Below are 40,546 nucleotides of genomic sequence, written 5' to 3' on the forward strand. Positions count from 1 at the left end.
ATGACATAAACTTCTTTTATGATGGACTTTTGGTGGAATGTGGAAAAAGATACAACATAAACATCTTTTATGTTTGCACTTTTGGTGGAATGTGGAAAAAGGCAAATATAATGTAATAAACGCCTTAGCACATTTGCACAACGATAAATTTTAGAAAATACCCCAAACAAAACAAAAAGGAGGACTTCCTTTAGGCATTTTGATATTTTATAAATACTTAATATTTTACAAATAGGGTATATTCAAACCTCTTTTATTAAAAAGTAAGTAACGTACATTACTACATAAAAGAGGTGTTTGGATTGTCTAATAATCAAGGCAAGAATATTCTTCCGCCACAGCATCAAAATCACCAGCCCGGAACTGAGGCTGAAATGGTGCCAAGACCTGTTTCAGAAGATCATTCCTACCAAGGCAGTAGCAAATTAAAAAATAAGGTTGCGATAATTACTGGTGGAGATAGTGGAATTGGTAAGGCAGTTGCGATTCATTATGCAAAAGAAGGCGCAAATGTTGTCATCGTTTATTTGGAAGAGCATGAGGATGCTAAGGAAACAAAGCGTCAGATTGAAGAAGAAGGACAAAAATGCTTGCTTCTATCAGGCGATATTGGAAATGAAGAGTTCTGTACAGAGATTGTGAAGAAAACGATCGATACGTTTGGCCAACTAGATATATTAGTCAATAATGCAGCCGAACAGCATCCACAAAAAAGTATCTCGAACATCACAACTGAGCAGCTAGAAAAAACATTCCGAACCAATATTTTTGCTTACTTTTTTCTAACGAAGGCCGCTCTACCCCACTTAAAACAGGGAAGTTCCATCATCAATACAGCATCTGTTACAGCCTATAAAGGTAATGAGCAGCTCGTTGATTATTCAGCGACAAAAGGAGCCGTTGTTTCGTTCACAAGGTCACTTTCCTTGCAATTGATTGGGAAAGGAATTCGGGTAAATGGAGTGGCTCCAGGGCCGATTTGGACACCACTTATTCCATCAACCTTTACTAGTGACCAAGTAGCGAAATTTGGCTCTACAACACCTATGAAACGACCGGGACAACCTGAGGAAGTTGCACCAAGCTATGTTTTCCTAGCAAGCGATGACGCCTCGTATATGTCTGGCCAGATTCTTCACGTCAACGGTGGAGAAATCGTTAATGGATAAAAATAAAGCATCATCCTTTACACTGGATGATGCTTCACCTTTATTCAGGTTTCTTATTCCCGTATCTTTTTTTATTTAGATAAATAAATCCTATCATGAGCACTGGTACAATAAATACGGCAAAGAATAAAGTATAATTAATTTTTGTCGTGTCTCGAACTACAAATACTTCCGAAATATCACGATTTACAACCATATGAAATTCATCATCGGTTGAACGTACAAGGTCCTCCGTAATGAGGCCGGTTAATTCCTTATCTTCCCCAACTTGGTCAGTGGTTAAGGTAAAACTCTGTGTTTTCGTTGTATTGTTAATCGCAACAAAAGCTGTTTCCCCTTCATACTCTCGTTTAAAAACAAGCATTCCTGCATCATTTTTAACCAGTTCAATCGTTCCTTTTGTTAATGCTGGTACACCTGATCTTATCTTAGCGAGCAATGTAATATAATCAACTAGCTCTTTGTCTGTTCGAAAATCCATTAAACCGAGGTTGTCCGGTGACTCACTGCCATTTAAAGCAATTTCTGTTCCATAGAAAACGACAGGAATACCAGGTGTTGTATACAAATACGTCAACGCTGACTTAAGGCGTGGTGCTGGATGTTCGTTAGCCTCTGTAGCCAAATGGGTGAATCGGACCGTATTCGTGTTATCGAAGAAATTGATTAAAGAATTCGGATTTTCAAGTCCTCGCGCTTGTTCCCATGTTTTTTCGACATCTTTAAAGGTTTGGTCTGGGACACTAAAGCTAGTAATTCCTTCATAAGGGATCGGGTTAAAAACAGAATCGAGTCCTGCTGCTTCAAGTTCATCAAGATTATCCACTACTGTAGGTTGTCCAATCAAGAGAAAATCTGCTTTTTCAGACTTCAATTCGCTTTTTAATGTGGAGATAAAATTAGTTGAAACCCCATCAATAAGCTCAAGTTTATATCCATCTATATCTGTCTCTTGAACCCACGATTTTGCGGTTTCAATAAATCCATCATTTAAAGTACCATCATTAGAATTGACTCCGAGGTCAAGGATAATTTTTATACCCCTTTCATGTGCCTCTTTTACCAGTTGTTTTAAATCTTCAGTAGTGCCATAGTGTTTATTGATTGTATTTCTGTCTTTTACTACATACGGATAAAAAGTATCCGTTTCATTTTCAAATATTGGAGATAATAAAATCGATGTAAATCCCATATCCTTCACGTAATCAAGCCGACTAATAATTCCTTGTAAGTCGCCCCCATGATAGGAAGTAGGATTCGAAAGGTCCACTGCAAAATCATTTGAACTGTCAGCATTATTAAAACGATCAACCACTATGTAATAAATGCTTTCTTCCTCTATTGTTACATTGTCAGCAGCAAATGCAGGAATAGCTGACAACAGTAGCAACGGAATCAGCAAAGCCACCATATATAACTTTTTCTTCATCTCGTAACTCCTATCCTCTTAGTACTATTAATACTTTAAAGTAACCTTATCCCTTCTCAAAAGTCAAATATAACAAGTGTTTGTTCATATTTTATACATATTTATCTCGCTTACAAATTTTTCAATTTTTCTTTACGTTGTCTATTTTTTCTTTCCACATTCTGTGATAAACTAATATAGTTTTTCATTAAGGATTTAGAGGAGTTGACAGCTTGGATTCTTCTGTACATACAAAAAAATTAACATTGTTTGCGTTAACATGGCCAATCTTTATTGAATTGCTGTTACATATGTTAATGGGAAATGCAGATACCTTAATGCTGAGTATGTATTCCGATAATTCAGTTGCAGCAGTCGGGGTCTCTAACCAAATCTTATCATTAATTATTGTCATGTTTGGATTCATTGCGACTGGTACGGCCGTTTTAGTAGCCCAGCATTTTGGTGCTAATAACGAAAAAAGTGCGGCTGAGGTAGCAGTCGTATCTATTTTTGCAAACCTTGTGTTTAGTCTTATTCTAAGTCTTGTTGTTTTTATTTGGAGTAAAAAGCTTCTACTTTTAATGGATTTGCCGGCTGAACTATTAGACGAAGCGGATAGCTACCTTAGAATCGTAGGTTTATTCTCCTTTCTTCAGGCACTAATCATGACAATTGGGGCGGTTATCCGAAGCTATGGCTTTACTCGTAACACGATGTACGTCACAATCGGTATGAATATCCTAAATATCATCGGGAATTATATTTTTATATTCGGTCCATTTGGTTTGCCAGTTCTTGGTGTTGAAGGAGTTGCGATATCAACTTCTTTTAGTAGATTAGTAGGCCTAGTAATTATCACCTATCTTCTAATAAAACGAGTAGATCATGGTCTTCCATTTAAAAAGTTTTTCCGTTTACCAAAGGAGCATCTTCAAAATCTACTTAAAATTGGGATACCATCTGCAGGTGAACAGCTTTCTTACAGCTCCTCCCAAATGATGATCACATATTTTGTTACAATCATGGGAACACAGGCACTTACGACAAAGGTTTATACGCAAAATTTAATGATGTTCATATTCCTATTTAGTATGGCAATCAGTCAGGGAACACAGATTTTAGTTGGGCAAAAGATTGGAGCTCGAGAAATTAATGATGCATATAAAAGGGCTATAAAAAGCTTACAACTTGCCATTTTCATTTCAGCAGCAATGGCAATTGTTTTTTCATTCTTTAAGGTACCACTCTTATCTATTTTTACAGATAATCAAGACATCATAACAACAGGTGGTGTCCTTATCCTTTTAACCATCATTCTTGAACCAGGGCGTGCCTTTAACCTTGTTCTGATAAATGCATTAAGAGCGGCCGGTGATGTTAAATTGCCGGTTTACATGGGAATCCTATCGATGTGGGGGATTTGTGTGCCAATTGCGTATGTACTGGGCATTCACTTTGAACTTGGTTTAGTTGGAGTTTGGATTTCTTTTATTGTGGATGAATGGGTTCGAGGCATCGTCATGTTGTGGAGATGGCGTTCTCGTGCATGGGAGAAAAAATCATTTGTTTCACCCGTTGAAAATACAAACGTGACAGCCTGAAAAAGTTCAGGCTGTTTTTATATTTCATCTAAAACCTTACGAAAAAGTCCCAGTTATAATTTTCCCATCTTTTGTCTAAAAAGAAACTAACATTACTTTTTAAAATGACATCAATGGATGGAGGATTTACTTTGGATCTACAACAACGTCTTGGCAGCATAACTGAACAAAAACGCTCTTTTATTAAAGGAACGACAGAATGTATAAATGATCAATGGATCTTCTTTGAAGCTGAAACAGATGAAGCATCCATGCTAGAAGAAATGATAGGTAAAGAAGTTGAAGTTTTCACTCTTAATAAATGGGAAAAAGGCATTTTTGTGGAAGATGGCTTAATCCAATTGAATGGATATTTTTATAAGCTCGATAATGGAGATTGCCTCCGTTTTCGAAAAAAATTAACCTTGGCATATAGAGAATGGCTGGAGAGTTTTTCTGAGGATCAATTTCTACGCTTTACATCTACTTTAAATAAGCTTTCATTTTCATTATACGATTGTTTACATTGTCATAATCAATTAATGTACCAAGAAGAAAATGGAGAAAATGAAGGTGTCAATTTTATCATGTTTGATAATACGGAAATACTTTTATCGGTTCACCATCATTTTTCACGTGGAAAACTAAAGAAGGACCGATTTGAATTTACATTAGCAAATGGAAAGAGAACCATTCTTACAACCTTATGTAAGTAAGAAAGGTGCAAGGCGCCCTGATATAGGAACATCGACTAACTACCTCCACGTCCTGTGGCAAACGTGATGTCAGCACTTCCTCGAAAATGCTATGCATATTTTCGTGCGAGGATCATACTGTCGAAGCTTTCCTTGTCCTGTGCAAGTCAAGCATATGAAAAACGCTGACAGAAGGTGCATTTTACCTTTCGAAGTAATTGGCTTAGACCAGAGAGCCGATGGAGCCTGGAACTAGATATTATAAGTAGGGGCGGTTCACCGTGAACCGCCTCCTTTTACGTTTATAATGCTTTAAGTTTCGCCAATCCTTTTTCAAACTCTTCACTTTTCATAGGTCGATCAATATAGAATCCTTGGGCATAATGGCATTGAAGTTCCTTTAGTAATGCAATCTGCTCATCAGTTTCAACACCCTCAGCAACAACCTTCACGGAAAGCCCATGCCCCATCGTAATGATTGCTTTTACAATCGCGATATCAGTGGTATTAACCTTAAGATTATTGATAAAGGTTCTGTCGATTTTTAAAGTATTGATAGGCAAATCCTTTAAATAACTTAATGATGAATATCCTGTTCCAAAATCATCAATGGATACCTTAACACCCAGTTTTTGCAACTCCTTCATGACAATGACACTATGAGTAATATTTCTCAGCATCACGCCTTCGGTAAGCTCAAGTGTTAAATATTGCGGTGGAAGTCCTGTTTCTACTAAAACCTCCTTCACCACATCAATAAAGCTAATTTGTTGGAATTGGTTCGCAGATACATTAACGGAAATTGTTAAATAATCATAGCCCATATCATGCCATTTTTTATTTTCCTGACAAGCCTTTTTCAAGACCCACCTACCAATCTCATGAATGAGACCTGTTTCCTCTGCCAACGGTATAAATTCCCCAGGTGATACGAGCCCAAGCTTTGGGTGCTCCCAACGTATTAAGGCTTCACTGCCGTACACATCACCAGATGCTAAATCAATCAGCGGTTGAAAGCATAAATGAAATTCTTTCTTTTCAAGTGCTCTTCGTAAATAGCCTTCAAACTCCAATTTATATAATACTTGCTGGTTCATTTCCGTTGAGTAAAACTTCATTTTGTTGCCGCCTTGCTGTTTTGCAAGATTCATAGCTGTATCGGCATGTTTAAATAATAATTCAGTCGTAATCCCATCGTTTGGATAAAAACTAACTCCTACACTAGCAGTTAAAAAGAATTCACGAGCTTCATACATAATAGGTTTAGCCAGTTCATGCAAGAGTGTCTGTCCAAGGTCGGCGATTTTCTCAACTTCAACATCCTCGGTAATTAGAATTGTAAATTTATCGCCACTAAATCTTGCTAGGAAACTCTTTAATGGAGGCAATCCTTGAATTCGTTTTGCAAGTTCCTTAAGAATAATATCCCCTGCATAATGTCCAACCGTATCATTAATCATTTTAAATCGGTCAAGATCGATAAATAACACAGCTAATTTACTGCGCTTCTTTATCTTTGAAAACCTCTTAACATAACTCTCAACATGATTTGTAAAATGCAATCGATTCGGCAAACCCGTTTCTGCATCAAAATAGGCTAAGCAAGCAACTTTTTCCTCGGCTTTTTTTTCATAAAAAGCTTCTATCTTTTTATATTTTTCGGTCGTAAGTTGGTGTTGCTCTATTAATTCAATGATATCTTTCAACTGTTTATATATAAAGCTATAGGTTCTCAATACGAGATTCACCACTCTTTTTTCACTCATGAAGTATGTATCTATTCTTAAAGATAGCATAATTTTATGTCGAAAAACACAGAAAAAAGAGAAAAAGCTACCTTGATTGGTAGCTTTTTCACAAAACTGTTAGAATCTCCATATACCTAATGGAAGTTTCGCACCTAGGGCAATAGTTAAAACTAAAACAACAACAAATAACACCCAAAAAACACCATTTGGCTTTCCCTTACTAGAACGTGCTAAAATCATTTCCATGAATCCGATTGTTAAAATGCCCAAAATTGCTTTTCCTATGTATTCACCGTCAATTACTACTCCACCAAATAAAAGTAGTAAACCTGTAGCTAAAATGAATAAATAAAATAAACGTAAGGTCATTTTAACAATTTTTTGAGACTTTTCTTTTCCTGCCTTATTTAGGATTGTTGCTGCTATAACAAATAGAATAATAGCAACTACCCAAGAAGTAATATGTGCATGAGTATTCACTGACATGTACTACTCCTCCTTTTCCTTTTTCTTCATGGATTATCATAGCATGTTTATTTGTAATTATAAAACGTTCTATCTACCCTTTTTCACTGTCTACATAGTAATTATGTCATTTTTGTGACGTGAAGGGTCTTTTACTAATCCTCAATTTTATTTTGCAGTGTTCCTAGCCCATCGATTGTAATTTCAATTATGTCCCCTGCTTTCAAGAAGCGTGGCGGATTAAAGCCTTTTCCTACTCCCGCTGGTGTACCTGTTGCGATAATATCACCTGGTTCCAATGTCATACCTTGTGAAATGACCGAAATAATTTTTTCAATTGGAAATATAAACTGGCTGGTGTTACCTGCCTGTCGCACTTCCCCGTTAACTTTTGTTGTTACGGATAATTGACTTGGATTTGGAATCAATGATTTATGAACAAGCATTGGTCCCATGGGACAAGTAGTATCTAGGCTTTTTCCAAGGAAATATTGCTTATGCCTCGATTGAATATCGCGAGCTGTAATATCGTTAACAATCGTATACCCAAAAACATGATCCAATGCTTCACTTTCCTGAATCCCACGACCTTCTTTCCCGATTACAACTGCCAATTCACCTTCGTAATCCAGCTGCTCAGTTATATTTTTATGATTCAAGACCAGTTCATCAGGACCCACAACTGTTGTTGGTGCCTTTGTGAACATCATGACATGCTCGGGTATATCCTTTGCGCTTCCCATTTCAATTGCATGTTCCGCATAATTTTTACCAACACAAAAAATATTTTTACTTGGTTTTGGAATCGGTGCCTTTAAAGTAATATCCTGAATAGGAAATATTCCATCTGCATCTGGATGCTTAAAAGCCCACTCATTAATATGACGTACCCTCCCTAAAAACTTCTCACCTTGCGAAATTGCTTCAATCATTGTTTCTGGAACGATGGAGGACCCATCCATTTGCATTTCTAAAGCTTTTAGATCGAATACTTGATCAAGCTTATCGTTAACCATCCCGATAAATTTTTTCCCCTTCTTTTCAGCAGTTACAAACCTCATGATCATCACCTCTTATTTAATTAATTCTATCTTCATTACCGTTTTTCCTCCCTCGACAATTTGTAGAACTTTGTATTATTTTGTAATATTTTAAGAGGTTTTAGCGAACTTGTTTTATTCTCTGTAAAGGCAGGTATAATAATAGTACAAGCCCTGTATATACTACTTTAGCACAATGATTCATAGAGAATATGTACTTAAAAAAATGGAGAAATGAAAATGTTCATGTTGAAAATTGCAATTGAATTAAAGCGCCGTAAAATGACAGCTTTAGCAGATCGGTACGGCTTTACTGCTTGGGAGACAGTAAAGTGTAGTCAAGAATTAGATCAATTACTGAATATTTATCAAAAAACCAAACAGAAAAAATTAAAAATGGTGAACTAAAAAAGACTATTCGCATTATTCGCGAATAGCCTTTTTTCTTATATCCACTTTTTGTGCATAGGTTAATGTTCTCCATATCCATTCGAATGGACCGAATCTAAATTTTTTCAGCCATAAATAGCTTAATCCGATTTGGACAATGAAAATAACAATCGTCAGTATGAATCCTGTATATAGCTCCACTTTTCCATATAAACCAAGACCATAGCCGTAAAACAGGAGTGTGCAAACGATTGATTGGAATAAATAATTGCTTAATGAAAGGCGGCCCACAAACGCAAGCGGTGAGAGCAGTTTCTTCCAAATTGGCAGTCTCATTAACAGAACAACTGATGTTGCATATAATACAGCAGTTCCCGGGCCCCCTATCGTATCCTGTAAATAATCGGTCGCTGCATTCTTAGCCGTATAATAAGGGAGCAATTTCATCGGAACCCCAATCACTAGCGAAATCAGCCAAAGGATTTTTACTTTCTTTATATCCTCATCACGGCCTTCAAACCACTTTTTCTTAGCAATAAAAGCTCCTAGAAGAAACATCGGAAGCAGTGTAATGACTAATGCAAAGATGCTTACCACATTATTTACATAGTACCAATCTTGGATTCTTTGAATGGTAATTTCCCAGAATCCACCTGCAGCGTAAATTTCTGCGGATTTGTGAGCAAGCTGTTCATTATACATGACGGCACTTAACTCTGGATCAAACATGACAGCTAGAAACATCATACCGCCAAGAAATAAGTTGGGAACAAAGACAAGCACCAATGCCCAAATTAGCAACGTGATTGGCTTTGCCTTATGAAATAAAAGTAAAATGGCCCCGACAACAGCATACGTAATTAATATATCTCCATGCCACACAAAAAACGCATGTAAACATCCAATTAGTAAAAGTACAAATAATCTTCTTGTGATCAATGGATAAAATGAATACCCCTTTGCTATTGCCCTTTCCTTAAACAAGATCATACCAAATCCGAAAAGAAACGAAAATAGGGTATAAAAGCTTGCTTGTGCAAAAATATCGACGGTACTTTGTATCCACTGGTTGAGTTCCCCACTCCACCAGTCTTGAGGATTTAAATACAAAACTGGTGCAAAAAACGAAGGCATATTAACGAAAAAAATACCGAATATCGCTAGTCCTCTTATAACATCGATGGAATGAATCCTCTCCGCACCCATCACAGGACTTAAGTGTTTATTACTCATTCGTACAACTCCTTAACCATTTTCCTATTTTTGATTATAAAAGAAATATATTGCAAACACTAGGATATCTATAATTTCGCAAGTACAGCTGTGGATAAATCACACCTTCTGGGCATTCTTCATAGAATAAAAAAACGTTCTAATTCGTACTGATTGATATCTCCGTGAAATTCGTTAAATTGTTTGTAAAAGGGTGTTTTTGTATGCCAGCAATTGTAGGAGCTGTAAAAGTAAATAGTGTTGGAAATAGCAGTGTTATGAACATCGGTGATGTCTTTCAAATTTCCCCTACCAGTACAGCAAAAACGTTTGCCGGTGCAGGCTCATTTAATACAGGGGATGGCCTTTCAGTTTATAATAATCAAAGTGTCACAAACACTTACGATACAGATAAAATTGACAGTGTCATTATTGGGAATGCTTAAGGAGGGATACGAACATGAACTTTTATATCAATCAAAGTATATGTATTCAGACCTTACGAGTGGGCAGCGTTAGTAACTCATCTGTTTTGCAAATTGGTAGTGCAGGTCTAATCAAGCCATCTGCACATCTTCATAATACAGGCGGATTTACTGAACCAGCCCCCCAAATTGGAAAACAAACATCAACAGTTGATACACATGCTGTTCCATTAGTCTCACCTTCTCGATCATAGGCATTCACCCATACGAAAGCTGTTGCATAATGTAAACCATCAATGTTTATGGAAAGGGTGAATGCTTTTGTACTCATATCCTTATGACTTCAGCGCTTATGTTCGGAGCCTCCATTACTGTATTGAACAGCAAAGCTTGCGAATCTCACAATTAGAAAAAACCCTCGAAAATATTGAAAAAGAACTTAAGGAAATCAAGGACAAACCAACAACCCATATTGGTAAGATTGAATATAAATTTGATCAACTTAAGGTTGAGACATTGGAAGGTACATTAAACATTGGATTAAACCCTACGAACGGTGAACAGATTGAAGATTTTGCAGTTTCACAAAGTAAGATGAATATACCTGATGTCAGACATACCCATAAAGACTTCATAAAGGGAATTCAGGATGAAATAGATGCATACTTAAGCAATGAGTGTTCCGTTTATGTTAAAAATAGGTTAACTGAAGAGAGGTCTTCACTTCCAGTAGAGCATGTCGATTTTATTGTGGAGGATATTCGAAAGCAAATCCACGAACGAATCATTTTTTATCTAGAACAAAAGCAAGCTGAACTTCAAGATCCTGCGCGGATACATGAAGTATATGAGGCAACTGTTGACAGAATAAAAATGGATATTCAAGACTCAATAAAAGCCTATCTAAATAATCTTCCAGAAAACATGAAAGAAGGGTAAGATACGTGAACTTTACCGTTGTAAATAAGGAAATCCATGTAGGTCATGTTGATATAGTTGGTGTATCCACATCATCTGTGTTTATTATTGGTGATGCAAAGACAATTTCAATGGCGTCCGCCTTTGATACACCAGCTGAATCACTAATTATCGGGCCATTTGTCCCATTGGCGCCGCAAGGGTGATGAAGGATGCAAAGGATTTCGGTTGTTGATTTTATTAAGGTCAATTCATTATCTTTTAGTAGCATTTTAGAAATCGGTGATTCAAAAAAAATTACCCCCGTTTCCCAGGCACTTGCGGTACAAAGAGAGGTTCCTGTTTTTTTTACAAATGAAGGAGATTTTTCGAAATACCCCATTTTTTCTAGGGAACTGCCAAAAGTGAAAATCACGGAAACGGTAAATATGAATATATTTAATCAAAACCCCATTATTAAAGTGGATTCCGTAAGAGTGAATGGGGTCTCTTCAGCGGCAGTTATGCAAATTGGTTCAACAGAAACAATCCACGCCGAATCAAAAGTAAAACATATCCGAATGCTGCTAGATGAGAAATAGAAACGCAATCGGTAACGTAATACCTAGTTTTCTCATAAAGTATAAATATAAAAAGAACTTTTAAAGGATGAACTAGTATGCCATCTATAGTTGGACCCATTAAAATAAACAGTGTTGGTGGTGGAGTCGTGAATTTCGGTGACTCCTTCTATGTGTCACCAAAGGATTCGGCTAAAACCTATTCTGGGTCGGGCTCATTTAATACAGGTGATTTTATCTGTACAAATAATGGCCTGAACGCAACTAATACGAATGACGAAGATTTTGCGGATCAATTAATCAAAAAGAATGCATAAAAAAAGGCCATTGTTTGGCCTTTTTCTATGTTCCTATAAGGTTTCTAATCTAACAAGAGTTCCTCTACCTGAAGGTTCAGCTGCTTCAACGATTAAGCGTTTAGGCAATCTAGCCCTTAATTCCTGAACATGGCTAATCACGCCTACCGCTAATTGTTTTGAATGTAATTTTTCCAGAGCTGACACAACCGTATCTAATAGGTCAGCATCCAATGTCCCGAATCCTTCGTCTAAGAAGAAGAATTGCAACGGATATTCTCCCCTTAGCTGGATTTGTGCTGACAGTGATAGAGCCAACGCTAATGATGTTAAGAAAGTCTCTCCACCGGAAAGTGTGGTAACAGGACGTCTAACCCCACCATTTGCATCATCCCTCATAATAAATCCGCCCTGTGAATCCACTTCAACCGCATAACGCTGTCTTGTTAGAATTCCAAGTCGCTCTGTTGCATCACGACTAACTTGAACAAGCTGTTCCTCTGCAATAAACTCTACAAAGCTATTTCCTTTAAAAACGGATTGAAGCTTGTTATATTGCTCTACTAATTTTTCAAGCTCATTTCGTCGTTTTTCAAGTTCGTTAAATCGCTCATGTTTTTCTAATAGTACTTGAAGTGCTTTAATAGCCGCTCCCTTCGCTTCAACCGCTTGATTAAGCATCTCCTTCATTTCCGTGCGAACCCTTTGGATTTCATCCCATTTTTCTTGTGATAGTTTTTCATCATTCAATAAATCATTTACTTTTTGCAACTCAGTTTGGATTTGCTTGAAGCGATCCCAATAACGCTCTATTTGTGAACCGAGTTCCTCTTGCTCATGTTTTGATAGAATTGATTCCCTCACATCGGAAATTTGTAAAAAGCTTGTTGTTTTAAGAACTTCAGTCCATTTTGTCGTTGCTTTTTCATTTCGCTCTTTCCCATCCTGTAATCCGCTAAATGCAGCATGTGTTTCGTTTTCTAATTTTTGACACTCAGCTTGAATCTTTTGCCAAGCCTCATAGGATGTTAATTCTGTTTGCTCAAGCTGTTTCACCATTTGTTCAGTTTCAATCATTAACTGATCAATATTATGGTTCCCTATTTCTTTTGCAAGTTTTTCACGAGCCTCAGATAAGGCTTCGAGTTTACCTTTTAATGTGGAGCTAATTTCAGCAATTTGGCGGTCAAGCCCATTGCTTTCATTTTGATACTTTTGCTTCTCTTGTTCCTTTTGTTCAAGCATGAGTGTGCTATTTTCAATTTCAACAGATAAACTTTGTGCCGATTTGTCATTCTTTGAAATGTCCTCAAGCTTTGCTTCGATTGTTTCAAATTCAAGCTGTGGAAAGGATTGCTTCCAGTTCAAGTACTGTTCCTTTGTTTTTTTCTGTAAGTTTAAGACACGAGCCTGAAGCTCATTAAAGGATTTTATATTAAATTCCTTTGTCTGTTCAAGCTGGTTAACTTCTTTTAATGATGCACGAATATCTTGAATGGCTTTTCTTCCTGTTTCTTGAAGCTTTAATAAATCCTGTTGCAATGATTTTTGTTCAACAATAAGGGCTTGAAGCATACCGAATACATCTTCAAACTCCTCATCACTAACAAGTCTTTTTGCTTGAACAGGTGCATTCATTTCTCCTGGATACTCCCCGATAAGTCCTCCAGAAATTTGCTCAAGCTTGAGTTTAAGCGTTGAAAATTCTTGTTTCATATTTCTTGCGATTGTTATATCGTTTGACAGTTTTTCGATTTGTGCATCCATTTCATCTCCATGGTCCTCATGGATGGATAGAGGGTTTGGATGATGTTGCGAACCACATACCGGACACGGCTCTCCAGACTGAAGCTGGTCAGCAAGCTGGATGGCAAGATTCTTTTTTCTATTATCCTCTAATTCTTTCTTAAGTCTAGAAAGTTTAATTTCAGCTAAACCAATAAGCTTCTCACTGTCTCTTTCACGTTCACAGACTGTTTCATATGTGGATGCATTTTTTAAGAAGATAGCCTCCACTCTTTGTTTAGCCTGGTCAAGTTCAACATTTTGTGAGTAAAGCATTTGATCTAATTGTTCGAGCTGCCCACGGCTTTTTTCTAACTCTGTTTTTTGCTCGTTTAGACTTGTATTTGAAAACATGATTGTCTGCTTTTCTTGACTGGCTTTTTGAAGTTCATTACGTACTTCTACTGAAACAGTTAAACTCGAAAGCTTGACTCTTCGTTCCTTTTGCTTCTCTGTATCTTCGGTAATTGATGCTGTAATTGCTTCAATTTGTTCCTGTTTTTCACGGACTTGTGATTGTAAATTGTTCAGCTTTTGCTTAAGCTCATTTGCTTCACCTTCAAGAACAATAGCTTTTTCCTGAACTAATTTAGCATCGGTCAGCTGTTGTTTTTTTGTTAAGTAAAATGGTAGCTTCTCCGTTTTTTCCTGACGTGCCTTGTGATACTCATTAGCCTTTGCTTCATTTTCTTGTTTTTTGTTTGTTAATTGATTTTGTAAGGTTTGATGAAGAATAGTTGCTTTTTCTAATGCCTCTTTTGCAGTCTCATATTCCTCTAAATACGGAAGGATGAGAGCAGCTGTTTCCGCATTCTTCACTTTTTTCTCAAGTTGAAGGATATGTGGTTTCTCATATTCGATTTTAACCAATTTTTGAGAAAGCTCACCCTTTTCCAGCTGCCATTGCCAAATACTTTTACTTTTTTCAAAATCAGCATCAATCTTATTGACTTCATTTTGGCGTTTTTCTAGAAGAATTTCTGCGTTTTTTAACTCTTGCTCCGCACTATTAATCGCCTCTGTTGATGCATCTCCAAGACCCGCTTGTTCAGCTGCTACTTCGTTTAACTCATTTTTTGCTATGGTTAGCTTATTCTTTAATTTTTTATTAAACTTGTCACCATATTGTTCAAGGTTAAAGAGGCGCTGAAGCATTTGTCTACGGTCAACACCCTTAAGTGATAAAAACTCAGCGAACTTTCCTTGTGGTAATACGACCGCTCTTGTAAAGTCGTCAATAGTTAAACCTAGTAAATCCTGCACACATTGATTAACCTCACCAATTTTATCAGCAAGAACAACTGATTCCTCATCGACTTCAATGATTCGGCTTACAGAGGATTTTACCTTTAAGTCATCCTGCCGTTTAAAGCTACGCTCAATCAGATAACGCTTTGTTCCTTTGGCGTTTTCTAGCTCAAACGTAAAAGAAACATGGAGAAGGTTTTCAGCATGATTCAGAATTCCATGCGTATTATTGGATGCACGCTCGACTTTCCCGTAAAGAGCAAGTGTCATTGCATCGAGAATCGAGGATTTCCCACTACCTGTCGGTCCAAAAATCCCAAAAACTCCACCTTCACAAAGAGAACCAAAATCAACTGTTTGTTTTTCACGGAAGCTATGAAGCCCCGCTACTGTTAATGTGATAGGTTTCACGCTTCGTCACCGTCCTCGTCTACATCATCAGTAATAAGCTCTAAAAATAATTTCGTAAGCTCTGGCTCTGGTTTCGCCCCACCTGTTTGCTTTTCATAAAAACGGACAAAAAGCTCATCTATTGGGGTATTTGTATTCACAGTTCGTTCTGCTTTTTCCTTTTCAAGTTCTTCAAAAATGGGGCGTATATGAATAAGTCCACTATGATGCTTTCGCAATCTATGAATCTCTTCGATTGAAAGAGCATTTGTCACATGGACTTCAAGGTCAATCCATGCATTCGCGTCCTTGCCTTCATCAAGCCAAGTATAGACTTGGGCAAGCCCTTCTTTTGCTTTCCATCTTACAAGTGGTTTTCCACTAGATAAAAACACCTCGGACATTTCAATCGGCTTGTTAGGTTTCGCGTCTAAAATGGTGACAGATTTCGCGTACCCCGCCTCTGAGAAGCTATAGGCTAATGGTGAACCTGAATACCTAGCCATTGTTTTTGCTCTAGATACCATTTGCGGACGGTGTAGATGACCTAATGCAACATATTGGGCGGATTCCGGTAGACTAGTAGCAGCCACTGTGTATGCACCGCCAACCTCAATTGGTCGCTCAGAGTCTGAGCTACTTCCACCCGTGACATAAATATGGCTCATTGCGATATTGATTGTTTCAGGTGTAAAAGCCTTACTCATTTCTTCAAATATTCCTTGAATGCGCTGGTCATATTTATCACGAAGCATTAACTCTTCATGCGAATCTGATAATACTTCAGCTAAACGGGACTCTGAAGGATACGGTAAAGCTGCCAGTTTAAGAGTTTCATTGGTTGTAGGTACATAAATTGTTTGGACATCCATGGTTGGCAAGCCCAGTAATTGAATGCCTTGCTGGTGTGCAAGTGGCGAGGCCGCTGACAGGCGATCTGGGTTATCATGGTTTCCTGCAATGATTGATACCGGCCTCTTGCCGCCATTTGATAAACGAGCGATACTTTCATAAAATAAGCTTTCAGCTGCAGCTGGTGGATTCACTGTATCAAATGCATCACCAGCCATTAACACCACATCTATTTTTTCTTCTTCGACGATTTTTACAAGCTCATCCAAGAATTGTGCTTGTTCTTCGAGTCTACTTCTCCCCTCAAGAGATCGACCTAAATGCCAATCCGCGGTGTGAAGAATTCTCATCTGAAAATCCCCTTTCTTAACCGAATCTAGTACTATTATTTTAACATAGCAGAAGTCTTTCGATTGATAGAGTTAGCTGGAAATTAACGAAAAAAGTACTGCCCCTAAATTTGAGCAGTACTTCCCATTTATATCTATACCTCTAACAAATGTCCACCATCGAAAAAGTATAAATATCTTTCATTTAGTGGTTTTCTCCAAATATGTTCGATTGCCTTACTGTATAATTCAAGCTGCACTCGATAACGGGCCTTTAGTTCAGGCTTTGCATCTTCAAAGCTTCTAAACTTACCAGTAATTGTGTCCGTTTTATAGTCAATCAGAACAATTCCTTTTTCATCCTCAAAGATACAGTCGATGACCCCTTGAATAAGGACATTTTCCTGTTGCTCATCAGACCAATCCGCATAGGCTTCAAACGCTGGAATGGCAACACTAAAAGGAACCTCACGTCTTACATTGTCAGAAGCTAGCATACGCTGGGCAATCCCTGATTCAAAAAATCCGAGAATACTCTCCACATCTATAACATCGGCCTGTTCCTGCGTTAAAAGCTCATTATGGACCATTCGTTGAATCTGCTCGCGAACAGACTCCACATCAATCGATTTACTTAACTCAACATGCTGCATTACCATATGCATGGCTGTTCCACGTTCGGCCGGAGTTAATGATTTTTGCTGCATGAATCTTGGTCGATCCGCACTTGCTGAACGGAATCGTGGTAGAAAAGCCACATCACTATGTTCGTCCATACTCTCTCGCTGTCTTTTTATTTCCGAAACAGACTGCTTTGAACGCTTATTTGCCGCAGATTTAAAAGGATATTCCCATGTTAATTGATGTTCGATTCGTTCAGATACATCACTACTAACCGGAATTGGTTTTCCTTCTTTAATGGCAGCCTCCATTTGTTCATGTTTGGTCTCTTCTCCAACCTCAATTTTTTGCAATTCTACAGCAGGGATTGTCCGAATCTCCCATTTTGCTGGATGATTTACAATGTCAGCTGGGAGCCCTTCAACTAACTCATCTCCCCGAAGCAACTCCGCATCTTTATGTCGAATTAATCCAGGTCCAATCCAATCTAAATACGATTTAGCACCAGCTCTTGTATGGTCAGTAATCAACCATTCTTTATTTTGAAGAGTGGCCTGCCATTTCCCCAGTTGCTTTCCTAAATCCTTTACTGTACCTACTAGGTAAAGCTTTTCCTTCGCTCTTGTTAAAGCAACGTAAAGGACACGCATTTCTTCTGAAATTAATTCAAGATGCATTTTTTTCTTAATCGCAAGCATCGGTAGGGTTGGGTAACTAATTCTGAGCGTCGGATTCACATATTTTGTTCCAAATCCAAGTTCTTTATCTAATAAATACTTTTTATTTAAGTCCATCATATTAAATTGCTTTGAAAGTCCACCTACAAATACAATTGGGAATTCAAGTCCCTTACTTTTATGAATCGTCATTAGACGGACAACATCCTCTTGTTCCCCAAGCGCTCTTGCCGTACCTAAATCATCGCCACGATCTTGCATTCGCTCGATGAACCGCAAGAAACGGAACAAACCTCTAAAGGAAGTTGCTTCATACTGCCTTGCACGGTCGTACAGTGCACGAAGGTTTGCTTGGCGCTGCTTTCCACCAGGCATCCCCCCAACAAAATCATAAAAATATGTCTCTCTGTACAGCTGCCAAATCAAATCAGATAATGATCCTGTTCTTGCTCTATTACGCCAGGTTTCTAATTTATGATAAAAGTGCGTGACCTTGGTCTGTGTTGGATCATCTGAAGATGCTTCCTTAAGAAATACCTTCAATGCCTCATAATAAGGACTGTTTTTTTCATAGTTTCGAATTTTTGCCAACTCGTCTGCTTCAAGTCCAACAATCGGCGAACGTAAAACAGATGCAAGGGGAATATCTTGGTAAGGATTATCAATCACCTTTAACAGGGACATCATAATTGCGACTTCTGTTGCATCAAAATAGCCTGTCGAAAGATCCGCATAAATAGGGATTCCTTGCTGCTTGAACTCCTCCATAATTTGGGGAGCCCATGGCATCGAACGCATCAAAATGACAATATCACGATACGTAATGCTTCTCATCCGATTTTCCTTGCGATCAAAGACTTGGAACCCTGAAGAAATCATATCCTTGATTTGCCTTGCCATCGCACGAGCTTCAAGCTGGGCTGTTTCTAGTTCCGCTTCATCAAAATAGACAATACCTTCCTCATCTTCGGAATCCTCATCATGTTCATAGCTCTCAGTTTCCTGGCCGTTTTTATCAATTAATACTAATTCTGCTGCCATTTGATTGCTTTGGGGATAATCGGCACCAAGCTTTAATTCGGCGTCATCGTCATATTCGATTTCACCAACAGCTTCCCCCATAATTTGTTTGAATAAATAATTCGTTCCATCCAAGACCTCAGCTCGGCTACGGAAGTTCTTCGATAAATCGATTCTTAACCCTGTATTATCACCTGATTGGGTAAACCGTTTATATTTACTCAAAAATAACATTGGTTCTGCTAGACGGAAGCGGTAAATGGATTGCTTCACATCCCCAACCATGAACATATTTCCAGTTGCTTCTCCGTCTTTTGTGACAAGCTTTAAAATAGATTCCTGTACCATATTTGTATCCTGGTACTCATCAACAAAAGCTTCTTCAAACTTAATCCGATATTCTAGAGCTGCTTCAGATGGTACAATCCCGTCTGTTGATGTTCCTTCCTTACGAAGAATTTCAAGACAATAATGCTCTAAATCTGAAAAGTCAACCAGCCCTTTTTCTTCTTTTACCTTCTGAAATTTCTCGCCAAATTCAATCACAAGTTGTACGAGCATTTCTATGGAAGGCTGCATTTCTTTAATATTATCTAAATAGCTTTCAGGAGGTCGACTGAACAAGTCTTCCTTTATTTTTTCAACCAGCTTTTTCGAGTCATCTCTTAGCTTAGTCACCTGGTCCTTTAAATTTTCATCATACTCATCGCCCTTAACAGGCTTCGCTCTACCAAACACAAGGCTTTGCATTTCATGGTAAAGCGCCGTCCAAGAATGGTTCTTTGCATGTAAAAGTCGGTGTATTTGTTCTAGGTCTGCTTCAATATTTTCTGCTCGAGGTGCTGGTCCTCCAGGCATTCGAATTAAATCCATCGCATGCTCTAAATTGGCTTTAGCACCTTCAAGCTGAAGCGAAATATCCGCTAATAAATATGGAATATATGGTGTTTGATCCAGTGTCTGATCATCTACTCGGTAATCCTCTACAATTTGCTTCAGCCATTCATTAGGTGTTGGATGTGCACGTGAAAATTCATAAAGTTTCCGAATCATATTTTGTAACTCAACATCAGTTCTGTCATTCGTAAATCGGTCAACTAAATCAAAGAATTTCGTGTTTTCTAGATTACTGTAATGCTCTTCAAAAAGCTCTTCCATAACCTCATCACGTAAAAGCTCCGCCTCTGTTGAATCAGCTATTCTAAATCCTGGATCAATATCAATTAAATAATAAAATTTCCGAATGACTTCCAAACAGAAAGAGTGAATGGTTGAGATGGATGCACGATTAAGCAAACTAAGCTGACGTCTAATGTGTAAGGAAGCTGGGTCTTCTTTTAATGCTTTTTCCAATGCTTCCCCGATTCGATTGCGCATTTCAGCTGCAGAAGCATTAGTAAAGGTCACAACAAGTAAACGGTCAACATCAATTGGATGTTGATCCGATAAAATTTTCCGGATAATTCGTTCAACGAGTACTGCTGTTTTACCGGACCCAGCTGCCGCTGCAACTAAAATGTCTTGACCACTTGAGACAATGGCTTTCCACTGATCATCTGTCCATTGACTTCCCTCTGGCTTTGGTATGAGATTAGTCATAATTTTTCACACCTCCATTCCGAATTTTCTCGAGGATTACGGCTTTGTTTTCATTTGGTAGAACACGATAGTTATTTTCTTCTAAGCTTTGATCAAACTGACAAACAGACTTAAATGAACAGAACGTACAAGGTGTTTTATCTTTGAGCTTATACGGCGCAATTTCAATTTCACCATTTGTAATCCGATTTCCAGTGTTTTTAAAGACACCACGCACATGATTACGAAGATATCCAAGCTCTTCTTCACTAGCAACCTGTGAATTTGAATAAAAGCTTCCATCCTTCTTAATCGCTGCAGAGACAATTTGCGAGTATCCTGTTCCAAGTGATTGATCCATTAGTCGAACGGATTCCTCATCCCCTAATAAAAGTCCCTTCATTTTAAATCTCTTAAAGATTTCCTCTTCAATTTTATCCTCAGGCAGTACCTTATTTGAATGAATTAATGGATCATGAATATGGAAATAAAGGACACCGGCTGGTTTTGCAGTCGTTCCAATCCAATCCTTAGAATGTGTAATGATTACATCTAAATAGGTTAACATTTGCAATGCAAGTCCATAATAAACCTCTGAAAGATTAAGCGCCTTTTGACTTGATTTATAATCGATCACTCGTAACAGTACACCCTTTGAGCTTTCCGCTTTATCAACGCGGTCAATTCGACCAACAAGCTCCATCGTACTACCATTATCCAAATTAAAAAGGATTGGTGGAAGTGGTCCCTTTTTTCCAAAGCCTAGTTCAATTCCTACTGGAGCAAAGCCACTTGCTTTTGCATGATCACTTAAAATCTTCGATGCACGGCTAATAATTTTTTGGAGCTTATGCATGATATAGTGGTAGCGATTTGAACTTAATAAAATTTCCTTCTGTAATCTTGGTGCTAATTCTTCAACCGCTTTTGCTGCAAGCTTATCACATTGTTCTTTTGTTAAGTCACGCCAATCAATTCCATTGACTCTTAAAGAATCAGCAATTTTCTTAAGGGCCGCATGAAATAAATCACCAATGTCTGGTGATTCCAAGCGAAATACTTTTCGCTCTTTTAGCTGCAGTCCATAGCTTGCAAAGTGAGAGAACGGACAGCCCTGGAACACTTCCATTCGCGAAACACTACCTTGAATATGGTCACCATATAGGGCTTGCGTTATTTCTTTTGAAAGCTTTTTCGGCTTGTTTTTATAAAATAAACTGCTTAATACAAGCTTACTTTTGTATTTCATTTCATCGTGGTTTGCGAAATAGTTATACACATCCCACCATAAATCCTGTATTGGATACTGCTTTTTCCACGCCTGCAATTGAGTGGCCAAAGAAGATAAGGCTACATCAGGATTGACGATATATTCTAGCTGTTCGTTTGCCGTAAGCTCTGACGGCTCATTCATATAAAATTTTTCATCTAAATTTGGAAAAATATCCTTTAGACGCTTAATAATAGGTGATGGAAGTAAGGACTTTCCTTCTTCATTTGCCAACGGATAGCTAATATACAAAGCTTCTCCTGGACTTGTTAACGCACAATAAATAAGGAAATTTTCATCTAATAATGTTTCCCTGCTTCCAGGCGCTAATTGTAGTCCAGCATCACCCAAGGCTTCACGGTCTGTTTCTGAAAACACACCTTCTTCGTTCGGGCGTGAAGGTAAGACACCATCATTCGCACCAATAATAAACGTACATTTAATGTTTGAAAATCGAGAACGTTCCAAGCTTGCCACAAGCACCTGGTCAATCGCTGGTGGCACAAGTGCAAATCGCATGCTTTCTAGTCCTGTTTCAATCATATTGCTAAACATCGTTAGTGAGACTTTTTCATCACCAATGATTTCAACATATTGATCAAGCAATTCTAAAACGGCATTCCATACCTGATCATTTTCCCTTGCTTCAGAAAGTTTTCCCGAAGCTTCCGCATTAAGCTTCAACTCTTCCATTTTTGCAGGGATTTCGAGTTCCTCTAAATAAAGGAAAATCGCCTCACACATACTTCTACCATCCTTCGCCTTTTGAAGACGTTTTTGTAAGGCGAGTAGTGGTTCAACAATCATTGCACGAAGATTGTTTAGCATATCCTCATATTCACGTTCTTTATCCGTCTGTGGTAGGTCTGAATCCTCTAATCCCCTAATTCGTTTAAACTTCCAACGCTCACCTTTTGTCCATTTATAGCCTTGAATCCCGTATTCAAGCACATAGTTTTCAAGCTTGTCCATATCCTCACGAAGCACGGAAATCTCTTCGCCAAATGGATATAAAAGATCTGTCTTTACACAGCGAAATACGGACTCGTAGCGCCAGTTATTGCTTACGACCTCTAGACTTGAACGGATTAGTTCAATTAACGGATGATTTAACATCGAACGTTTTTGGTCAATGAAAAATGGAATATGATAATCCGCAAAAATGGTCTCGATAATTTCATGATAATCACTTGCATTGCGAATCATAATTGCGATATCGCGATATCGGTAATTATGATCCCTTGCTAGTTTTTGAATTTCACGCGCAATCCCCTCAATTTCAGCACGTCGATTCACAGCCTGACTTATTGTGATTGTGGCCTGACCTTGATAAGGAATCGTAGGTCTTTCATCAAAATATTTTTCTAAATGGGCTAATGAAGGTTCTGAAGAGTACCGATACTGGTTTGTTAAAAGATTAGGCTCCTCCACCTTAATTCCATTTTCATTCGCATATTGAATAATAGATTGATAGGTTTTTCCCGACATTCGGAAAAGACTTAAATCATGCGGTGGAACATCATAGGCTTTATCAACAGTTAAAGCAATCGTAACTTTATTAGAGACTTTCATAAGCTGTCCTAATACCTCAAGCTCCTGTGGAGTAAAGCTATGGAAGCCATCAATTAAAATTTCCGCATCTTTTATATAAGTTGATTGAGGAATTTTTTCCGCTAAAAGGCGTAAATAATCCTCAGAATCGACGTACTTCTCAAAAAGATGTTTTTCTAATTCATCATATAAGAGCTGCAAGTCATGTAATTTATCAGATAAAACTTTGTTTTCAGGTCCAATGGTTTGTTTTTGTTCTTCTAGGATTTCAGGAGTAACACAATATCGCTTAAACTCCGCGACCATTTCTTCCATTTGGGTAATAAACCCATTTTTATCGGCAGCACGAGAGAAAACCTTTAGATCCTGCTTCTTGGAATCAATGATTTTGCGAAGTAGCATGTTCACTCCGACATTATTGACATGATAGCGGCTCATTCCTCCTGTTTCTTGTAAAACCCTCCATGCCAAGCGTGTAAAACTGAATACCTGAGCTCGCATCATTCCACCAATCCCAGGGGTATTGATTAAATCATATTCCGATTGAAATGTCATTTGGTCTGGAACTAAATACACAATCGGAGAACCTGTTGGGTCCTCTAGAAGCTTCGTCCGAATATCTTCAAGACATGTGTGTGATTTTCCAGTACCAGCACGTCCCAATATAAATTGTAGAGACATATTGTTACCTCCTAAAGAGATGAGTCATTCGTTTCATTCTTATCCTCTAATTGTACCAAAAAGTTTGTCGAACAGGTGAGTCGTATCCTCATCCATATTTTAGAAATGTCGAAGAACGTTAACATTCTTCTATTTTTAAGGATGATATAATTTTTGTAAGGGACTTCCAATATATTAGAAAGAAGGACATATTTTTTAGAAAGAAGTGATATAAGTGTCACACTGGTATAAAAAATCGATAACCGATATAGAAACGGAACTTACAACAAATATTGAAAAAGGACTTACAGAAAGGAAAGCAGATGAACGACTTCGAAGGTTTGGTCCTAATCAATTTGAAGATCATGAAAAAGCTTCGATTTTGAAAATGTTTTGGGATCAAATTAATAGCATGTTAATCTACATACTTATTGCTGCAGCTGTCATTTCAGCTTTTGTTGGCGAAATAACCGATGCTGCGATCATTTTATTTGTCATCCTTCTCAATGCAGTCATTGGGGTTGTTCAAGAGTCAAAGGCTGAAAAAGCGTTAGAAGAATTAAAAAAGATGTCCACTCCAAAAGCGATTGTCAAAAGAAACGGAAGCCTAAGGGAAATTCCATCTGAGGGAATTGTTCCAGGTGATATTATCATTTTAGACGCTGGACGCTATGTCCCTGCGGATCTACGCCTTGTAGAAACAGCAAATTTACAAATCGAAGAATCTGCGTTAACAGGTGAATCTGTTCCAGTTGAAAAAGACGCATCTTTACTATCGGGACGTGATGATTCAATAGGCGACCAAAGGAATATGGCTTTTATGACAACTCTTTCGACGTATGGAAGAGGTATTGGCGTTGTTGTCAATACTGGAATGAATACGGAAATCGGAAAGATTGCTAAAATGCTAGGACAGCAAGAAAAGGAAACAACCCCTCTTCAAAAGAAATTAGATGAATTGGGAAAATTTTTAGGGTTAGGAGCAATCCTTGTTTCAATTGTCATCTTTTTTATTGGCTACTTTCAAGGTAGAGAACCGTTAGATATGTTCCTCATTGCTGTTAGTTTGGCGGTTGCAGCAATACCAGAGGGCCTCCTTGCCATTGTAACGATTGTGCTCGCCATGGGTGTGGGGCGGATGATTAAACATCATGCCATCGTCCGCAAGCTTCCTGCCGTAGAAACCCTAGGTGCAGTAAGTGTGATTTGCTCTGATAAAACAGGTACACTTACGCAAAACAAAATGACAGTAACCACCATATTTATCGATGATCGTTATCAGAACATAGGTGACATTCCTGAGGATTTCGCACTAAAGCATCCATTTTTCCAAGGAATTACATTATGTAATGATGCTCGGGTTTCTAAGGACCAAAGTACAGGAGACCCAACTGAAATCGCCCTTGTTCAAGCTGGGTTGAATAAAGGCTTGCACAAAGAGGCGCTTGAAATAGCCTTTAAACGAATTTATGAACTTCCCTTTGACTCCGAACGAAAAATGATGACAACTGTTCACACAGACGGTGGTAGTTTTGTTTCGTTTACGAAAGGTGCATTGGAAAGCATTTTGCCAAGGGTAACAGCTATTTATAGGAATGGGAATGTTGTACCGTTTACTGATGAAGAAGAAAAAAAAATTCAGGAAGCATCAGGAAGAATGTCTGACAAGGCCTTACGTGTTCTTGCTGTTACTATGAAAAATGTACAAGAAAATGAAAGCCACGATCGCCGTTTAGAATCAGAGCTTATTTTCCTAGGACTAGTCGGTATGATCGATCCTCCGCGTGAGGAAGTCAAAGCATCAATTGCCTATTGTAAAGATGCAGGCATTCAAACGGTTATGATAACCGGTGACCATCAAAAGACAGCACTAGCCATTGCATCAGAATTGGGAATAGCAGATGATGTGGCACAAACAATGACTGGCCAGCAACTACATGCACTAAGTGACTTAGAGCTTCAAGAAAAGGTGAAAAATGTTCGAGTATTTGCACGGGTTTCTCCCGAGCATAAGGTGCGAATCGTAAAAGCGTTAAAAAATAACGGACACATCGCCTCTATGACTGGTGACGGTGTGAATGATGCTCCATCATTAAAGCAGGCAGATGTGGGAGTAGCAATGGGGATTACAGGTACGGACGTCGCAAAAGGAGCAGCCGATATTATCCTAACAGATGATAATTTCGCCACCATTGTATCAGCTGTAGAGCATGGAAGAAATATCTACCAAAATATCAAGAAATCCATTTTATTTTTACTCTCTTGTAATCTAGGGGAAATTACTGCTTTATTCATTGGTATTTTACTTGGCTTACCCGCTCCACTAACGGCCGTACAAATTCTTTGGGTAAATCTGATTACTGATACCCTTCCTGCACTTGCATTAGGGATGGATCCCGATGATCCTGATGTTATGAAGGAAAAGCCGCGAGATCCGAAGGAAAGTATATTTTCAAAGGGGAATGGAAGTTTTACCGTATTAAATGGTTTGCTTATCGGTTTTATCACATTATTTGCATTTGTGGAAGGCTTACGTTTCTATTCCGGGGCAAGCTCTATCTTTTCAATCGATTATGGCAACATTACATCTGATGCATTAATTCACGCTCAAACAATGGCTTTTATTACACTAAGTATTTCGCAATTGTTCCACTCCCTTAACCTTAGAAGTCAAAAGAAATCGATATTTAAGGTCGGGCTTTTAACAAACAAATCCTTAATTGGTGCGATTTGCCTTGGAATTGCCATTCAAGTAGGACTTGTCTATATTCCATTTTTCAATCATATATTTGGAATACATTTTCTTACAGGCAATGATTGGCTATTCATTCTTGGACTATCCATTATACCTATTATAGCGAATGAATTTTCTAAGGTGTTGAAAGGTATTTTTTCAAAATAAAACGTTTGCCCTTGATTCTTTTGACAATTTCGTTAACTTTATACAAAAAAACTTACAAAGATTTATAATTAAAGTAGAGATTGATTCTATGCATTTTGATAGCTTTAAACATTTATATTGATCAATCCTATCAATTTAAGGGGGCTTTTTAAATGACTAGATTATTAGTACCTGTTGATGGTTCCGCACATTCGATTAAAGCAGTTCAATTCGCATTAAATCAAGCTGTTGAAACTAATTCAGAAATTATTCTCTTAAATGTTCAACCAAGCTATAACACTCCTAATGTAAAACGCTTTGTTAAACAAGACCAAATCCAAGCTTATCAAATTGAAGAAAGTAAATTTGCATTTGACAAAGCACTAGCAGTAACTAAGAACTTCTCTATACCGATTGAGACAAAATTAAGAATTGGTGATCCTGGAATTGAAATCACCACTGAAGCAAGAGAATGCAAGGCAGTTCAAATCATAATGGGTTATAGAGGACTTGGTGCCATTAAAGGAACCATCCTTGGAAGTGTAAGCTATAAGGTTTTACATGAAGCTCCATGCCCAGTCACTATTGTTCCTTAACAAAAAGCTTTGATTACTTTTAAAGGGTATCACTTTCACACAGTGATACCCTTGTTACTATTTACTCGTTCCATTATAACCTCAGCAAAGCGCTTAAACCGGTGCTCATCTATACGTTGTGGCATTAACTCTATTTTTAAGGTTGCTGCTAAAGTCGAATGCACATAGAGCATATCACGGAATTCATCAACAGCCCCACAAAAATAGGGATAGCATTGGTCACCCGTGCCAATTACACCTGTGACAATATCCTTTGTAAAATTATTCTCAAAAGCACGATAGAGCTGCATCATTTCATGAGGAATATCCCCATTACCCCATGTATAAGTTCCAATAACGATCACATCAAAAGTTTCCAATTGATAAAACGGAAACTGTTCGACTTGATAGACATGGCACAGGCTTGTGTGCCTTCTCATATAATTGTTGATAATTTTTATTGCTTCCTCTGTGTTTCCTGTAATCGATGAATACACTATCGCAACTTTCATACTTACAGCTCATCAAATCCATTAGATTGGGATACTTTCGTATAGGTTCGCGATTTTTGTTCAAAAAAGTCAGATTTCGTATCATTCATCATTTCATCACTAAACACCTGAATCCACGGCATTGGGTTATCTTTCTCTTCATATAAATTTTGAAACCCAAGCTGCCGAAGCCTTTTGTTAGCAAGATATTCTACATATTCTTCAAATTCACGTAAATCAATTCCATCAATATCTTTTAAAATATATCGTGCCCACTCTTTTTCAAGCTCCACTGCTTGTCCAATTGCCTTATAGACATAATCCTTATTTTCATCTGTGTTTAGTTCCGGATTTTCTGATAAAAGGATTCGTACAAATTGAGCAATGAAATACGCATGCTGCATTTCATCCCTTTGAATATAACTAATCATCGTACTTGTCTTCAGCATTTTTTGTTGTCTCGCAAGATTATAGAAAAAGGCAAAACCTGCATAAAAATAGATTCCTTCTAGGTTAATTGAATTGATTGCAAGCTTAAACAAGTTTTCTGGAGAAGGATGCTCCCTGAATCCCTCATAAGCTTTGAGGATTGCCTGATTTCTTTTTCGAACAATTGGGTCATCCTTTGCCTGATTAAAACGTTCTTTTTGTTCATGTAATGGTACAAGTGAACTCAAAATATAGGAATATGATTCATTATGAACAGCTTCCTGCTGCGAAATAACCGCGAAAATAGCCTTAAAGCTGGAATCTGTTACATAATCCATTACTTGGTTCATTGTCGGTGTTTGCAGACTATCTAATGATGCGAGCTGTGTGTTAATTCGTAAAAACACATCCTTCTCAATAGGGCTTAGTTGATCCCATTGCTTGATGTCATCCTGCATATTAATTTCTTGTGCTTTCCAAAAATTCGAAAGCAAGGTTTGATACAAGGTATACATTTGTGGATATGCAATATCATTCCAATTCAATAGTCCTGAAGTTTCCCCGTTAATGATCCCTGTTGATTTATTCGGAAAATCCGGATTAAATAATTTAATTTTTGTTAATGGCTGATTGATTGACATCGTTCTTATTCCTCCTTAACTATGACATAGTTCACATTCTTCAATTTCTGCTTGGGACGTACTTCTGACATAATAAGTCGTTTTTAATCCTTGTCTCCAAGACTCTAAATGAAGCTCTAAGAGATCCTTTGCTTTAATATCATGTCTGACATATAGATTAAAGCTAATGCCCTGATCGATATGACGCTGGCGTGCAGCATTTTGTCGTATACTCCAGATTTGATTGACTTCATGGCGCGCTTTTCGGTAAAACTCATACGTCCTATGATTGATATCAGGCGCAGTCACTTTAAACTTAAAATTCTTTTTCTCCTCCGCATACTCAGCCGCGTAAATTGGATCAATCCCGTCGGTAGACCCACCAATCTTAGCAGTTGATGAATTAGGGGCTACCGCCATTAGCCACCCATTGCGCATTCCGTTTTGAGACACATTTTCTTGAAGCTTGTTCCATCGTTCAGATGTATACTTTCTGCTGGTAAAATAAGCTCCCGTATCCCATTCAGATTCTTTAAATGTCGAGTAAGCCCCTTTTTCCTTTGCAAGCTCCATTGAAGATTGAATCGCGAAATAGGCAATTTCCTCGTACAATTCATCTGCAAATTGAACGGCCTCATCTGATTCCCAATAAATACCCTTGAGTGCTAAAAGATGATGCCAACCAAATGTCCCTAAACCAACCGCGCGAAATCTTTTATTTGTGATATCTGCTTGTTTGACAGAAATGGTATTTAAATCGACGACATTATCAAGCATTCGAACCTGAATCCGTATTAACCGTTCAAGCACATTCTCTTGAACCGCCCTTGGCAAATTAATAGATGAAAGATTACAAACCACAAAGTCACCAGGCTTTCGAATGATCACGATATTTCCTTCATCATCAATATATTCCTTCGTAATCCTCGTTGCTGACATGTTTTGTGCGATTTCTGTGCATAAGTTACTGCAGAAAATCGCGGTACGACCTTTTCCAAGAAGGTGTTTGTTCGGATTCTTTCGGTTTACTTCATCACGGTAGAACATATACGGTGTCCCTGTTTCTAACTGAGCGATCATGATGCGAGCCATTACATCCATTGCTCGATAGGATTTACGAGGTAACAGCGGATGTTTGACTGCTTCCATATATTTTTCAGTGAAATATTTTTCATCCTCATCATCGTAAAAATCCTCAAGACCTAATAGAGTTCCGTTTTCATCCTTCCAGCCCATGATTTGCTTTACTTCATGTGGACAGAAGGTGTACCACTCTCCAATGCTTCTACCATTTTCATCTACCTCTTGTAACTTTTTCATAAAGAGATCCGGAACGGTTACCCCTGTAAAAATATCATGGGCTTTACGGCGTTCGTCCCCATTATTCGTCTTCAAATCGAGGAAACCATTCATGACATCTTTATGGAATAAATCGAGATATATCGCGATCGCTCCTTGGCGTTGTCCTAATTGATCAACACTTACTGCTGTATCATTGATTAGACGAATCCATGGAACAATACCAGATGAATTCCCCTTAAATTTTTTGATATCAGAGCCTAACGCACGCACCTTTCCATAATAGACACCTATCCCGCCTCCATCTTTTGATAGTCTAGCAATATCCCAGTTATTTAAATAAATGCCATCAAGTGAGTCTTCCACTGTATCTATAAAACAAGAGGACAACTGACCAAAGCTTTTGCCAGCATTTGATAAAGTAGGAGTCGCAACGGTCATATATAAATTACTTAATGCCCAGTAGGCTTCCTTGACGTATTCGAGCCGAACTCCCTTTTTCTCATGCTGCATTAATGTCATGGCAATGATCATGAAGCGTTCCTGAGGAAGCTCATATATATTCCGTTCATAATCTCTTGCAAGATAACGGTCTGCTAATAAAAATAAACCGATGTATGTAAATAAATGATCTTTAGAGGGTTCTATTACCTTTTCTAGTTCAAAAATCTCATCATCGGAATAGGAGTTTACTATTTCATTAGAATATATTCCTTTATTCGTTAGTTCCTTGATTAACTCATGAAAACTCCCGTATTTTAGATCACGATTGTACTTCCGACTTGTTGCAGCTTTTTCATAAAGTTCATTTAAATAAAGATGAGCCGCTAAATAGGTCCAATCTGGCTGATCCATGGCAATTTTGTTTAAAGAATAAAAAAGAGCATGTTGGTTTGCTTCAACTGTAGAGAAACTCATTCCTTGAAGTTTGTTTCTTATTTCGGTTGTGTCGAGCTGATAGGTGCTTTCTGCATAATCAAACGAGTGCAGGACTGAATCCAAATCCCCCTGTGTTGTGATATTCAATGTATTTCTCTCCTTATTATTTATTTGCTAAAACATAAAAAATCCGCTCAGGTCAATTGAGCGGATGAAACGATAACATCAAGGGTGCATGAAAAAAGAGCCCCACCTGTCGCCATCGTTTCATCTTCCCAATCCCCGAAGAAGGTGAAACATCTAAAGAAAAGACAGGTCTCCTGACTTATGCGTCACTCTACTTTGAACCCTTCCCATATAAGTACCTACTTGAAGTTAGCTTATACAGTGGCCTGTTCATTTCGTCAGCATTTACAGTTGCGGGGGCAGTTCTGGATTTTCACCAGATTCCCAATTAAGCCCTAACGGCATCTTTTTCTCAAGGCAAAACACAATATGTAGTTATTTAAATTAAAAATCTATCAATATATGCAATTACATTTAATAATAAGTGACTACTCTACTTTTAGCAAGACAAATTTTGACAATTATTTCTCGAGAAATAATTAGTAGGATATAATATCATTCATGTATGTTTTCTTAAGGAAAAAGAAATCATAGAGTAGTGCATTTGGCAATTTTAAAAAAGGAGTGTTTTGTGAATGAAAGGAAATGCAACACCGTATTTAATGTTTAATGGGAATGCAAAGGAAGCTCTGGAATATTACAAGGAAATCTTTGATGGTGAAATTTTGGATGTACAAACATACGCTAAAGCAGGTTATGAGAATCAGGACTGGGCAAATGACCGACTCATTCATGGTAAATTCAAAAAAAATGGCTTCTTAATAATGGTATCAGATGACTCTCCCGACCATACGGTTACTTTTGGAAACAATATCTCCCTCGTAATCGAATTCGAAAACGAAGAAGAGATAACTAAAACATATAATGCTTTAAAGGAAAAAGGAACTGTATTGATGGAGCTACAGGATACCTTTTGGGGTGCTAGATATGCAAAAGTAAAGGATCAATTCGGGATTATTTGGGATTTAAACTTTGAAAAACAGTAAAATTTGAAAATCCCCCGAATCGTCCGGGGGGATTGTTTTTATTTATTCCACTCATGCCTTAGAAGGCCATAAAAGTACATATCAAAACGCTTTCCGTCTCGTTCTAAGAATTCCCTAGAAGTTCCTTCCCTAACAAACCCCAATTTTTCATATAAACCTATAGCTCTTTCATTATATTGAAAAACGGTTAATTGAATTCTGTGGAGATTTAATTCCTGAAAGGCAAAATCTAACACAAGCTGCATGGCTTCATACCCAATGCCACGATTTCGGTTACCAGGATCACCGATTGCGATTGCAAGCCATGCATTTCGATGTGGCCAAATAATACTGTCAATGTCCACAAAGCCAACTAATTTATTAGTCGCTATTTCTTTAATACCAAATACGAATGCCTTCTCATTTTTCTGCTCTACCCAATCCTTGAAGTCAGATGGATGCTTTGGGAAAGACGGCAAAGTATCTAGATTTCTAAGAAACTCCTGTTCTTCATACCAGGTTACTATTATAGGAACATCCTCATCCTTAATTCTTACTAGTTCAACCTTTTTTCCTTTTAGAAGATTATACGTAATCATTTGAAAAACTCCCTTATCTTTTCTAAGAAAGTATTTCAACATTTTTTATAAAAATCCCTTTAATTCTGTTCAATTTCAAAAAATGATGTTTGACTTCCAAGGCTACCGCCTTTTGTTAGATTACGAGGGATTTTATGGGTTTTTTCTAGAATAAGGGCATAGTTTCGATCTACTGCCTTTTTATACCGAATAAGTACAACCGAAGTTACAATGATTTGGAGGGCATATAAAGGGATATAGAGTAAATCTTGTATAGAGTCTTTCAGTAGAAAGATTACAAGCAAAATGACAAATTGAAAGAAGAATACTTTTTTGGATTTTAATATAATCCCAAAAGCCAATGTTATAATCCCTATAACACTTAAAAATAAATACTGTTCCATTATTTTCAACCTCCTTTTGTTACTTTCATTATCATATGAAACCGCAGTCGAAACTTTGACGTGAATCAAATTTTGGAAAAAAGGGTGCAAAAAAAGCAGTAAGGGAAAACAATTGCTTTTTCTCTCACTGCTTACTTTTTTGAACTTATATTGTTTTTCTCATTCCGTTTCTTACTTTCTTGGTTCCGACAAATAACCTTTAATTGAGCTTACTAAAACCTGTACCTTCAGATTTGATTGTGAAGCCATAAGGATCTGTAGCTCCCTTGCGATTGTCGTTCTGCACTTTAATTTCAATTTTACCGTCAGGCAGGTTAGCAGCAAGAACTTGAAGTTCGCTAACATTATTAGAGACTACTAATGTTGCATTTGCTTCTTTAAGCTTTGCAACGGCCTCGGAACTCAAAGATACAAAAATTGTATTTTTCTTTTCAGGAACTTCAACTCTAACCGTAGCTCTATCTTTTAAATCACCTAAATCATTTGCAGCTACTCCATATTTATTTCCTTTCTCTTCCTTTGGAGTAACAACAACAGTTTGAGGTTCTTCTGGTTCTTCATCCGGTGTTGTATAAACATCAACGATTCTGCCTTCAATTTCAGTTGGAATTCCCTCGCTTCCGATGCTAACTAAATGATCACGGAAGTTCTCCCAATCTGAAAGTCCTAAATCAGTTACACGACCTTCTTCATAAGCCTTTGCAAATACGTCATAACCGTCTCCGCCTTTTGCTGTGAATGCGTTTGTTGCAACTGTGTAGGTATTATTATCTTGTACCTCTATATATTTACCTTTTTCATTTAGATACGCTACAGATAAAACACGTTCTCCAGCTGGTTTAGTAGAATCAAATTTAACTTTACCGCCAGCTACATGTAAGAAGCCGCCATTTTCTGCTGGGTAATTACCTACAGAGATTTCAAATGCTTCTTTAAGCTCAGCACCTGTAACTTCCATCGTAGCTAACGTATTACCAAATGGGAGAACTGTAATTACTTCACCAGTTGTGATTGGGCCCTCATTGATAGCAGCGCGGATTCCACCACCGTTTTGTAATGCCATAATTACATCTTTACCTGTGAATGATTTTGCTTTGGCAAGCATTCCGTCAGTAATTAAGTTACCTAAGATTGTTTCGTTCTTACGTACGCTTGGTTTTGTATTATCACCATTTGTACGTGGGTTTTCTAGGGCAAAAGGAGTCGATACGCCGATTTCTTCTTGAGCAACTTTGTCAACCTGTGCTTTGAATGGTGCTAATATTTCTACTGCTTCAGCATCTGCCACTTGACTGCCGATTGCAATTAAACCACCATCATGAGTCACTACTATACCATTTTCATCAAACTCAACATTTAGAACACCTAGGTTGCTATTCGCATTACCTGTTTGAACGATTACTGTTGGTGTTGCATCTTTTGCAACAACGACTGGTTCCTTTAATGTCGTATGGCTATGTCCGCCTACAATTACATCAATACCCTCTACTTTTTCAGCAAGTAAAAGGTCGTTATCAACTGCAGCATTATCGTCAAATCCGATGTGAGTTAATGCAATGATTTTATTAACATCTTTTGCTTCCAAAGCTGTTACAGCTTTTTCTGCTGCTGCAAGATAGTTTTCGAATTCGATAGATCCCGGGCTCGAAATATCTTTAGTTTCTTCTGTTGTTAAACCGAAGATACCCACTTTTTCACCGTTTACTTCTTTGATGATTCCATTATAAATTTGACCATTTTTATAGTCTGATGCGACGGAATCATTAAAAATTCCATTAAATTTAGCATCTTTCGAGAAATCAGCATTGGCACTAACGAATGGGAATTGTGCACCTTCTATAAAATCAACTAATTTTTGATGCCCTTCAGTTGAAGAACCTAAATCAAATTCATGGTTACCAAAGGTCATTGCATCAAAGCCCATCAAGTTCATCATGGCCAAGTCTGCTTCTCCTTGGAACTCATTGAAATACAATGTTCCTGTAAATGCATCCCCTGCATGTAAAAGAAGTGCATTTGGATCTTTTGCTCTTTCTTCTTTTACTGCTGTTACCGTTTTAGGCATATTGTCTAAAGCAGCATGTGTATCGTTTGTATGCAAAACAGTTAAATCAAAATTTTCTTTTAAATCCACTTGAACCATTACCGGATCATGGTCACTTGCACGACCAGCCATATCTGTAAAATCTGCATTGATGTGAAGAATATCAATTTTAGTTTTCTCTACTAAATTATTTGAAACTAAAATATGGTCTAAAACTTGAGAGTTTCCTTGGAACAAATAGGTATAGCGGTCATCTTTATCCACTTTGTTAATCATATTTGTCATTAAATCGCCTTCATGGATTTTAAGAGACTGCGTGAATTGGAAATCGTTAAAATCACCAACAGATACAATGTTTGCATTTGGATTTTTGGCTTTTATTTCCTCTACAAAGTCATAAACAACATTCGCAATTTGTATACGTTGTTCCTCACTACCATAAAATGGCGGTTGTGTTGAACCGAATAATGGGGTGTCACCCGATTTTGAGTTCCAATGATTTACAATAACAACAACATCTTCACCTTGGAAGCTAAATTGTGCTGCCAATGGTTTACGACTATTATTAAATGCAGCGTTTGTTGGGTCAATACGACCTGGGTTATGAGTTAATTTACCATTTTCATAACCAACTGCTGTTGTAGCATCACCAGCTTGAATCCCTTCTGGTAAGGATACACGCTCTGGATTGTATAAGAATCCAACACGGATATTTGCATTTGGCGCCCCACCATCTGCATTGTTAATAGGGTCAATGTTTAAATATTCATATTTAGGGCCACCAGCGGTAACAATCGCTTGAATCAAACGTTCATAGCTTTCATTTGCAGCTGAATCTCCTGCACCTTGCCCATTGTTATCTTGAACTTCAGTTACGCCGATAATGTCAGGGCTTTCCATATCTTGAACAAATGCTCTTGCTAGTTTTCGAGCTTTATCATCAGATGTTTCTTTTGTATTATTTGAGAAGTTTTCTAGATTATAAGACGCAATCGTTAGCTTATCTTCCTCTTTAACAATTGTTGTAGTCTCAGGTTTAGCATTACCTTTTACGTATTTTTCTTGCATTACTTCTAAGTCAACATAAATCTTATAGTTTTGGAAACCATAGTTTACCACACCTGTGATTGGTCCAGTAAATTTGTCCCCAGTTGCTACTTCGAAATTTCTAGCAGCATTATTATCGTACATTTTGAATTGGATACGATCCGGATTAGCGTTATCTTCGGTTAATAAAACACCACCATGGATTGTATCAGTTTGTCTGTCTTCTAGAACAGTAATTAAATCCCCATGCTCTTGAGGTGCTACAGCTTTAACTGTTCCTACTTCAACAAGCATACCTTCTACGCTTTCCCAGAAATCAATCGCATCTTCTTCTGGATCAAACTTTCCAAAGCTATCATTATCAATTACTAGGTTTGGAAGTTTGTCGCTAGTAATTTTTATAGGTGCAGGTAATGTAACATTTTGTTCCATTACTGATACCTTACCCCCGCGGTCTTCTCTTGCAGCGATTTGTGTAACAGAAAGGTCTGTGTCACGTTTTGAATCATTATAGCCATCGATTTGAAATTCATCGACTGTACCTGTTACGCTAACTAAATTACCTACTTTCACATTTGCTGCTTTGTTCCCTGTAAAAACGACGATACCTTCAGATGTCTTTGGATTGTTATCCTTTTGATCATCTGGAGTTTGCATATGAAAGTAGTTATTGCTACCAATTTTGTAAATATAGGTTACGACACCTTCAATATTTTCTACACTCATTCCTTTTAGAGGAGATTCATGGGATTCTCCTTGGATGTCATGGATGTTGATGTTTTCAACATCGAATACTTGATAAGAAAATTCCTTTACTTCACTAGTCGTTAATCCTTCTTTTACAGCAATCGCTTTGATTACTAAGTCTGTGTCAACTGTTATCGGTGTGCTATATTTTTTACCATTGTCAACTGTGGGTTCAGTACCGTCAGTGGTATAGTAGATTTCTGCACCCTCAGTTGTAGTCGATAATGATACTTGAGTTCCCACTGGAATTGTTCCAGATGGATGAGATGCACTTACCGGTTGAACTTTTGTTGCATCTACTACAACATCCGCTTGTCCACGAGGAATGATTTGATAATCCGTATCGAACTGTTGGACAATACCTGTTATCGAATCATATGTAGCTCCAACAGTTAATCCTAATGTATCGTTTTCATCTCGAACTAAAAATTCAGTACCATCTTCTGCTTTAGCAGTGTAATTTGCCCAGCCACTTCCTTTTGATACAGAGGTAAGTTCGACCTTTCTAATAACAGCTAGTTTAGATTCATTTTCTTCATTAACTTCAGATCCTGCTAATTCAATTGGAGCTGGAATGCCTTTAGCCTCCGTTTTTTCAATCAATGTTGCAGTATCTAATTGTAATAATCCTCTAAATTCTTGTAAGGAACCACTTACAGTGATTTCATCGCCGAGTTGAACATTTAAAGAGGTTGGACGAACAGCAATTGCAGCCGTCTCATCTTGGATGTGAAGCGTGTTCTTTAATTTTGCAGTTACAATACCTTTAACTGTTGCATTACCAGAACCTTGAGTTCGTGCTTCAGCAATGCTGATTACAGTTGGTTGTTCTGGATCTGGTTCACCTGGATTTGAATCTCCGAAGGTATGTTTTCCAAGATCAGAAAATACATCTTTCCCTAAATTGGTCCATTCTACATTTGGATTAAAAGCATCAGTTGGATTGGTATCTCCAGTTGTAATATCACTGTTTCTTACTAAAGTAACATCAGCTAAATTATTAATACGTGTGCCAACTTGTCCTAAGGAGTCAATTACTTGATCTTGGTGTTTAAGAACAAGCGCGTCATCGCCATTAAAATTTATTACAGATAAATTTTCTAAATCCCCAACGTTTTTAATCGCTTCAGCTGCATCTCTATGGTAGATAACATAGGTGTCACCATTCTCCAAAGTTCCAGATAAATTTAATCGATTAGTTGGTGAATTGCTACCGTTTGAATATAATTCAAGTGAATATTGACTTAAATCAGTACTAATACCTGTCCCATTATAAATTTCAATTGCTTTGTTTAAACTGCTACCTTCAACATATTCCGAGATGAATAAATCTTCGGCAGCTGCCTCTGCAGCACTTGCAGCAGGTGCAAAGTTTAATAGAGTAGTAGGCACTATTAAACTAAAAACAAATAAAATCGATAGTAATTTCCTTACTATGACTTTTTTCACAGCGTTCTCCCCTTTATTGAAATGATATAATTTGGTACGTTTACAGAATACTGGTAAATATATTTCAGGTCAATATAATTTACGAAAATTAAACATTGATTTTACAAACTTTAAGCATAAAACACGAACGATAGGTATAAAGTATTAGTTAATTATTCATGTTTTTCATCTCCCTACTAAAATATATAGTAATAAAATACCATTATGGTTATAATATAAATTTATTTATAAAATGAAAGATTATACATCTTTCTTTGTTAAAAAATGCAACAAAAAACGACTACAAATATAGTCGTCGTAGTCGTTTTTAACCGTATTTAATTATTTTATGACCGGACACAATTCTATTAACCAACTAAATTTTCATATGTTTTCTGCAAATGGTTTTTATCAATCTTTCCAACATGAGTTTTTGGTATATCTTCTACAAAGATAAACTCTTTCGGAACTTTGTATTTACCAATCCTTGCTTGGCAGTACTCTTTTAATTCCACCTTCGAAACTTGATGGCCCGGTATTAATGAGACGACAGCAATGACCATTTCTCCCCATTTTTGATGTGGCACACCAATAACAGCAACTTCATTAATCGCTTGATGCTTGCTAATGCATTGTTCTACCTCTAATGGATAAACATTTTCCCCACCAGTAATGATCATTTCTTTCTTGCGACCAACAATATAGTGGTAGCCTTCCTCATCACATCTTGCTAAATCGCCGGTATGAAGCCAGCCATCATGGTACGCTTCCTTGGTCGCATCTGGATTATTCCAGTAATGGTGAAATACATGCTTCCCACGAATTAATAGCTCTCCTACTTCTCCAGCCTTTGCTTTTCTTCCTTCAGAAGTAATAATTTTCACATCATTATAAAACATCGCCTTTCCCACAGATCCTCTTCGAAATCTTGAAATTTTGGGATCGATAAAGAAATTGTTTGGGCCAGCCTCTGTTAGACCATATCCTTCTTTAAAAGATAATCCCTTTTCTTCAAATGCCTGATAAATTTCGAGCGGACATGGTGCTCCACCCGATAAAAATGTATGCATTGTTGGAAAATTTACATCTTTGAAGGATGGGGTGTTAACCATCATGTGATACATCGTCGGAACAAGTAATACGACTGTACACCCCTCTTGATTGATAATCTGGATCGCTTGATTGGGCTCAAAGTTTTTAGCTATGACAACTTTTCCACCCATCATTAAAATCGGAATTGATAAGGCATTGAGCCCACCTGTGTGAAACATCGGCATATACGTCAATGTCACATCTTCCGCACATAAATTCCAGCTCACGATTGTATTTAACCCATTCCACATAATGGATTGATGGGAAAGGACCACTCCCTTTGGTTTACCTGTTGTTCCGCCTGTATAAATGATTGCTAATGGGTCCTCTTCTTGGATGAGTTCCTCTTGTTCATATGTGTTACTTGAATCATTTGCAACCCGATGATACTCTTCCGAATCAATTTTTACGATTTTCCTAGATGTAGTATTTTGCAGTAAACCCTCCAAGTTACTTGATAATGCTATTAGCCTTGGTGATGAATTTGATAGTATATAATCTATTTCTTCACTTGATAAACGCCAGTTTAAGGGCACAAAGATTGCCCCAATTTTCCCACAAGCAAAAAGCAAATCGAAATAACTTATATCATTTGGAGATAGCAGAGCAATCCGATCTCCCTTTTTGATTCCGATTGTTTTGAAATAGCAGGCAATATTTTCCGCTCGGTCATTTAATTCTTGAAAGGTAAAGCGGTTGCCCGTTTCCCCGTCTACAACAGCAATCGAATCAGGTGATAGTCGAGCCCGATTTGCGATCCAATCCAGTTCCCACCTCACAACTATCTCTCCTTACGTCATCTTAATTCTATTCTTACTATAGAAGAGAGGAGTTACATGGAAGTTACATAAGTGCAAAACTGGGATGGGAATTTTATATGTGTGATATCAAAGACAATTCATTGAAAATTTTACTTCGGTTTGTCCCTGAGACATGCTATCAGAAACATTTCATTCAATATTTTATTACGTTTTGTCTTTGAGACAGGCTATCAGAGACAGTTCACCTAATATTTTATTACGTTTTGTCTTAGAGATAGGCTATCAGAGAC

29 protein-coding genes and 1 riboswitch are annotated in these 40,546 nt (G+C 37.6%); of the genes, 13 read left to right on the forward strand and 16 right to left on the reverse strand.

Annotation, left to right across the window (positions count from 1 at the left end; all coding sequences use genetic code 11):
* Positions 1–302: 302 nt before the first annotated feature.
* Entirely contained in the window at positions 303–1,169 is an 867-nt protein-coding gene (locus V7112_RS13885) for an SDR family oxidoreductase (protein ID WP_335420732.1), read from the forward strand.
* 40 nt (positions 1,170–1,209) lie between these two features.
* On the opposite strand, the gene V7112_RS13890 is transcribed toward V7112_RS13885, so the two are convergent.
* Positions 1,210–2,598: an alpha-amylase family glycosyl hydrolase gene (locus tag V7112_RS13890; protein ID WP_335420735.1), complete on the reverse strand. Its 1,389-nt coding sequence runs from the start codon at positions 2,596–2,598 to the stop codon at positions 1,210–1,212.
* A 212-nt stretch (positions 2,599–2,810) separates the two neighbouring features.
* Here V7112_RS13890 and V7112_RS13895 point away from each other — a divergent pair, with 212 nt between their 5' ends.
* Entirely contained in the window at positions 2,811–4,181 is a 1,371-nt protein-coding gene (locus V7112_RS13895; RefSeq protein WP_335420736.1) for an MATE family efflux transporter, read from the forward strand.
* 131 nt (positions 4,182–4,312) lie between these two features.
* Complete coding sequence (locus V7112_RS13900; RefSeq protein WP_335420738.1) at positions 4,313–4,876, forward strand: DUF2777 domain-containing protein; 564 nt, start codon at positions 4,313–4,315, stop codon at positions 4,874–4,876.
* Between the two features lie 281 nt (positions 4,877–5,157).
* Here V7112_RS13900 and V7112_RS13905 read toward each other — a convergent pair whose 3' ends face one another.
* The 3 genes from V7112_RS13905 to V7112_RS13915 form a co-directional block, all read right to left on the reverse strand.
* Positions 5,158–6,606: a putative bifunctional diguanylate cyclase/phosphodiesterase gene (locus V7112_RS13905; RefSeq protein ID WP_335420740.1), complete on the reverse strand. Its 1,449-nt coding sequence runs from the start codon at positions 6,604–6,606 to the stop codon at positions 5,158–5,160.
* 114 nt (positions 6,607–6,720) lie between these two features.
* Positions 6,721–7,089: a YisL family protein gene (locus V7112_RS13910; protein WP_335420742.1), complete on the reverse strand. Its 369-nt coding sequence runs from the start codon at positions 7,087–7,089 to the stop codon at positions 6,721–6,723.
* Between the two features lie 134 nt (positions 7,090–7,223).
* Positions 7,224–8,129 (reverse strand): fumarylacetoacetate hydrolase family protein, encoded by a 906-nt coding sequence (locus V7112_RS13915; RefSeq protein WP_335420745.1) that lies wholly within the window; start codon positions 8,127–8,129, stop codon positions 7,224–7,226.
* 219 nt (positions 8,130–8,348) lie between these two features.
* On the opposite strand from V7112_RS13915, the gene V7112_RS13920 reads away from it, so the two are divergent.
* Complete coding sequence (locus V7112_RS13920) at positions 8,349–8,516, forward strand: aspartyl-phosphate phosphatase Spo0E family protein (RefSeq protein ID WP_335420747.1); 168 nt, start codon at positions 8,349–8,351, stop codon at positions 8,514–8,516.
* A gap of 15 nt (positions 8,517–8,531) precedes the next feature.
* Here V7112_RS13920 and V7112_RS13925 read toward each other — a convergent pair whose 3' ends face one another.
* The gene (locus tag V7112_RS13925) at positions 8,532–9,731 is read right to left on the reverse strand and encodes a DUF418 domain-containing protein (RefSeq protein ID WP_335420749.1); all 1,200 of its coding nucleotides are present in this window, start codon (positions 9,729–9,731) and stop codon (positions 8,532–8,534) included.
* Between the two features lie 203 nt (positions 9,732–9,934).
* Here V7112_RS13925 and V7112_RS13930 point away from each other — a divergent pair, with 203 nt between their 5' ends.
* From V7112_RS13930 to V7112_RS13955, 6 genes are all read left to right on the forward strand, one after another.
* On the forward strand, positions 9,935–10,156 hold the full coding sequence (locus V7112_RS13930; RefSeq protein WP_335420751.1) for a spore germination protein: 222 nt from the start codon (positions 9,935–9,937) through the stop codon (positions 10,154–10,156).
* Between the two features lie 14 nt (positions 10,157–10,170).
* Positions 10,171–10,389, forward strand: coding sequence for a spore germination protein GerPB (locus V7112_RS13935; protein ID WP_335420753.1), 219 nt, complete (start codon positions 10,171–10,173; stop codon positions 10,387–10,389).
* A gap of 67 nt (positions 10,390–10,456) precedes the next feature.
* Positions 10,457–11,074, forward strand: coding sequence for a spore germination protein GerPC (gene gerPC / locus V7112_RS13940; RefSeq protein ID WP_335420755.1), 618 nt, complete (start codon positions 10,457–10,459; stop codon positions 11,072–11,074).
* A 5-nt stretch (positions 11,075–11,079) separates the two neighbouring features.
* Complete coding sequence (locus V7112_RS13945; protein WP_229138503.1) at positions 11,080–11,259, forward strand: spore gernimation protein GerPD; 180 nt, start codon at positions 11,080–11,082, stop codon at positions 11,257–11,259.
* Positions 11,260–11,265: 6 nt separating this feature from the next.
* A complete protein-coding gene (locus V7112_RS13950; RefSeq protein ID WP_335420759.1) occupies positions 11,266–11,634 on the forward strand; it encodes a spore germination protein GerPE in 369 nt (122 codons plus the stop codon).
* A 77-nt stretch (positions 11,635–11,711) separates the two neighbouring features.
* Positions 11,712–11,930, forward strand: coding sequence for a spore germination protein (locus V7112_RS13955; RefSeq protein ID WP_335420761.1), 219 nt, complete (start codon positions 11,712–11,714; stop codon positions 11,928–11,930).
* A 33-nt stretch (positions 11,931–11,963) separates the two neighbouring features.
* Here the strand turns inward: V7112_RS13955 and V7112_RS13960 are convergent, their stop codons facing one another.
* From V7112_RS13960 to addB, 4 genes are all read right to left on the reverse strand, one after another.
* Positions 11,964–15,353, reverse strand: a complete 3,390-nt coding sequence (locus V7112_RS13960) for an AAA family ATPase (protein ID WP_335420763.1) — start codon at positions 15,351–15,353, stop codon at positions 11,964–11,966.
* Positions 15,350–16,534 carry an exonuclease SbcCD subunit D gene (locus V7112_RS13965; RefSeq protein ID WP_335420765.1) on the reverse strand — a complete coding sequence of 395 codons (1,185 nt, stop codon included), beginning with the start codon at positions 16,532–16,534 and terminating at the stop codon, positions 15,350–15,352. The genes V7112_RS13960 and V7112_RS13965 overlap by 4 nt, the downstream gene beginning before the upstream one ends.
* A gap of 134 nt (positions 16,535–16,668) precedes the next feature.
* The gene (gene addA / locus V7112_RS13970; RefSeq protein WP_335420767.1) at positions 16,669–20,430 is read right to left on the reverse strand and encodes a helicase-exonuclease AddAB subunit AddA; all 3,762 of its coding nucleotides are present in this window, start codon (positions 20,428–20,430) and stop codon (positions 16,669–16,671) included.
* Positions 20,423–23,911 (reverse strand): helicase-exonuclease AddAB subunit AddB, encoded by a 3,489-nt coding sequence (addB, locus tag V7112_RS13975; protein ID WP_335420769.1) that lies wholly within the window; start codon positions 23,909–23,911, stop codon positions 20,423–20,425. Before addB ends, addA begins: the two co-directional genes overlap by 8 nt.
* Before the next feature lie 214 nt (positions 23,912–24,125).
* Here addB and V7112_RS13980 point away from each other — a divergent pair, with 214 nt between their 5' ends.
* Positions 24,126–26,792 (forward strand): cation-translocating P-type ATPase, encoded by a 2,667-nt coding sequence (locus tag V7112_RS13980; protein ID WP_335420771.1) that lies wholly within the window; start codon positions 24,126–24,128, stop codon positions 26,790–26,792.
* 152 nt (positions 26,793–26,944) lie between these two features.
* Entirely contained in the window at positions 26,945–27,367 is a 423-nt protein-coding gene (locus tag V7112_RS13985; RefSeq protein WP_335420773.1) for a universal stress protein, read from the forward strand.
* Positions 27,368–27,402: 35 nt separating this feature from the next.
* Here the strand turns inward: V7112_RS13985 and V7112_RS13990 are convergent, their stop codons facing one another.
* The 3 genes from V7112_RS13990 to V7112_RS14000 are packed head-to-tail and all read right to left on the reverse strand — an operon-like array spanning position 27,403 to position 31,205.
* Positions 27,403–27,858 (reverse strand): flavodoxin domain-containing protein, encoded by a 456-nt coding sequence (locus V7112_RS13990; protein WP_335420775.1) that lies wholly within the window; start codon positions 27,856–27,858, stop codon positions 27,403–27,405.
* A 2-nt stretch (positions 27,859–27,860) separates the two neighbouring features.
* Entirely contained in the window at positions 27,861–28,907 is a 1,047-nt protein-coding gene (locus V7112_RS13995) for a ribonucleotide-diphosphate reductase subunit beta (protein WP_335420777.1), read from the reverse strand.
* Between the two features lie 15 nt (positions 28,908–28,922).
* Positions 28,923–31,205, reverse strand: coding sequence for a ribonucleoside-diphosphate reductase subunit alpha (locus tag V7112_RS14000; RefSeq protein ID WP_335420854.1), 2,283 nt, complete (start codon positions 31,203–31,205; stop codon positions 28,923–28,925).
* A gap of 152 nt (positions 31,206–31,357) precedes the next feature.
* Positions 31,358–31,554: riboswitch (cobalamin riboswitch) on the reverse strand.
* A gap of 211 nt (positions 31,555–31,765) precedes the next feature.
* On the opposite strand from V7112_RS14000, the gene V7112_RS14005 reads away from it, so the two are divergent.
* Positions 31,766–32,176, forward strand: a complete 411-nt coding sequence (locus tag V7112_RS14005) for a VOC family protein (RefSeq protein ID WP_335420780.1) — start codon at positions 31,766–31,768, stop codon at positions 32,174–32,176.
* Positions 32,177–32,214: 38 nt separating this feature from the next.
* Here the strand turns inward: V7112_RS14005 and V7112_RS14010 are convergent, their stop codons facing one another.
* The 4 genes from V7112_RS14010 to V7112_RS14025 all read right to left on the reverse strand — a co-directional run bounded on the left by V7112_RS14010 (position 32,215) and on the right by V7112_RS14025 (position 40,274).
* Positions 32,215–32,754, reverse strand: coding sequence for a GNAT family N-acetyltransferase (locus V7112_RS14010; RefSeq protein WP_335420781.1), 540 nt, complete (start codon positions 32,752–32,754; stop codon positions 32,215–32,217).
* Between the two features lie 59 nt (positions 32,755–32,813).
* A complete protein-coding gene (locus V7112_RS14015; protein WP_335420783.1) occupies positions 32,814–33,137 on the reverse strand; it encodes a hypothetical protein in 324 nt (107 codons plus the stop codon).
* A 199-nt stretch (positions 33,138–33,336) separates the two neighbouring features.
* Positions 33,337–38,424: a 5'-nucleotidase C-terminal domain-containing protein gene (locus tag V7112_RS14020; protein ID WP_335420785.1), complete on the reverse strand. Its 5,088-nt coding sequence runs from the start codon at positions 38,422–38,424 to the stop codon at positions 33,337–33,339.
* Between the two features lie 347 nt (positions 38,425–38,771).
* Positions 38,772–40,274, reverse strand: coding sequence for an acyl-CoA synthetase (locus tag V7112_RS14025; RefSeq protein WP_335420787.1), 1,503 nt, complete (start codon positions 40,272–40,274; stop codon positions 38,772–38,774).
* Between the last annotated feature and the right edge of the window lie 272 nt (positions 40,275–40,546).

Source organism: Bacillus sp. JJ1566 (genome assembly GCF_036962685.1).
GTDB lineage: Bacteria > Bacillota > Bacilli > Bacillales > Bacillaceae_L > Ferdinandcohnia.

Bases quoted from the DNA above. Each gene is read 5' to 3' on its own strand.
- V7112_RS13965 (WP_335420765.1), bottom strand. From the start codon at position 16,534: ATGAGAATTCTTCACACCGCGGATTGGCATTTAGGTCGATCTCTTGAG.
- V7112_RS13995 (WP_335420777.1), bottom strand. From the start codon at position 28,907: ATGTCAATCAATCAGCCATTAACAAAAATTAAATTATTTAATCCGGAT.
- V7112_RS13915 (WP_335420745.1), bottom strand. From the start codon at position 8,129: ATGAGGTTTGTAACTGCTGAAAAGAAGGGGAAAAAATTTATCGGGATG.
- V7112_RS13950 (WP_335420759.1), top strand. From the start codon at position 11,266: ATGCAAAGGATTTCGGTTGTTGATTTTATTAAGGTCAATTCATTATCT.
- addA (WP_335420767.1), bottom strand. From the start codon at position 20,430: ATGACTAATCTCATACCAAAGCCAGAGGGAAGTCAATGGACAGATGAT.
- V7112_RS13920 (WP_335420747.1), top strand. From the start codon at position 8,349: ATGTTCATGTTGAAAATTGCAATTGAATTAAAGCGCCGTAAAATGACA.
- V7112_RS13890 (WP_335420735.1), bottom strand. From the start codon at position 2,598: ATGAAGAAAAAGTTATATATGGTGGCTTTGCTGATTCCGTTGCTACTG.
- V7112_RS14005 (WP_335420780.1), top strand. From the start codon at position 31,766: ATGAAAGGAAATGCAACACCGTATTTAATGTTTAATGGGAATGCAAAG.
- V7112_RS13930 (WP_335420751.1), top strand. From the start codon at position 9,935: ATGCCAGCAATTGTAGGAGCTGTAAAAGTAAATAGTGTTGGAAATAGC.
- V7112_RS13935 (WP_335420753.1), top strand. From the start codon at position 10,171: ATGAACTTTTATATCAATCAAAGTATATGTATTCAGACCTTACGAGTG.
- V7112_RS14010 (WP_335420781.1), bottom strand. From the start codon at position 32,754: ATGATTACGTATAATCTTCTAAAAGGAAAAAAGGTTGAACTAGTAAGA.
- V7112_RS13990 (WP_335420775.1), bottom strand. From the start codon at position 27,858: ATGAAAGTTGCGATAGTGTATTCATCGATTACAGGAAACACAGAGGAA.
- V7112_RS13985 (WP_335420773.1), top strand. From the start codon at position 26,945: ATGACTAGATTATTAGTACCTGTTGATGGTTCCGCACATTCGATTAAA.
- V7112_RS13955 (WP_335420761.1), top strand. From the start codon at position 11,712: ATGCCATCTATAGTTGGACCCATTAAAATAAACAGTGTTGGTGGTGGA.
- V7112_RS13925 (WP_335420749.1), bottom strand. From the start codon at position 9,731: ATGAGTAATAAACACTTAAGTCCTGTGATGGGTGCGGAGAGGATTCAT.
- addB (WP_335420769.1), bottom strand. From the start codon at position 23,911: ATGTCTCTACAATTTATATTGGGACGTGCTGGTACTGGAAAATCACAC.
- V7112_RS13910 (WP_335420742.1), bottom strand. From the start codon at position 7,089: ATGTCAGTGAATACTCATGCACATATTACTTCTTGGGTAGTTGCTATT.
- V7112_RS14015 (WP_335420783.1), bottom strand. From the start codon at position 33,137: ATGGAACAGTATTTATTTTTAAGTGTTATAGGGATTATAACATTGGCT.